Origin of the sequence: Clostridium aromativorans, from assembly GCF_020908015.1 — a bacterium.
Lineage (GTDB): Bacteria > Bacillota > Clostridia > Clostridiales > Clostridiaceae > Clostridium_B > Clostridium_B aromativorans.
In genome coordinates this window covers 57,672-115,342 of record NZ_JAJJPB010000004.1, presented here as the reverse complement: position 1 = coordinate 115,342, position 57,671 = coordinate 57,672, and the positions used below count along the sequence as shown (strand labels likewise).

The following is a 57,671-nucleotide window of genomic DNA, read 5'->3' as shown; positions in this document are numbered from 1 at the left end:
TGTAGATAAAGGTGGTATTTTATGACTTGTGTAGGAATAGATATAGGCTCTACGGCTTCAAAAGTTTGCATATTTGATAAAAAAATCCAAAAATTATTTGTACTTCCCACAGGATGGAGCAGTGTTAAAGTTGCCGGCGATATAAAACTCCGTCTGAAGAACATCGGATTTACAGAGGAAAATTGTAAAATAGTTGCTACAGGTTATGGAAGAGTATCTGTTCCATATGCCCATAAGACAATAACTGAAATTACATGTCATGGAAAGGGAGCTTTCTATCTTTTTAAAAATGACTGTACTGTGATCGACATAGGCGGGCAGGATACCAAGGTGATTACTGTGAAAGACGGTAGAGTCACCGGATTTACAATGAATGATAAATGTGCTGCTGGCACGGGAAGATTCCTGGAACTTATGGCAGGCACTCTGGGATTGGAAATAGAAGAACTATGCGAAAGGGCAAAACATGGAAATGGGATAACCATAAGTTCCATGTGCACTGTATTTGCCGAATCCGAAATAATAGGACTGATAAGCAGCGGAAGTAAAAGAGAGGACATAGCTTTTGGCATAATAGATTCTATCACAAGTAAGGTGAAATCTCTCTGCCAGAAACATGGAGAGGGGTTTAATTACTTTTTAACAGGGGGTTTGAGCAATAACGAATATATAATGGACAGTCTTTCTAAAAAACTTAAGCAGCCTGTCAAGAGCCACAAATATGGAAGATATGCAGGAGCCATTGGAGCAGCTCTTGCAGCAGGGGAACTGAAGCTTTGATTTGTGAAGTTAACTTTCTGTGTAAAAATAAGTATCAGTGAAAACTGATACTTATCAAATGATTATAATTTTAGGGAGTACTGCTATCTTTGATATTTGTCGCTGCTCGAATTTACTGAATTTTTGAAAATTAAGATGCAGAGCAGTGCTATTGTCCCATTAACTGCGATTTTACCTGCTGAACGTCACTGCTGTCAGCCATTATTGCAGGCTTATAATAGCCTTTTGATTGGGCAAGCCTATAGAGTTCATATTGAGATGTTTCGCAGTTGTTTCTAATCTGTTGAATAGTTGATCTGAGATTGGGATTAGCACATTCAGCTATTACATTGGCATAGGTTGTTAATTCACCTTTGGCCATGGAAAGTGCGTCGTTTATCATTACTTTGTCTTGCATGTTTTTTACCTCCTAATTTAGAAATGACATTAATTGTTGTTTTGTTTTTTGGGCATCTTGTGCTGATTTTTGAAAGTATGATTTCACCTGTGGATCAGTACAATTCTGCATGTATGCCTGCATTTTTTCATAAGCTGTTTCGTGAGCTCCAATGAGATGTCTCAGATTTTGAAGTTCCTGTTGATTTAACTGTGACATAGTGTATATTTCTCCTTTCATATTTTTATTTACCAATATCTATTATCTTTAATTTTAATTTAATTATGCAGAAGTATAAAAAATTAGCGGGGATAATTTTAGAAATTTTATGTACATATAGATCAGCCTCCTATAAAATCACCGCCATTTACATGTATGGTTTCACCGGTGATGTAAGAAGCTTCGGATGACGCCAGGAATACGTAGGCGGATGCCAGCTCTACCGGCTGACCTGGCCTGCCTATGGGTGTAGTAGAACCAAATTCACCAACTTTTTGTGCATTGTAGGAAGAGGGTATGAGAGGTGTCCATATAGGCCCCGGTGCTACGGCGTTGACCCTTATATTACTGCCTATAAGTGACAGCGCCAGAGAACGGGTAAAGGACACAATTGCACCTTTTGTAGAAGAATAGTCGATTAGGTCCTTACTCCCCCTGTAGGCTGTTATGGAAGCTGTATTTACTATGCAGCAGCCTGGTTTGAAATATGGCATTATTGCCTTGGTAATATAAAACATGCTGAAGATATTTGTCTTGAATGTTTTTTCCAGCTGTTCCTCTGTTATATCTTCGATGCTGTTTTGTGGAAATTGTACTGCTGCATTATTTATGAGTATATCTATTTTGCTGTAGAACTCTATGGTTTTTTCAACGGCGGTTTTACAAAAATTGTGATCTGAAACATCTCCGGGAATTAAAAGACATCTTCTTCCTGAATTTTCTATAATTTTTTTTGTATCCTCCGCATCTGAATGTTCATTATAGTACACTATTGCCAGATCCGCACCTTCTTTAGCAAAAGCTATGGAAACCGCTTTTCCTATTCCACTGTCCCCTCCTGTAATTAAAACTGTTTTATCCTTCAGTTTATCCGAACCTTTATATTCAGGGTTTTCGCTTATTGGCTTTGGATTCATCTCGGATTCCACTCCGGGCTGTTTGATTTGTTTCTGCTGTGGAATGGATTTTGTAAAATTTAAATAAAAATCATTGTTCATCTTTAAAAACTTCCTCCTAATTTAAACTTTCAATAATAGTATGTATAATTGTAAGAATAATATCCTAACCAGAATAGTGCATATAAAAATGTTTTCATCCTGTAAGGCCAATTCAAGTGAATTCAAATGTAAGTTGACAATTTATCATGACGGGTATACTCTAAAAAATGTGTTCGAATTTGTTGATTGACATTTATATTTGAAAGGAAGACGTGAATTGGGATATATTTTTATTGGCTTGACTGCGGTGATTTTCAGTACCATGGAGATTACGGGAAAACTTATAGTTGGAGTAAATCCGCTTCAGCTGAATTTTTTAAGGTTTTTAATAGGTGGTTTATTTTTAGTGCCCTTTGCTCTTAGATCCATGAAATATAAGAAGATCAAACTTAAGAAAGAGGATTTCCTCTACTTTGTGATGACAGGATTTTTATGCGTGGTAGTCAGCATGTCATTTTTCCAGCTGGCAGTTACATATACAAAAGCATCTACTGTAGCAATAATTTTTAGTACTAATCCGGTATTTACAATTATCCTTGCTTATTTTGTTTTAAAGGAAAAGATGAACAGGGGAACTGTTATATCAGTTGTGTTGAGTATAGTAGGCATGGTTTTTATATTGAATCCTTTTGGGATAAACAGTGATATGAAGGGAATATCATTTGCCTTTCTCTCTGCAGTATCTTTTTCAATATATGCTGTAATAGGAAAGCTGAGATCGGAGAGATATGGGTGCATGGTTTTAAACTGCATGACTTTTTTGACAGGAGATATAATCATGTTTTTTCTAATGCTGATATCCAAAATGCCTGTCATTATAAATTTCATAGGTACTAATGAAAATTTAAGGTTTATGGCAGACATTCCTATTTTTTATGGAATAAGTTCTGTCAATATAATTCCTGTAATGTTTCTTGGAATTGTAGTAACCGGGATGGGATATATGTTTTATTTCCTTGCAATGGACAAGACTTCAGCATCTATGGCTTCCATGGTTTTCTTTATTAAGCCGGTTTTGGCACCAATTTTTGCACTCATTGTATTGGAAGAGACAATACTTGCAAATACTACAATTGGAATATGCTTTATTTTGATTGGATCTTATTTTTCAGTCGGCTGGAGGGGTAAAAGCGTTTTGGCAAAAGATTAGGTATTGTGGTTATAAAATTAGTATTCTACAGTATATTTAAACTAAAGAGGGAAAATATAAAATAGAGTTTAAATATATAAGTAGGAGGTAAAAATTAATATGAAAAACAAATCCTTGTTTCAGCCTATTAAAATAGGAAAGGTGGAAATAAAAAATAAAATATCCATGGCTCCCATGGGAGCTTTTGGGCTTGTGGATAATGAAGGGTGTTATAACCAGAGAGCTATAGACTATTATGTGGAGAGGGCAAAAGGCGGAACGGGCCTTATTATAACAAGTATTACCAAAGTGGAAAATGAACTGGATAAGGTGGTACCTGGTATAATTCCCATTATATCAATAAATCCAGGTAGATTTTTGATGACATCTTCTGAGATGGCGGAGCGGGTTCATGCCTACGGTTCAAAGATATTTTTGCAGCTTACCATGGGTTTCGGAAGAAGCGGTGCACCAGGTACACTTTTGAGAGCACAGCCTGTATCTGCATCGGATATTCCTAATTACTGGGATCCTACTGTCACCTGCAGAGCCCTTACTACTTCGGAAGTTGAATGGATAGTGACAAAATTTGTTGAAGGTGCTGAAATTGCACGACAGGCAGGGTTTGACGGAGTTGAAATACATGCAGTGCACGAGGGGTATCTGCTGGATCAGTTTACTCTTTCAATATTTAATAGGAGAACTGACAAATACGGTGGTGATCTGAGAGGAAGGCTTCAACTTCCCGTAGAAATAGTACAGGGAATAAAGGCTGAAGTGGGGGATGATTTTCCTGTGGGTCTGAGATACAGTGTAAAGAGCTGTATAAAGGACTGGAGGCAGGGTGGACTTCCGGAGGAAGATTATATTGAAAAAGGCAGGGATCTGGAAGAAGGCATTGAGGCTGCAAAAATACTTGAGACTGCGGGATACGATGAACTTAACACTGATTTGGGTACATATGATGCCTGGTATTGGTCACATCCGCCTCTCTATCAAAAAGATGGATTATATTTGCCTTATACGAAGGAATTGAAAAAAGCTGTTAATATTCCCGTCATAGTTGCAGGCAAACTTGGGAATCCGGATCTTGCGGAGAGAGCTCTTGATGATGGTTCTGCGGATATGATCGGGCTCGGAAGACCTCTTCTCTGTGATGCATACTGGCCGAAAAAAGCTCTTGGGAATCATCCTGAAAGAATTCGTCCCTGTATCGGATGCCATACAGGATGCCTTGGAAGAGGATTTGAGGGGAAACCATTGAGCTGTACCGTAAATCCTGCGGTTGGAAGAGAGAGGTATTATGAAATAAAGCCTGCAATTAAAAGCAAGAAGATCATGGTTGTAGGAGGAGGAATTTCAGGAATGGAAGCGGCCAGAGTTGCTGTTATGAGAGGACACAATGTTACACTCTATGAAAGCACTAATGAACTTGGCGGAGAAGTTATTCCAGGATCTGTACCGGATTTTAAGCTGGATGACAGGAGGCTGCTTGACTGGTATAGAAATGAGATGAAAGAACTTAAAGTTAAAATAATATTTAACACTAAGGTAACGGAGGATATGGTGCAGAAGGAAAAGCCTGATGCTGTGATCATTGCAACGGGAGCGAAAGATATTAGACTCAAATTACCTGGCATAGAAAAAGATAAAGTTTCAACAGCAGTTGAAATTTTAAACGGCAGTAAACAGTCAGGAGAGAATGTACTCATGATAGGCGGCGGACTTGTAGGATGTGAAACTGCTCTTTACCTTGCAAAACAGGGTAAAAAGGTGACAATTGTAGAAGCCAGAGACAGTGTACTAAATGCAGGAAAGCCGATTCCACACATGAATAAAATAATGCTGATTGATCTTATGAAAAAGTATAATATAAAAATTATTACGGGAAATTCTCTGCTGGAAGTGACTGAAGACGGTGCAGTTCTTATTGACAGCAGTTTTAAGAAACAAAATGTATCTGCGGATACCGTTATAATTGCCGTTGGCTTCAGGTCTGACAGAGAACTCTACGACAAACTCAATGGTAAGATAGCGGATTTATACCTTGTGGGAGATGCCTATGAAACTGCCAATATAATGGAGGCAATCTGGAGCGGAAATGAAATAGGACTCAACTGTTAACTATTAATTGTTAATTATCCAGTCTTGCACTTATTACAAGCCTGTGTGTGGCCACCCTTATGGGAGTGCAGGTGATGAGAGTCATAGTTGCATCTTTGGTGGGATTTAGTACATTTACTTCATCAGGAAGAACGACTTTTGTATTGTATACCTTGTATTTATAGGATCCCTTCACCGTTTTCACCCTGATCTCATCACCTGTTGTAAGTTCATCCAATCTGTTGAAATATTGCCCGAAAGTATAGCTCCTGTGGCCTGCTAAGGCAAAATTTCCCTTTTCTCCGGGCATTGCAGTTCCCTTGAAATGTCCCACGGCATACCTTAATGTATTCATGTCAGTTCCCTCTCCTACTGCTACCTTCAAATCTATTTTTGGTATGATGAGAATACCAACCGTGCCGTAATTTACAGAAGAATCGGCACTGTCTTTGGAAATTTTGACCTTTCCTTTATGTTCTTTAATTTTCTGCTCGTAGTTTTTTACCATATTATTCTGTGTATATCTTGTCCAATATTTAGTTCCAAAGGCATATACAAGTATTGAAATGCCTATAAGAATGAGTATTAAGCCTATTATATTTACTTTTTTCAATGGACTTCCCTCCAAATATTAACGTAAATTCTAAATAAAATAACAATTATATTAAAAAAATAATTATATAAGCCATGTTAATTATAAATTTAATATTATCAAATTTAAGGTAATATAATTTACATTATATACTATATAGTAATATTCGACAATAAATTAGTCAATATATATTTATTATAAATAAATGATTAACGCCACTATAAAGTATATAATAAAATTATAAATAAAAAATGAAAAGATGTATTATTTGTAATAAAATGTAATCTAATAATTATAAAATTATCAAATGTTTAAAAGGGGCACTGGCATTTAATGAAAAATATATTGAGATTTATAATAATTATGGGTATGCTGTCAATCTCATTTTTTATATCATTTTCAGATGTAATCTCCATCAAAAAACCTAATCCTGCACTTGGTGGAAAAATGGATCTTTCAAAGTGGAATTTTAAAAAAAACGGTCCTGTAAATCTTGATGGACAGTGGGAGCTGTATGATCATCAATTGCTTGCTCCAGAAAATTTTACAAGAAAAAGCAGTGTAAAGCCAAGATTGACAGGATATATCAAACTTACTTCCACCAGGCAAAATGATAAAAATAATAAATTTATGGAACCCAAAGGAGTGAGAACTTACAGGTTAGTTGTGAAAGTAAAACCTTCCGATAAAGTATTTGGACTTAAACTTGAGAATGTGCGGACGAGCAATAAATTATTTGTAAATGGAATTTTAAGGGGCTTCAGTGGAAACCCTGCTGAAAAAAATAATGGATACCATGCTGGAATGATTCCTTATGATACATATTTTAATATTCAGGGAAGTAGAGCTGAAATAATTATCCAGTCTGCCAATTTTGGGTATCCTCTTAAGGGCACATTGTATAAAATATGCTTCGGACTTCAAAAAAATATCAGCTTCATGACTACTACCAATTCTTCCATTGAACTGGCGGGAACCATATTGATGTTTTTGCTTGCCGTTTATAGCTTGTATGTATATGCCGCATGGAAAAAGGACAAAAGTTTTTTATACCTTGGAATAAGCTTTCTGTCCTTTGCCGTCGACCTGCTTTTTAATGGAGAGAAACTGCTTGTACAGTTATTCCCGGTCATTCCATTTGAATTGGAATGTAAGATTAAGAAAATGGCAGTAATACTGACTATAGCATCCCTGGCCTGGATTATAAGGGAATTCAACAAAAACATATTGTCAAAAATCACTGTCAAAGCTGTCAATGTGATAAGTATAGTTTATGTACTGGTAGTTTTAACTGTCAGCTATCCTGTGTACATGTACCTGGATTTACCCAAATATATAGTTATCACGGCGTTTCTGATCATGATAATTTTAAAACTTACGGTTATGAACATAAAGGATACCTGTGGTTCCATGAATAAAAAAGAAGCCGGCCTTTTTCTGGAGGCTATAATATGTATCAGTATTTGCCTGGTGAATAATTTTTTATATGAATTGAATCTGACAAGCACCAAACTTGTGGGTTCTGCAGCACTCTGCGGATCTATGGTACTTTTATTTACTATTTTATCCAATGGGTTTTTGAATGCCTATAAAAATATGGAAAAAATGTCGGGGGAGCTCATAGGAATGGATAAGGTGAAGAATGAGTTTATTGCCAGGACTTCTTATGAACTCAAAGCTCCCCTCTATGGAATAATCAACATAACCGAGACCATAATCAAAGAGAACAGCGGTTATATGAAAGATGAAAATGTCAAAGATATAATAATACTGAAAGATATGGCTTTGAAGCTGACAAATATCGTAAATGACACACTGGACATAACTTTGCTGAAAAATGGACAGCTGAAGATAAGCATATGCACGGTGGATGTAAAAGTCTGTGCGAGTATAGTGGTGGAAAGCTACAAGTACATATTACAGAAGAAAAACATAAATATCATCAACAATATAAGGGAAGAGGTATTGGTAAAGGCAGATGAGAGCAGGATACAGCAGGTGATATTCAATCTGGTGGGCAATGCTGTAAAAAATATGGACAAAGGTACTATAAAGATAAGCTGCAGCAGAAAAGGTGACATGGTATATGTGTCGGTGGAGGATACAGGCCCAGGAATACCTGAGGACAAGCAGCATAAGGTTTTTATGCCCTATGAATCTTTGAATCCAGAGGGCATCGGGCTGGGTTTGTATATAACAAAACAGCTGGTGGAACTCATGAAGGGTGAAATATATCTGGACTGGTCGGAGAAGGGCAGGGGAAGCCGTTTTGTGTTTTCACTGCCGGTTTCAAAAGAAAAAAATGATGTCTATGAGGAGAACAGGAAGAGGAATGAAGAGTATTTCCACAGCCTGTCTTCTACAGATTATTCTGATACAGTACAGGGCAGAAAAAATGAAGGCACTATTTTGATAGTAGATGATGAAATATTCAATGTACAGACGGCCCTCAACATATTTTACAGGGAAGGATATAATATTTTAACTGCACTCTCGGGAGAAGAGGCCTTGAAAAAAGTAGAAGACAATAAAGTGGACCTGGTACTTCTTGATGTTATGATGCCGGGAATTTCCGGTATAGATGTATGCAGGAAGATCAGGGAAAAATACTCTCTTATAGAACTTCCCATACTCATATCCACCTTGAAAGACGTGAATTATGATCTGTTCCTGGGTTTTGAGGCAGGGGCCAATGATTTTATAACCAAGCCTTTTGAGGAAAGGGAAATCACTGCCAGGGTGAGGACACTGATTCAGCTGAAAAAATTCATGGAAGATGCGCTGAAAAATGAGATGGCTTTTCTTCAGGCACAGATAAAGCCGCATTTTCTGTACAATACCATAAGCACCATAATTTCCTTTTGTTATACCGATGGAGAAAAGGCAGCGCAGCTCCTCACCGATTTCAGCAGATATCTCAGATTAAATTTTGATATAGACAATAAGATGATGCTTGTACCATTAAGGCATGAGCTTGAAATGGTGGATGCCTATATTAAAATAGGGAAGGTACGTTTTGGCGACAAGGTTCACATCGAATATGACGTTGAGCATCAGATTATGGGAGAAAAAGTCCCCGTCCTCTGCATTCAGCCCTTAGTGGAAAATGCTGTAAAGCACGGCCTCCTGGGGAAAAGGGAAGGCGGAACCGTATATGTTTCTGCCAGTAAGGAAAAAAATACAATTCATATTTCAGTAAAGGACAACGGTATTGGCATGAATGATGAGAAACTTGAGGAACTTAGAAATAGTGAAGTTTACAATAATGGGGTTGGTTTTTCAAATATCAGCAGGAGAATTAGAAAACTTCAAAAGGGAGATATAGATATACACAGTATTGAGGGAAAAGGAACAATTGTTGATATGTTTATTAAAAGTTTATGAATAATTTATATGTCTTGCGGGGGGATAATTGATGAGAACTGTAATTGTAGAGGATGAAAGGCCTATACTGGAGCTGATGAAGCTGGTTATCGGCAGAAACAGGCATCTTGAAATAGTGGGGCAGTACACTGATTCCAGGGAGGCCATGGAAGGTATACCGGGACTTTTGCCGGATGTTGTTTTTGTAGATGTGGAGATGCCCTTTATGGATGGCATTGAACTTTCGAGAAAAATAAAAAATTTCAATGAAGATATCCAGATAGTTTTTGTAACCGTCTATGAAAAATATGCTCTGGATGCATTTAAGGTAGATGCGGTAAACTATATTTTAAAACCCATTACGGAAGAGGATTTAAATGCAACAGTAGACAGGCTTCTTAAAAACCGGCATGCAGCAGTGAAAAGCTCTGAAGATGACAAAAAGAACAAAATGTTTATTTTGGGATCCTTCAGGGTATACGGCAGTTCCGGAAGGGAAATCACCAGATGGTCCACTTCAAAGGTACAGGAGCTGTTTGCATATTTTGTACATAAGAAGGGAAAGTGCACAAGTAAATGGGAGCTTTGTGACATACTCTGGCCCAAATTCCATTCTAAAAAAGCTGAACACAACCTGTACAGTACCATATACAGGTTAAAAACTGTCCTCAATAAAGCAGAAATAGAAAATACAGTATACTGTGAAAATGGAAAATATGGAATGGATTTTGAAAGTTTTTACTGTGACAGCTGGGAATTCGAAAGTTTTATTGAAAATAATTCCTCGGTTGATGACAGGAATATAGGTGACTGGGAAAAAAATACGGCACTTTATAAGGGAGTGCTTTTTGGAAATGACGATTATCTATGGGATATGGAACTAAATGAAAAACTGGTGAGATACTATTCCCTAAGCACCAAAAATATAGCCAGATATTATATGAAGATGAAAATTTACAGTAAATCAGAGGAATATTTGAAAAAGGCAATTGCGGCAAATTCTTTTGACGAGGAGGCCCATGATCTCATGATGCAGATTTATTTTTATATGGGAAATAAGACAGCTCTGGTAAGACACTATAAAAAATTAAGTGATTTGTTCCAGAAGGAGCTCCACATAAAGCCTAAAGAATCAACCTTGAAGCTCTATAAAAGTCTGCTTATAAAATTGTAGGAAGTTCAAATCACAATCTGAATGAAGTTAAAGGTCAAAGCACTTTTAACTATAATTTTACACTGCAAGTAATTTATTAAAAAAGATGGCAGATCTTTTAAACCGGGAGCTCCCATCTTTTTTGTGAGTAATTTGTGAGTGATTTGTGAAGTTTATGTGACAAGAATAGAGTATTATTAAAAAGATAAAGTAAAAATGAATACTAATTAGTATCTGTTCTTACTTTATAGGGCTCTTTGAACAATAAAGCAGTAAAGTTATAAAATCATAATCCAAAAAACTTTATTTTTATTATTGTAAGGGTCTATATTTTTATTTCAGAAAGGAGGGAGAAAATGAAAAAGAAAAAATTTTCATCAATTGCAGTGGCAATATTGTTTGTGCTGCAGATATTTTCATCATTTGGCCCCATAGGAAGTGTAAAGGCAGATGAAAGCTCAAATCCGGCAGCTCCTGTAGATCTTACAGGTACATTTAAATTTATAACCGGAGTCACCCTTACAGACGAAAAGGGAAATGATATCAGTAAAGCAGAAAATGTGGACAAAAGTTCGGCAGTTAATGTAAACTATAAATTCTTAATCCCGGGAGGTACAATTGTAAATAAGGGGGATACCTACAAACTGCAGCTTCCTGAGCAGATTAAGATCTCAAGTGAACAGACAGAGGGCATTAAAGATTCTAACGGCAATACAATAGCAAGTCTGGATGTGGATACATCAGATAAGGCATTGATTACTTTCAATGGCACAGCAGCTTCTGATTCTGATGTAATTGGCAGTTTTGCCATATCCGCCGGATTCGATGAAGATAAAGTGGGAACAGAAAATCCTGCATCCATTGATTTTAAAATTGATGGACAAAGTCCTGTGACGGTGAATTTCAAGCAGGATACGTCATCAGAGGATACTAGCTCTTCCAGCACAATTGGGCAGACAGTTTCTCCAGGTGATGTTTCAGCATCTGCCGATACAACTACTGGCAGTGATATCACAGATTCATTTCATTTTATTACGGGATTCAGCGGCTTGACTGACAAGGATGGCAATAAATTGGATGATGATGTTGATGTCCCTAAAGATTCAGAAGTCCATGTTAATTATACATGGGGAATTCCTGATGATGTAACTGTTACTGCTGGTGATTATTATGATATTTCAATACCAAAACAAATTGAGATTACAAGTGCATCTTTGCCTAGTCAAATTGATTATGGTGGAAATACACTGGCTGATATCTCTATAGAAACTGGAAATGTAGTCAGATTTACATTTACAGATGCTGTAAATAGCTATAAAGGTGTTACTGGAGGACTTTCTGCAGCCTGCTATTTTAACAAGGATGAAATAGGGACAAATAACCCGGTTCCAATTGAATTTACCGTTCCTGGTGTGGGAAGTACTACTGTAAATATAGACTTTGACCAGCCATCACCAACAATTGTAAAAAGTGGGCATTATGATCCAGCAACTGATGAAATCACATGGACAATAACAGTAAACAAGGAAAATGTCAATGTGGCCAATGCTGTAGTGGAAGATACCATTAATAAAAATGAAGGACAAAAATTTGTCAGCGGCTCTATTACTATTCAAGATGGTAATAATCCATCCCAAAGTGTACCTGACGTAAATGCATATACTGATACAGACGGAGTTGAAAAGTTGACTTTTAACTTGGTCAATATAACAAAGCAGCAGATTATAACTTTCAAGACCAGTATACATGATGATCTGGCTGCCAAAGGTCAGGGTACGATACTTATAGTAATGAAGCTACTTTAAAATATGGAGAAGATATTAATAATCCTATTATTTTGCCTTCTTTACCTGCTACAGTGTCTGTACCTGTAAAACTGATAAGTAAAACTGGAACTTACGACGAAGCTAATAAGAAAATTAACTGGACAATCACTGTAAATGAAAGTGGAAGGACAATTGACAATGCAGTGGTCACTGATACTATTCCCGCCGGGCTGAAACTGGATCCCGAAACTATAAAAGTAGGAGATACCTCTGAGAGTGCTGATGCTGCTGCACCTACAACAGTTTCTTATACTTTTACGGATTATGCAACTGAAAGTACATTTAGTCATAGCCTGGGGAAAATAACGGGCCCCAGGGTTATTAAATTTTCGACTGCTGTAAATCCGGAAGTCTACAATCACAATAACGAAAAGGACAATCAATATATTAACACTGCCTATATAAACGGAAGCGGTATATTGGATGAGAGTGGTACTGGAAAAGGAACTCCTGGTACTGGTACTGTTCCTGTACCCACCAGTATCATCAGCAAAAGCGGGTCATATGATGCATCAGCGGTATTATTACCTGGACAATTACTATAAATGGTGATAAGACGACTGTTCCTGCCGGTGCAGTTGTTACGGACACTATTCCTGTAGATCAGACTTATGTATCTGGTTCTGCAAGTATAGATGATAGTTCAAATGGAGCGTTTACTACATTATCGGATAATCAGATTATTTATACCTTTACTAGCGATTTTAATAAAACTTATAATATAACCTTTAAGACGCAGGTAGTTGAAAAGGGTGATTATCAGGCAAATTCCAGTAAAAAATATACTAATGCTGCCAACATTAAAGTGCCCGGTGTAATAGACGAAAATGCCAATGGATCTGTAGATGTAAAAAGTAATGTAATTGACAAATCAGGTGCAGGATATGATTATAACTCTAAACTGATAACCTGGAAAATACTGATAAATGATAATAAGATGTCTGTAACCGGTGCTGTTGTAACTGATAATATTCCAAAGGGTTTGAAGTATGTTTCTGGTTCTGCAAAAATAATAGACGGAAATTATTCAGGAGATCTAGACAGTGCAACTCCCAGCACTTCTGCGGGGGGAAGTTTTAATGAACCGCAGCCAATTGATGATAGTTCAGCAGGAAAAATTGGGGATTCCGGAAATAATGGAACTCTCACTTATAAATTTCCCGATTCTTCCAATAGTAATACCTATACTATAATGTTTCAGACGGAGCTTGTAGATTTAAGTATTTTTACTACTCCGGGAAATCCTGAGGTAACAAATAGTGCTTATATAACTGGAGAGGGAATATATGGCACAGTAACGGATTCAGGCAGTCAAACCATTAGCAATCCGATAGTCACTAAAACTGCCGATCATCCTGATGGTAAGTCCTATATTAACTGGACATTGGACATAGCTCCCAATAATGTTGTAGATTTGTCCAATGCAATTATAAGTGATACTTTACAGGAAGGACTGTCATTAAATACGGATTCCGTAGAATTATATAATGCTACGGTAAATTCTTCTGATGGAACTCTCAGTCCAATTGGAGATAAGATAAAGCTTACCAAGGATAACGTGAAGTATGATCCTGATACCAGGTTATTTGAATTTACTTTTCCGGATGATTCGGATAATAAGCCTTTTGTACTTAAATTTGTAACCAATGTTACTGAAAATGGTACCTATGCGAATTCTGTTACATTTAAGGGAAAGACTTATAATTCCACAAATGATTCTGGATATGTAAAGTATGTCAGCGGAAGTGTCTGGGTAACTGGCACACCGGTAAGCATCAAAATTGTAAAGTCCGATAGTGATAATTCCCAGCCGTTAAGCGGGGCAGTATTCCAACTTCTGGATCAGTACGGAAACGTCAAGGCAACTTCTTCAGCTACAGTAAATGATGGTTCTGTTGTTTTTGATGGACTTTTGTATGACACAGATTATTATATTAAAGAAATAACGGCTCCTACAGGGTATAACCTCAATAGCACGGAATATAAATTCCAGCTTAATAAAAGTGATCAAAACAATTATGACTCTCAAGATGGAGTGTTTAAATTTGATGGAAGTGACAGTAGTCAGGCAACTTACAATTACAGGGACACCGTTATCAGAGGCAATATACAGTTCACCAAAACTGGAGAAGATGCAGATGAGGCGGGATTAAACGGAGCAGTATTTGGGCTGTATAAAGATTCAAGTTGCAATGATGCTGTTAAAGATTCCCAGGGCAAGAGTGTAACTGCAGCTAGCGAAGAGAATGGACGTGTTACATTTTCTAATGTTCCATATGGTACCTATTATATAAAAGAGATCGCTCCGCCAACAGGTTACAATCCTTCTGATAAGGTACTGACTGCGGCTATAGGAGATAATGACAATGGAAAGACTGTAGATGCTGTGTATAATGATGCAGATGGAAATCCTTCAAGTGTACTTTTCGACAACAAGATAAGGGGAAACATACAGTTCAAAAAGACAGATCAGAGTGGAAATCCTCTTAAAGGTGCGGTATTCACACTTTACAGAATTGGTGATGACGGTAAAACTCTTACAGCGGTGAAGGATGCTGACGGCAAGGATTTGACTGCAGCAAGCGGTGCAGATGATGCAGAGGGTGCAGCTGTTACAACTGGCAATGTGATATTTAGCAATATCGAGTATGGCAGCTATGTAATAAAGGAAACTGAAGCACCTCCAGGATATTACCTTTCATCCAAAGTGCTGGATGCAAGTATAACTGCTGACGGAAGCACTGTATATGCAAGACCTGAAGGAGATACTGGAACGGGTGTATACAGCCTTTCAGATACGAAGATTCCGGGCGGCGGCAGTGTAGGTATTCAGGGAACCATAAGTGTGAAGAAAACCGACGATGGCGGAAATGCTTTGAGCGGTGCGGTATTTACACTCTATAATGACAGCGGCAATCCGGTTCAGACTGCAACTACAGATGCCGGCGGAACTGCCCGGTTTACCAAAGTACAGCCGGGGAAATACACTGTGAAGGAAACCACAGCTCCTGCAGGATATGTGCTTTCTTCCCAGGTAATTCCTGTGGAAATAAACATGAGCAAGACCTATGACATCGGAACTGTGAAAGATACTAAAAATGCAGCCTCCATTGAAGTGAAGAAGACAGATGCCAGCGGAAATCCACTCAGCGGAGCCAAATTCACACTGTACAACAGCGGTGTGGAAACGGCCTCGGCAGTCAGCGGGCAGGACGGAATTGCAAGATTTGACAATGTGGTTTATGGAAGCTACACTATCAAAGAGACAGCGGCACCTGCCGGATATGATTTGAACGGGAAGACATTGAGTGTCAATGTGGATTCTTCGAAGACATATCAGTTTACCGTAGTGGATGAAAAGGGAACCCCGAATCCGAATAATCCGGGAGGGACCCCGAATCCGAACAATCCAGGTGGAACTCCAAACCCGAACAATCCGGGAGGGACCCCGAATCCGAACAATCCGGGAGGAACTCCTAATCCCAGCAATCCAGGCGGAACTCCGTCTGAAAATATTTCCAAGGGACTTCCTAAAACGGGGAGTATGGTAGATACTGCAGTACTGCTGGTAATTGGAATGATGGCAGTTCTTGCAGGGATCTGGATGATGATGAGAAGTAAAAGATCAGAAAAAAACATCTAGGCGAAATTAAGTGACAGGAAGATGGTGTTTCCCGGGATATTGGGAAGCACCATCTTTTATATAATACATTTTTATAAACAGGTCATGATCTGCAGATACATGCCTGAAAGGATTTATCTTAAAACATTAAAAAAGGGAGCTGGACTTTACCTAAAATACCTGGAAAAAGATAATGCCATAACTGAATATATAAAACAACTTAAAGGTTGACATTGATAGTTGAAAGTTTTCAGTGAAGAGTGAAAAATTAATGAAGATTTTTCACTCTTAATTTTTTGCTTCAAATTTTGAACTTATAAAAAAATATTTGACTAGAACAGGACAATGCAGTAAAATATATTTTGCATACGAAATATTTTTATGCGAAACATAAGAATATTCTGAAAGGAAGAGAGGACATGAGCGATGTAGAAGATGGAATAAAGCTGCTTAGAACAATAAAAAGGGTGATGAAGAATGCACACAGGATTATGGGGAGGCGGTTTAAGGAACTTAATCTAACTGGACCACAATTGTTTGTGGTGATGAATCTTATGCGTCATGGAAAAATGAAGATAAGTGATCTGGGTGAAAAGATGAGTTTGTCCAATAGCACTGTGTCGGGAATTATCGATAGACTGGAGAGACAAAATGTTGTAAAAAGAACCAGGAGCAGGGAGGACAGAAGAATAGTCTATGTGAGTGTTACTCCCGAATTTAAAAAGATCGCTGATGCAAAGCATGAGGAAGTTGATAGGATATTTCAATCCATGATAGATGTGGCTACCCCGGAGGAAATGGATATAATAAGCAGGGGGTTGTATACATTGGAAAAAGTAATGAATAGACAGAAAATGAATGGGGAGTGAAGACATAATGCTTAAATTGATGAAATACCTGAAGCCGTTTATTGTGCTTGTTATAAGTGCAGTAATTTTACTTTTCATACAGGCAATGTGTGATCTTGCCCTGCCGGACTACATGTCTAATATTGTAAATGTAGGAATACAGCAGAGCGGTATCGAAAATGCAGTGCCGAAAGCAGTGAGAGAAAGTGAAATGAACAGACTTTTAGTATTTATGAATGAAAATGATAGACAGCAGATCTTAAAAAATTATACATTTGTGAATAAATCCAGCCTCAATTACAGTGGATATCTCAAGGATTATCCAGGACTTGAAAGTGAACCCCTGTATGTTTTAAAAAATATAGATGAGCCGCAGATTGACAGGATGAATCCTGTAATGGGAAAGGCCTTCCTGGCTGTTTCCGGTGTGGAAAAAATTAAAGATAGTGCAGGAAATGGAGTTATAAATTTTAACGGGCAGAAGATACCTGCAAATACGGATCTATTTGCACTGTTTTCAAAACTCCCTGAAACGCAGCGGCTGAAAATAAGTGAAAGTATGAATAAAAAATTTACTTCAATGGGTGACAGCATGATAATACAGGCCTCATCGGCCTCAATCAGGGATGAATATGAGAAAATAGGAATGAATACTGATAAAATTCAGAGCAGATATATTGTCCATATGGGTGTAATCATGCTTCTAATTTCTCTGCTTGGTGCAGTCTGTACCATTGCGGTAGGGCTTATAGGGGCTAGAATTGCAGCGGGATTATCAAAAAATTTGCGTAGAGATCTGTTTACCAAAGTGGAGAGCTTTTCCAGTGAGGAATTCAATAGATTTTCAACAGCATCGCTTATAACAAGAACTACCAACGACATCACCCAGATACAGCTGGTTGTTTTTCTTGCAGTGAGAATGCTTATATATGCACCTGTTTTAGGTGTGGGGGGAGTTTTGAAGGTTTTAAGCAAGAGTACTTCCATGACCTGGATCATTGCCCTGGCGGTGGTGATTCTATTGGGCTTAATCGGCAGCATATTTGCAGTTGCCTTCCCAAAATTTAAAATTGTGCAGAAACTGGTAGATAAATTGAATCTCATTACCCGTGAAAATCTGTCTGGAATGATGGTGGTAAGGGCATTTAATACTCAAAAGTTTGAAGAGAAAAGATTTGATAGGGCAAATCAGGAACTGACAGATACAAACTTGTTTATAAATCGTGTCATGTCTGCCATGTTTCCAGCCATGATGCTCATAATGAATGGTGTCACAATACTCATAGTCTGGGTTGGTGCGCATCAGATTGCAAGTTCAAGTATGCAGGTGGGAGATATGATGGCATTCATGCAGTATGCCATGCAGATTATATTTGCCTTTCTCATGATGTCCTTTATGTTTATTCTTATACCAAGGGCCTCGGTATCTGCCCAGAGAGTCAATGAAGTTCTGGAAGTAAAGCCCTCCATTGTAGATCCAGAAAAGCCCCTGCACTTTCCTGATGAAGTTAAAGGTGTTATAGAATTTAAAAATGTTTCTTTCAGATATGAAGGTGCAGAAAAAGATGTATTAAAGAACATAAGCTTTAAGGCTCTTCCAGGTCAGACAACAGCCTTTATTGGTTCCACCGGTTCAGGTAAATCCACTCTTGTCAATTTGGTGCCGCGTTTTTATGATGTAACCGGGGGACAGATTTTTATCGATGGAATTGATATAAGAAAAGTTGCACAGCGTGAGCTTAGAGATCTAATTGGTTATGTACCCCAGAAAGGTGCATTGTTTAAAGGTACTATTGAATCCAATTTGAAATATGCCAGAGATAGTGCGTCGGACAGTGATATGGAAGAAGCGGCGAGAATTGCCCAGGCGAAAGAATTTATTGATGAAAAACCGGAAAGATTTGAAAGTGAAATTTCCCAGGGAGGTTCAAATGTATCGGGAGGACAGAAGCAGAGGCTGTCTATTGCCCGTGCCCTCGTGAAAAGGCCGAAGATCTATATATTCGATGATAGTTTTTCCGCACTTGATTTTAAGACCGATTCTGCTCTTAGAAAGGCTCTTAAAACCGAGACAGAGTCAAGCACCATTCTTATAGTTGCCCAGCGTATTTCCACAATCAAGAATGCGCAGCAGATAGTAGTGCTTGAAAAGGGAGAGATAGTTGGAATTGGCACCCATGGTGAATTAATGGAGGAATGTGAAACCTATAGGGAAATCGCATTATCACAGCTGTCTAAGGAGGAATTGGCATGAGTGAACACAATAACAGACGGAAACCTTCTTTAAGGAAAAATAGGGGACCGAGAGGTATGATAATTGCCGGGGAAAAAGCCCACAACTTTAAAGGTACTATGAAAAAACTCATGGGTTACCTGGGTATATATAAGATATCAATTGCTGTTGTAGTTATTTTTGCTGTTGCAAGTACTGTATTTTCCATAGTGGGACCTAAGATACTGGGAAAAGCTACCACAAAATTATTTGAAGGTGTTATGGCAAAGATATCTGGTACCGGGAATATAGATTTTGCCTATATAGGGAGAATAATTGTGCTGCTGGCAGTCTTATATACGATTGGTTCATTGTTCGCCTATGTTCAGGGTTGGATAATGTCTGGAGTGTCCATGAAGATAAGCTATAAATTCAGAAAGGATATTTCGGAGAAAATCAATCGTATGCCTTTAAAATATTTTGACAGGACGAATCATGGTGAGGTACTGTCCAGGGTTACCAATGATGTGGATACTTTAAGTCAGACTCTTAATCAGAGTTTAGGACAGATCATCACTTCTGTTACCATGGTTTTAGGAGTGCTGGTCATGATGTTCAGTATAAGCTGGCAGATGACCCTTGTGGCACTCTGTATAATTCCCGTATCTCTGGGACTCATAATGCTCATTGTTAAATATTCACAGAAGTATTTCAAACAGCAGCAGGACTACCTTGGAAATTTAAATGGACATGTGGAAGAGATGTATGGCGGTCATATTGTGATGAAGGCCTTCAATGGTGAAAAAGACAGTATTAAAAAATTTGACAGGATGAATAAAAGGCTTTTCGGATCAGCCTGGAAATCTCAGTTTTTATCTGGTATAATGATGCCCATGATGAACTTTGTAGGCAACCTGGGGTATGTTGCAATATGTATTTTGGGAGGTTGGCTGGCAGCAAAGAAGGCTATTGAAGTAGGTGATATTCAGGCATTTGTCCAGTATGTTCGATCCTTTACCCAGCCTATTTCACAGATTGCCAATATTTCAAATATACTTCAGCAGACAGCAGCATCAGCGGAGCGTATTTTTGAATTCCTGGAGGAGGAAGAGGAAACTCCTGAAACTTCTGATGCAGTTAAACCTGAAAATATACGGGGTCATGTAGAATTTAAGAATGTTCATTTTGGATATGATCCGGATAAAATTGTTATAAATAATTTTTCAGCTTCTGTTAAGCCCGGTCAGAGAATTGCAGTCGTAGGCCCTACGGGAGCTGGTAAAACTACAATCATTAAACTTCTCATGCGCTTCTACGATATAAATGCCGGACAGATTCTTGTGGACGGCCATGATATAAGGACTTTTACGAGAAAGGATCTCAGATCCATATTTGGCATGGTGCTTCAGGATGCATGGCTTTACAATGGCAGTATAATGGAGAACATTCGTTACGGACGTATTGGTGCAACTGATGAAGAAGTTGTTTCAGCAGCAAAGGCGGCCCATGTGGACAGCTTTGTTCACACTCTGCCAGATGGATACAATATGATACTGAATGAAGAAACTTCAAATGTATCCCAGGGACAGAAACAGCTGCTCACCATTGCAAGGGCAATACTTGCAAATCCCAGGATACTTATTTTGGATGAGGCTACGAGCTCTGTGGATACCCGTACGGAATTGCAGATTCAAAAGGCCATGGATAATCTCATGAAAGGCCGTACAAGTTTTATAATTGCCCACCGCCTTTCTACAATACGTGATGCCGACCTGATACTTGTCATGGATCACGGTGATATTGTTGAGCAGGGAAAGCATGTTGAACTTCTTAAAAAGAACGGAGTGTATGCAGATCTCTACAACAGTCAGTTTGAAACTGCGTAAATTAATAAGGTCGAGAAAAGTTTCAGTAGACTTTCTTGGCCTTATTAATTTTAACTTTATGCAGTTTTTTGAATTTACTGTATAATGTGTACTTATCTATATACTAAAGTATTTTAATTATTTTAACAAAAATTTTGACAAAAATACTACTTAGTAATAAAATATGCCTATATATATTTGTAAATTTTCATATATGACGGACATATTTCAAATACTGCATATCCGCCATACTCAAACAATTATGAATAAATGTATTTTTAATATTCATGATGAATTTGGCAGCAAATATATAAAAAAAGATTGGGAGGCTATTTTATATGAGCACTGAAGAAATTGAAAAGTTAAAGCAGCTGGTATGTAAAACTATCGATGCCAATTCCGGAAAGATAATAGACTTTTCAAAATCTGTGGAGAAAGAACCAGAGCTGGGATTTAAAGAAGAAAAGACATCTAAAAAGGTAAGGGATATTTTTGACAGCATAGGCCTGAAGCATAGAGATGGACTGGCTATTACTGGAGTAAAGGCAAAATTGAAGGATGGGCATGATGGTATAAATGTAGCTGTTCTCGGAGAGTTGGATGCAGTCATATGCAGGGGAAATAAAAATACAGATCCTGAAACAGGGGCGGCTCATACCTGCGGACATCATCTGCAGTTGGGAGCTTTGATTGGCTCGGCTATAGGTTTGAAGTTATCTGGAATTGCAGATAAATTAAATGGGAATGTGACTTTTATGGCAGTGCCATCGGAAGAATGTATTGAATTTGCCTACAGACAAAAGCTAATACAGCAGGGAAAAATTCATTTTTTAGGTGGAAAACAGGAACTCATATATCAAGGTGAATTTGACGATGTAGATATAGCCATGATGATGCATTCCATGAAAAATTGTCCAAATCCTACTGTACTTTTGGGAAAATCTAGTAATGGATTTTTAGCCAAAACCATACAGTATATAGGAAAGGCAGCCCATGCAGCTGAGGCACCAGAACAGGGGATAAATGCATTAAATGCTGCAATGATTGGGCTTATGGGCGTAAATGCCCTTAGAGAAACTTTTAAAGACGAAGATTATATAAGATTTCATCCTATTATTACAAAAGGTGGAGATGTAGTAAACAGTGTTCCCGATGATGTCAGAATTGAAAGTTATGTTCGTGCAAGGACTATAGATGCCATGGTGAAGACAAATGAAAAAGTTGACAGGGCACTTAAAGCCGGGGGAGATGCAGTGGGTGCAAAAACTGTTATCAGGACCATACCGGGATATTTGCCTCTTGAATGTTCACAGGAATTAAATGATATGTACAGGCGAAATTGCAGTGAACTTTTACCTGAAAGCGGTGTGCTGGAAGGAGGACATTTTTTTGCTTCTACAGACATGGGTGACGTATCTCAATTGATTCCAAGTATACACCCTTATATAGGTGGAGTCAGCGGCAGCCTCCATGAAAAAGATTTTAATGTGGAAGATTATTATGCGGCCTGTGTACTTCCTGCAAAGTTATTTGCAATGCTCATAGTAGATCTGCTGGCCGGCAGTGCAGAAAAAGGTAAAGACGTAATCAAGAATTTTAAACCTCAATTGTCCAAGGAAGAATATTTAAAAATTTTAAATGGATTCAATAAAGTAATAGGAGGGGAAAAATGTTAAAAAAGTACGTCAAAATTTTTGTATTGGCTTTTATATTGGTTGTAATAGCCGAGCTCATAGGAGAGAAGAAAATTAAGTTTGGACCTGGATATCTGGTATTTTTGCCCATGCTCTTTGCCCTGATCATGGGGCTTATTATAAGTCTTCCCAAATTGAAGATTATTTCTGATAAAGAAATGAGTTTGTCAAATGAGATTATGGGAATTGCTGTAATACTGTTCGTAGCTAAAATAGGTGCTACAATGGGACCTTCTATTGTTGCACTCGTAGAATCAGGCTGGGCACTTTGTTTTCAGGAGCTCGGTCATTTCTTTGGTACCGTTGTTTTGGGCCTTCCAATTGCTGTTTTGCTGGGACTTGGACGTGAAGCCGTAGGAGCTACTTTTTCGATTGATCGTGAGCCCAACATTGCTATAATTTCAGAAAGATATGGCATGGATTCTCCCGAAGGCCGTGGAGTTATGGGAATATATATCTGTGGAACATTGTTTGGTGCAGCTTATATAGGGCTTCTTGCAGGTTATATGGGATCTCTTAAGATATTCAATCCCCTGGCTCTTGCCATGGGTTCAGGCGTGGGATCCGGAAGTATGATGGCAGCAGCTTCGGGCGCTATTGCAGCTGTGTTTCCATCAGAAGCCAAGGAAATAGCCAGCTTTTCAGCAGCTTCCAATTTACTTACTACTATAATAGGAATATATTTTACCTTATTTATCTCTCTACCGGTTGCAAATAAGTTCTATGATTGGCTGCAGCCTAGAATTGGAAGAAATAGAAAAAAGAGTGGGGGAAGATTAAAATGAAAAAATTTATTCAGGAAGCCGTTATTTTATTGGGAGTTGGAATAATTGCGCTTATTGGAAATAGTATAAATGATAAAGTGCCTTTAGGAGTTGGATTTATTGGAATGCTCATATTGATTTGCATTACTCTGGCTGGAATTATCATAAAAAAAATTATTCCAATTAATCTGCCTATGGTATTTTGGGTATCTATAGTAGCTGTTTTGGTGACATGCCCCCTCAATCCCTATGGTGCCTATCTGGATAAGCAATATCTTGACAAAGTAAATATGCTGGCCCTTACAACACCGGTTTTGGCTTTTGCAGGTCTATCTCTTGGAAAAGATTTAAAACTTTTCAAAGAACTGAGCTGGAAAATAGTAATTGTAGCCCTTACTGTTTACACCGGAACTTTTGTATTTGCAACCTTAATTGCACAATTTGTTTTAAAAATTACCGGTAAAATATAGAATGGGGACTGACCCCCTTACATTTTTTGTAAGGGGGTCAGTCCCCATCTTGAAAATATGTGCTTCACGTGATATTATAAGCAGAGAAGGTAAATGTAATTTAGCACCAGATGTAAATGATTATCAGAAGGGGGAAGGCGTAGATGGCAAACAATAGTTTTAGTATACTTGAAATGCTTAAAATAGCTGTATTGATGGAAGAAGAAGGCTATAAATTTTATACTAACGGTATTAACCACACCACTGGCAAAACTCAAAAATTTTTGAAAGTTGCTGCAGGCCAGGAGTTTGTTCACAAGGAAAAATTTCAAAAACTTTATGATAAAATTTCTCAGAATAAAGAAATTGAATCCGAATATCTTCTGGACAGTGAAGTGTCTGGATATCTTAAGGGACTTATTGAAGACAGGGTTTTTGATAAAAGCGAGCAGCCTGAGGATGCATTTAAGGATTTGAAAACTGCTATACAGCATGCAGTTAAAACGGAGGAACTTACGGTTCAGGTATATTCCCATATGTATGAGGGAATTTCTAAAAAAGATGCAAAAGATATACTGTCCGTTATATTAGAGGAAGAAAAAGGACATGTGGCATATTTTTCAAAATTACTTAAGGATATAGTAGATTGATAAGTTTATATCATAAAATTGAAAATATGAAGAATTTGATGCGTTGAAGAGAATATTATGACTCTCTATGTAACGCATCTTATTTTTCGATTTTTTTTAAGACAAATTGGAAACGATTGTATCCCTGCTTGTGCCTAAAAGTATATATAATAATATATAGCTGAAAAAAATAATAAATTAATAAAATTTTAATATTGCTATTGATAAATTGATTAAAACTTAGTATTATATAAATAAGTTTTTTTTAAAACCCCGGGGAGTAAGGTTTTTTATATTTATAACATTAGATCTTAAAATTGAGGAGGTATTTTTTTATGAATAGTATAAACGGAGCAGATACTGTGTTTGTAATAATATGCGCAGCATTAGTAATGATAATGACTCCGGGATTAGCTCTATTTTACGGAGGAATGGTAAGAGGGAAAAATACTCTAGATAGTACTCTCCATAGCTATTCGGCATTGGCGGTAATATCTATTCAATGGATACTCATAGGGTATACACTGTGCTTTGGGACAGATATAGGTGGATTGATAGGGGGCTTTAATTTTGCAGGATTGAAGGGAGTCGGTTTTGCACCAAATGCAGATTATGCAGGTACGATCCCACAACAGGTTTTTATGCTGTTTCAGCTTATGTTTGCCATAATAACTCCTGCACTTATATCCGGTTCTATTGCAGAAAGAATGAAATTTACACACTGGATAGTATTTTTAATATGTTGGACAACGTTGGTTTATGATCCAATTGCTCACTGGGTGTGGGGTGCAGGAGGATGGCTGAAAAATCTTGGAGCACTGGATTTTGCAGGTGGTAATGTAGTTCACATAAGTTCAGGTGTGTCCGGACTTATTGCAGCATTGATGCTTGGAAAAAGGAGAAATGTGGGAAAACCTAGCAATCTTCCAATAACCTGTTTGGGAGCTGCCATTCTCTGGTTTGGATGGTATGGGTTCAATGCAGGAAGTGCACTTGCTATAAATGATGTGGCGGTGAATGCTTTTATCACTACCAATACTTCTGCAGCAGCTTCGGCCATAAGCTGGAGTATTTGTGAATTTGCCTATAGAAAGAAGATAACTTCTCTCGGAGTTGCCAGTGGAATAGTTGCAGGTCTTGTAGCTATAACTCCAGGTGCTGGTTTTGTCAGCCCTTTAGCTTCATTGATCATTGGGCTGGTAGGAGGAGCTGTATGTTATTCATGTATTACTTTCGTTAAAGCTAAATTGGGATATGATGATGCACTTGATGCTTTTGGCTGTCACGGTGTAGGTGGAATATGGGGAGGAATTGCCACTGGAATATTTGCCTGGAAAGCAATCAATTCAGCTGGTGCAAGTGGATTGATTCATGGTAATCCAAAATTGCTGGGAATTCAGATAATAGCTGTTTTGTCCAGTGTGGTGTACTCTGCGGTTGTCACGTTTATTATAATAAAGGTAATTAATGCCGTGAGCAGCATAAGAGCAGGTGAAAAAGAAGAACAGGTAGGTTTGGATGTCACGGAACATGGTGAAGAGGCTTATGGCGGAATTCAGATGTAGAAAATATTATGAATATAGTTGATAGGCCTTGGCAGAATGATGTAAAATTTATATATGGGTGTAAATTATGTTTAATAAGGAGGTAAAATAATGGCTGATAAACTTACTAAAGTGGATATCATTACATCTAAGGGCAAGTTTGAAGAACTGAAAAAAGCTCTGGGAGACATTGGAATTTCGGGAATGACAGTTACCAACGTGTTAGGATGCGGAATGCAAAAGGGACATAAGGAATATTATAGGGGCCTTACCATGGACATAAATTTAGTACCGAAAGTAAAGATTGAGATAGTGGTCTGTGAAGTGCCTGTGGATCTGGTAGTGGAAACTGCTAAAAAAGTGCTTCATACAGGAGAAATGGGCGATGGAAAAATATTTGTCTACAATGTGGAAAATGTTATACGTATAAGTACGGGAGACGAGGGAAGAGTAGCTCTGCAGTACAGTGATAAAGATAAATAAAGTGGAAGAGCTGAGGGTTGTTTCAATAAAATTTTGAAACAATCCTTTATTTTTTACCCTGGATTTTGACAGAGTACTGTATTGAAATAAATGCTGCTTTTGATACAATAGATATAATACCATTACTTGGTATATAAATAGGGAGGGATAAGGATGAGTGAACTGTTGTTTCAAAAAGACAGCTATTTGAAGGAATTTAAATGCAGCATTTCTGAAGTAAATAAAACCGAAAATGCAGTTGTACTTGATAGAACCGCATTTTACCCTGCTGGCGGGGGTCAGCCCTATGATACGGGGATTTTAGAAGGAGGGTCAAATGTATACACTGTTGAAAGAACTAAAAAGATAGGGGATTCTGTATACCACTATATAAATGGGAGACTTCCAGAACCCGGTCAAACTTGTATGGGGAAGATAGACTGGGACCGCCGGTATAAACTTATGAGGACACATACTGCCATGCACATTTTATGTGCTGTTGCGTGGAGGGATTATAAAGCTAAAGTGACCGGCGGAGATATGGACTGCCTAAGTGCGAGGATGGATTTTGAATTCGAAAATTTTAACAGAGAATTAGTGGATGAAATTGAAAAGAAAGCTAATGAAGAAATAAAATGTAGGAGAGATATCAGGGTTAATTTTCTTGAAAGAGAAGAAGCTCTCAAGATTCCAGATTTAATAAAAACAAAAGAAGATCTTCTTCCGAGAGGTATTGATAAAATAAGGACTGTTGAAATTGAAGGATTGGATCTTCAGGCGGATGGGGGCACCCATGTAAAAAATACTGCAGAGGTCGGCAGTATAAAAGTAGTTAGGTTTAAAAGTAAGGGGAGAATAAATAAGAGAATATATGTGGAGATAGAGGATTAAGATATAATAGAAGGGGGTTATAGATTATGAAAATAGATAAGTGTATCAAGGAAGTTGAAAGGGACAGCAGAGTTGTTTCCAGGGCCTGTAGAATTCCATACTTTCCGTTAGTTGTAGAAAGCATAGAAGGATCCACTGTAAAGGACATAGATGGGAATGAATATATAGATCTGCTGTGCAGTGCCGGTTCAATAAATGTAGGGGGAGCCAATGAAAATGTCAAAAAATCCATAATTGAACAGGTGAATAAATATGTCCACTATACTCCTGCATATCTTTACAACAAACCTATGATTGATTTGGCAGAAAAACTTGTAAAAATTACGCCCGGGGAATTTCCCAAAAGGGTTGCCTTTGGGCTTTCGGGTTCAGATGCCAATGACGGAGCTATTAAATTTGCCAGGGCTTATACTGGAAGAAGCTCCATAATCACTTTTATTGGAGCCTATCACGGTGTTACTTATGGATCCATGTCCATGTCTGCAATTACCACAAAGATGAGAAGAAAACTCGGACCTTTTTTACCTGGGGTTTACAGCTTCCCCTATCCTAACTGTTATAGATGTAATTACGACAAAAAAGAAAACTGCTGTAATTTGGAGTGCCTCCACCAGATTCAAATTGCCTTTGACAGCTATTTGCCTTCTGATGAAGTGGCGGCAGCGGTAATTGAGCCCATTCAGGGAGATGCTGGAATTATAGTTCCTCCCGGAAGATATATGAAAAAGCTCTATGAACTGTGCGCTCAAAATGGAATTTTGTTTATAAGTGAAGAGGTCCAGCAGGGTTTCGGCCGTACCGGTAAGTGGTTTGGCATTGAAAATTTTGACATAATCCCGGATGCAGTTATTCTTGGAAAATCCATAGGCGGAGGACTGCCCTTAAGTGCGATTGTAGGAAGGGAAGAGATAATGCAGAGCCTTGATCCTCCTGCCCATACATTTACAACAGCTGCCAATCCTGTATGCTGTTCCTCTGCTGTAAGTGCTATAGATGTAATTTCCCAAGATGGATTTTTAGAACATGTTAATGAAATAGGAAATTTTGCAAGAAATTATTTGAATAATTTGAAAGATGAATGTCCTATTATAGGAGATGTGAGAGGGATTGGATTATCCATAGGGGTGGAACTGGTCAAGGATAAAATGAGCAAGGAGAAAAATACGGAAGCCACCTTGAAGATATGTTACAGGTGTTATGAAAAGGGAGTTATCCTCATATCTCTAAATGGAAATGTACTTAGAATTCAACCGCCTCTGATTATTACGAAGGATGAAATGTTTAAAGCCCTGGAAATTATAAAATCCTCCATTGAAGATTATCTGCAGGGAAATATACCAGATGAAGTACTGAATACCATAAAGGGATGGTAATAAAAAATGTCTCTGGAATTCAGTTCCGGTTTTTGTGGTGAATCTCTGTAATAAAAGTACTTGAAAGTAAAAAGCCCGCTTATCACAGGGATTTTTTGATTTTCAAGTACTCTGCTTTATTTTTCGTAGAAAATAAGTGCTGGTTTTCTTCTGGGAGGTTTCTGATTTTTTTGCTTCTCATCGGGATAGCCGGCTATCATGGTGCTTACCAGTTTGTAGGAATCGGGTACATTGTGTTTTGATTTGAATTCAGGAGTACTGCATATACATTCTGCAAATCCAATCCAGCAGGTTCCCAGACCGAATTCTTTGGCAGAGAGCATGATATTGCCTGCTGCCAGGGAGCAGTCATAAGTACACCAGTGTGAAGATGTGTCACCGTAAATTACTATTACACAGGGAGCACCGTAAAAAACGCTGAAGTTTTCATCTTTAAGCCAGTTTTCATATTGTTTGAAATAAGGATAATCTGCTATGTTCTCCACCAGATATTTCTTGATTTCATCCGATAGGGATTTTATTTCCCCTTTGTCTGTTATGACTACAAATCCCCAGGGCTGGCCGTAGGAACCGGTAGCAGCTTTTGTCCCGAGCGTGATTAATTCATGAATTGTATTTGAATCCACCTCCTGATCCTTAAAGGATCTTGTACTTCTTCTTGTATTTATTCTTTCAATGATATTCATAATAGGACTCCTCTCCATGGTATAAAACAGTTTCTTCTTATATTGAATGATACTTAAATATGAAACCATTGTCAACTATTTAAACACCTTAGGGTTTTGGCTGCTCCCCATTTATTATAGATTGATAGCATTATATATGATAAAATACATATTGTGAGTGAAAAAGTTAAAGCTTCAGTTTCTGCAAGTTTGTATATTTGAAATGTATTATATACGTTAAAGAAAGGGAGAAGATGAATTGAGATATAAATATGTACTTTTTGATTTAGATGGAACTCTGACGGACTCCAAAGAGGGGATAACAAAGTCGGTACAATATGCCCTGGGAAAATATAATATTGCTGTAGAGAATTTGGATTTACTTGAAGTCTTCATAGGCCCGCCGCTTAAGGATTCATTTATGCAGTATTACAATTTTAGTGAAGAACAGGCGCTTCATGCAATTGGATATTACAGGGAATATTTTGAGACAAAGGGAATATTTCAAAATAAAGTGTATGAAAACATTGAAGGCCTTTTGAAAAAGCTGAAGAAGTTGAAATTGAATTTGATAGTAGCTACTTCAAAACCCACGGAATTTGCCAAAAGGATATTGAAGCATTTTAATTTATATTCATATTTTGACACTGTTGTCGGCAGCAATTTAGATGGGACAAGATGTAAAAAAGGGGAAGTGATCGGGTATATCATAGATAAGTATAATATAGGCGATAACCGGCAGGTAGTTATGGTGGGTGACAGGAGGCATGATGTCATAGGGGCATTGGAAAATGGCATAGATTGTATAGGAGTTGCTTATGGATATGGTTCTGTTGAAGAACTTAGAAATGCAAAGGCAGCTTATATTGTTCATGATGTGAATGAACTATTTCAAAGAATTATTTCCGTGTAGGAAATAGTTCTATTTTATTTAGATCTGCAGTGCCTGGATGGTACCGAAAAAACTTGAAAAATATTACCATATTTAAAGGCTTAAAATAGCTAATTTATATATTAGATTGAGGTTTGCCGGGAAATGTTGGCGATACCTCTATAAGCACCGTAGATATTGGCACTTGTTACTAAATCACCTGTATTAAGTGCAGGTACTACAGGAATTGAATATGTCTTATTAATATTCAGTGATTCGTCAGTCGAATTAATATATTCATCTGAAACATAATATTTATCAATGGTACCATTACTTCTTGTTATAACTAATTCTATCATTACTACGAATATGGAATGCCGTTCAGTTGCTCCGGTTGCTGTGACTTCGGTTAGGCTGGGATTTGAAGGAACTGGAGAAGTAACAGGGTTATGGCTATTAACTATTTGTACTGATAGATGGAAATCATGATTGCAATGCGGTTTGTCATTTTGTGTGGTATCGTTATGTTTATAAGTGATAGTTATAAAAGGAACTATCTGTTGTTTTGTTGATAATGCCGAGCCAAAACTTGCTACAGAGTTGTTCCATATACTGGAAACCATTATACCCTTGTTTGATGAAGCGTTTTTAATCCATGGAGAAACTATATGAGTTATATCTATAGTAACTGCTGATTTGGATGTCATTGGATAAAACTTAATTCCGTTAAATTTATCTGCTGATGGAATTCTAGAATAAGTAGTGTATAAGCTAAAATGGTCATATATTGGATATATTATAAATTCAATACTTTTATCGTTATGAAAACTATCACATTTAAATAATGTTAATTCAGCTTTGGTTGCTATAATATTATTTGGTAATGAAGAGATATTGAAATAAAGTAAACCATGATACTCAAAATTGCCATCACATCCTACAATTATCCTGTAGTCTTGAATATTTCCATTTGGAATTTTATCAGTTAATGTGAGGCTTTTACTTGCTGGAATCATAAATGTATCCAAGGATATTACCTCCAATCTAAAATGAATATGATAGATGACCAATAACATTTTCATGCCTTGGCCATCTATATTATTATATTATGACTGAACTATTTCAGCTTTTAATGACCCATAACTTGTTAACGTTACAGTTTCGCCTGTTTCTAATTTTGGAACAATTGCAAGGTTAAGAGTGTCATTGACATCTAATGGAGTTGTACCTGCTGAATTGTCATAAACAGTAGCAATAGAGAAGTACTCATGACTTGAGTCAGTCCTAAGAACATCTAATTGAATTGCTTCAACGAAACTAGTTCCTGCGGGTACAGTCCCTGTTACTGTAACTAATTGCCCAGAAGCAGTCTGTGGTGTATCAAAATCTACTGGCAATGCAGCCATATATTATTCACTTCCTTCGTTTTCATTTATTATAGATATAAACTTTTGTCTAATAAATATAGTATTTAGAATTTATGAAATTGTTACTGGGTAAATTTAAATGCAAATATCACAGTCCTATTGACAGAGAGAAAATTCAAAATTATAATAAAAATAGATTAACTAGTTAATAAAAATTTGATTGTTAAACATTTGGTAATTGAAGATCTTTTATTCTAATTTAACTGCCTGAACGTAAAAAGCTCATAGGAGGCGATCTAATGAAAAACGTGTATGCAGTTAAAGGTAATATTATTTTCACCAAAGCCTTTGGTAAATTTGAAGTGCTTGAAAATGGATATATTGTTGTCGAGGGTAAACTTGTTAAAGGTGTTTGTGGACATCTTCCTGAAGAATTCAGCGGAGTGAGGATTGTGGATTATGGGGACTCACTTATAATTCCGGGATTTGTTGATCTCCATCTACATGCATCCCAGTATGGCAATCTGGGACTTGGAATTGACAAGGAGTTGATGCCGTGGCTTGAAACCTATACGTTCCCTGAAGAAGCAAGGTATTCTGATATAGAATATGCGAAAAAAGTGTACTCAGCTTTGATAAGGGAATTATGGAGGTATGGCACTACTAGATGCTGTATCTTTGCAACTATGCATAAGGATTCCACTAAACTCCTTATGGATTTGCTCGCACAATCTGGATTGTCGGCTTACGTGGGAAAGGTGAATATGGATAGAAACTCTCCCGAATATCTGGTGGAAGACACGAAAAATTCAATAGAGGATACAGAAGAAATATTAAAAGAGTATTTAAGCAAATATGAACTTGTAAAACCCATTATTACTCCGAGATTTGTTCCAAGCTGCAGTCCTAAATTGTTAAAGAGTCTGGGGAATTTGGCCAGGGAGTACAGGGTACCGGTGCAGTCTCATCTGTCTGAAAATTGTGATGAAATCAATTTTGTAAGAAAACTGCATCCCGATCATGATAACTATGCAAGCGTATATGAAAGTGCTGGACTTTTTGGAGAGATGCCTACTGTCATGGCCCACTGCATTCTGGTAGATGAAGATGAAATTGAACTGATGAGGAAAAATAACGTATTTGTAGCTCACTGCCCGCTGTCAAACTGCAATTTGTCAAGCGGTATTGCACCCATTAGAAGGCTTGTTTCCAGAGGCATTCCTGTAGGGCTTGGGAGTGACATATCCGCTGGAAATAGTCTTTCCATGATGAATGTAATCGTAAACAGCGGCCAGGTGTCCAACCTGAAATGGCTTCAAAGCAGCAGAGTAGATAAACCTCTTACTACGGCGGAATTGTTCTACATGGCCACTAAGGGAGGGGGAAAATTTTTTGGAAGGGTAGGAAGCTTTGAAAGGGGATATGAATTTGATGCCCTTGTCATTGATGACAGCAATCTATCTATATTCAGATCTTTGTCTTTAGAGGAAAGATTGCAGAAGTTTATCTATACAGGGGATGACAGAAATATAAAAGTGAGATATGTAAGCGGAAGGGAGGTAAAGGAACCAATACTCTATTAATTATAATTTTATTAGGGGGAATTTTATATGGAAACCAAGGTTGAAAAACAATCTTTTCTGGAGTCGTTTTTTAAACTGAAAGAAAACAATACAAATGCTAAGACGGAAATCATTGCGGGAATTACCACCTTTATTACAATGGCCTATATTATATTTGTAAACCCAAGTGTGCTGAGGGTGGCAGGCATGAATTCAGCTGGTGTGGTGGGTGATGCAGCTTCAAAATTTGCTGTAGGCAGTGATCCTATTGTGTCTGCTGTATTTGTGGCAACTTGTCTGGCTGCTGCTATTGGAACTTTTATAATGGGATTCTATGCCAATCTGCCTTTCGCGCAGGCTCCGGGAATGGGGCTCAACGCATTCTTTACTTACACTGTATGTCTTACACTTGGATTTACCTGGCGTCAGGCATTGGCTGCAGTACTTACTTCAGGTATCTTGTTTATAATTATTACTGTTACTTCCATACGAGAAAAGATTGTAGATGCCATACCGGAGAATTTGAAATATGCCATGTCAGCAGGTGTGGGACTCTTTATTGCACTTATCGGACTGAAGAGCGGGGGAATAATAGTTTCAAATAAATCGACCCTCGTTGGTTTTGGAAATTTTGCAGATCCAGGTACTCTCCTTACTATAATAGGGGTTCTGGTAATTGGAGTACTCATGGCTAGAAATGTGAAAGGATCTATTTTACTTGGTATTGTTATAACCACTATTCTGGGTATACCCTTTAAGATCACTTCACTTGCAAATCTGCATGTATTCAGTGCTCCTCCTTCACTGGCCCCTACTTTTGCCTCATTTGACTTTGCAGGCCTTCTGACAAAAGGTGGAACTACTGTAGCCAGTGCAATACTCAGCTTTGTAATGGTTGTAATAACCATCTGCCTTGTGGATCTCTTTGATACCATAGGTACCCTTGTTGGAACTGCTACAAAAGCTGGAATGATAGATGAAAATGGAAAAGTGATCAGGATGAAAAAAGCCCTTATATGTGACGCTGTAGCTACAACTGCAGGTTCATTTCTAGGGACGAGTACTGTGGGAACTTATGTAGAATCCACTGCAGGTGTCACAGAAGGTGGAAGAACTGGACTCACGGCTGTAACAGTAGGTATATTGTTTATACTTTCGCTGTTTTTTTCAGGCCTCGTAGGTGTAGTTCCTGCACAGGCTACGGCACCGGCACTTATTATAGTGGGAGCTCTGATGATGGGTGTAATCAAAAATATAGATTTCAATGATTTTACAGAGGCACTTCCGTGTTTCTTTGCCATTTCACTTATGGCTTTCAGTTATAGTATAGCCAATGGAATTGCAGTTGCCATGATCGTTTATCCTGTGGTAAAAATAGCTACTGGCAGGTATAAGGAGCTTAATCCCATAGTGTATATACTTGGAATATTGTTTGTACTGAGATTTATAATGCTGCCTTTTGAATGATGGCGTGTACGGCAGTTTAGGGGGAATAAGACATAACTTTCCCCGGAAATTATTTTTATTTCTTGGAAAGAAGGAGTCTTGATGGGTAGTATTATAATAATTGTGGTTTCATTTTTAATAGCTTTTATAATTACTACCATTGTTGGAATATCCGGTATTGGCGGCATTTTGCTGTTTGGTGTACTGGATTCGATATTTGTTTTACTTGGAATTTATTTTATGAAAAAAAATAATTCAAACAATGATGGCAGTGAGCATGTTACAGTGAATTCTGAACGTTATATGGAAGACAATGAGATAAAAGATTATTTTAAAAATATTTTATATAATTCTGTAAAACTGAATAATACCTTGCAGAACATCAAGGCATCTGCTGAAGAATGTGGAAAAGCAGCGGAACAGGTTGCTCAAAATACCCAGAGTATTGTTGACCAAAATGGCTCTCAGATGGATGTGGCTGATGAGACAACTGATAAATTCAAGAAAATTGGAGAGATGGTTATAAGCTCATCCTCATTTGTAAAAAAGACAAATGAAACAGTACAGCACTCCAGGGAAATTTCCAAAGAGGTTGGTGAGTCCGTAAAAGATGTGGTCAATACTATGGACAAGATAAAAAGTACTTCTTATGATACCCGGGGCAAAATGAAAATGTTAGATGATAGATCCAAAAAAATAGGAGATATTGTAGTCTTTATCACAAATATAGCTAAACAGACAAATCTGCTTGCATTGAATGCTACTATTGAAGCGGCCCGGGCAGGTGAACACGGGAAGGGGTTTGCAGTAGTGGCAGATGAAGTTCGTAAATTGGCGGAGCAGTCAAATGATGCAGCTTCTCAAATAAACGGCATCATTGGAGAGATCAAAAAAGACATAAAATCTTCCTCAGGTTCTGTTTTTCAGGTTACGAATTATGTTGCAGAAGGTGCCGATGTCATAGGTAATATGAAAAAATCATTAGATGAAATGTTCCAGGCTTTTGAGATAAATGCAGAAAATATACAGCATATTCAAAGTATAATTCAACAGATAGATAAAAACTGTGAGGCGGTGCTTTCTATTACGGAGAGAAATCAGGAGATGGTACATAAAACTGCCTCTGACACAGAGCAAATTTCTGCGGCTTCACAGGAGCAAAACGCCTCTATAGAAGAAATAAACAGCAGTATTCAGGTAATAACCCAACTTTCGGAAAAGACCAAACAGTATGTTGCTTCTGCAGTAATGGATAAACTTATGTATAAAAAGACACTTCAGCTAAAAGAAAAATATAATGAGCTGAATGAGAAAAATGTTGATACCATGGACAAACTGGCAGGGGAGCTTGGAGTGGATGAGATCGATGTATGCAGCAGTGACGGAGTGATATGTTTTTCCAATATAGAAAGTGCGCTGGATCTTAATTTATATGAATTGATACTTGAGAATAAAAAACAGGATATCAGAAAATATTTATTTGAGGATAAAAATAAATATTATGTTACTCCCCTGGAAATGAGTGCCCAGACTAAAAAGTTATTTAAATTTATGATTGTTCCGGATTATGAGAGGAGGCTCCTCTATCAGGTAGCACTGTCCTATGATTCCCTGTTCAAGTTACTGGATTGATTTTTTTGATTTAGCCCGAGAATCATTTCACGATCAATAGCCATTATTGACACAGAATGTGTGGAAAATTATAATGAAAATAGATTAACTGGTTAGTAAAAATCGTGAAAAGAGGTAATAGGGATGCTGAATATTCTCATAAAAAATGGACTTGTTGTAGATGGAACGGGCAATGATGCCTATAATGCGGATATAGGAATTTTAGATGACAAAATAGTGGAAATATCAGAAAATATACATGATTCTGCAGATAAAATTATCGATGCCTCTGGACTCATAGTGGCTCCGGGCTTTATTGATGTCCACAGTCACAATGATCTGGTGACTTTTATGAGTGAGAAAATTCGAGGCTTGAAACTGATGCAGGGAGTTACCACGGAACTTGTAGGACAGTGCGGTCTGGGAGTTGTACCCTGTGTACACGGGAAAGACCGTGGGTGGAAAAGTTATATCAAGGGAGTGGTGGGAGATCCCGATTTGAAATGGAGCTTTCATGATGTCGATGAATATATGGATAAGATTTCTTCCAGGGGCTTGAAAAACAACTATGGTATGCTTATTTCACAGGGTGCCGTAAGAGTAAATACCGTCGGATTCAGCAGTAAAATACCTGATACCGGTGAACTTCAGCAGATGTGTGATATAGTAGAGGATGCTATGAAGAAAGGTGCCTTTGGAATGTCTCTTGGACTGCAGTATGTGCCTGGTATTTTCAGCCGCGAAGATGAGTTGATTGCCCTGTGCAGGGTTGTAGAAAAGTATGATGGAATTGTCATGGTTCATGTCAGAAACCACGATAATACCATGAAGAATGCTTTGAGGGAAATTATAGACATAGCATTGAGATCAGGGGTAAGGCTTCAGGTTTCTCATATGAGATCTTATGCATCCAAAGAGCTTGGATGCAGTGCAGGGTCGCTCATTGAAATTGTAGAAAAAGCAGTTAAAGCAGGAGTAAATATTACTTTTGACGAACATCTTTACCTTTCGGGGAGCACCTTGATGACCCAGCTTCTGCCGCCCTGGATTACGGAAAAGGGAAAAGACAGGCTCATTGACATGTTAAAGGATGAGAAATGTCTGGATAGAGTAAAAAGTGAAATTGAGGATACTTCCGTCAGCTATGCAGGCTGGGATAATTACAGCGCAGTAGCAGGCTGGGATGGAATACTCATTACCTCGGTGAAAAAACCTGGGAACCTGAAATATATAGGAAAAACTGTAGGGGAAATTTCCAGAGATTTAAATGTTCATCCGGTGGACTTTATAGCAGAGCTTATTATTGAAGAAAATGCAGGAGTTGGGATAGTGACTTTAAATATATTTTCAGAAGAGGATACCCTTGAACTTATAAAACATCCTCTTCAGATGGTGGGATCCGACAGCATACCTGCAGGAGTGCCCCATCCCCGTCTATATGGGAATTATCCCCTCTTCATAGGCAAATTTATAAGGGATAAGAAGGTCCTGAGTCTTGAGCAGGGGATATATAAATGTACCCTTTTTCCGGCAGTGACCCTGGGATTGAAGGACAGGGGGAAGCTTGCCGAGGGGAAAACAGCTGATATAACTGTGTTTGATTTTGATGAAATTGAGGGATATGAGGATTATAACAATTCCAGGAAAGAGCCTGCGGGCATAAAATATGTTGTACTGAATGGCAAAGTTGCTGTAGAAAATGGAAACTTATGCAAAAGGGATTATGGTCGGGTTATCAGACATTGTAAATGTTTTATTTAAATATTGACAAAGTAAAGATGATATTATAATATTAGATTAACTAGTTAATTTATTAAAATAATTCTTAACTGAAACCTGTAAAGGCTGAGGTTGGAAAATATAATAGATGGATGGGGGAGATTTAATATGGCTTTAAATGTAAATAGTGAAAAAATATTAAAGCTGGCAGAAAAATATAAACCTGAAATATCCAGGTTCTTGAGGGACATGGCTGCAATTCCAAGTGAGAGCTGTGGAGAGAAAAAGGTGATACTCAGAATAAAAGAGGAAATGGAAAAAGTAGGATTTGACAAGGTGGAAATAGATCCTATGGGAAATGTCCTTGGATATATAGGACATGGGAAACACATTATTGCTATGGATGCCCATATAGATACGGTTGGAATAGGGGACAGAAATCTTTGGGACTACGATCCCTATGAGGGATATGAAGACGACAAGATCATAGTTGGAAGAGGTGTGTCTGACCAGGAAGGTGGAATGGCCTCCATGGTTTATGCAGGGAAAATAATTAAAGAACTGGGACTGGAAGATGACTATACCCTTATAGTAACAGGTACTGTTCAGGAGGAAGATTGTGATGGGCTTTGCTGGCAGTATATAATCAATGAGGACAAGGTAAAACCTGAATTTGTCGTACTTACAGAACCTTCTTCAACTAATATATACAGGGGTCACAGGGGAAGAATGGAGATAAAAGTTACTACCCACGGTGTAAGCTGTCATGGTTCCGCACCGGAAAGAGGAGACAATGCAATATTCAAAATGGCTCCTATATTGAATGAATTGAAGGATTTAAATGAAAGGCTTATAGATGATCCATTCCTTGGAAAGGGAACTTTGACTGTATCTGAAATCTTCTTCTCCTCACCTTCAAGATGTGCTGTGGCAGATGGATGTACAATTTCCATAGATAGAAGGCTTACCAACGGTGAAACCTGGAAATATGCAATTGAACAAATCAAGGAGCTGCCCTCTGTTAAAGCTGCAAAAGCTGATGTAGAAATGTACACTTACGAAAGACCTTCCTATACGGGGCTTAAATACCCAACTGAATGTTTCTTCCCGACCTGGGTGCTGCCGGAAGATCACAAGGTATGTCAGAATGCGGTGAACTGCTACAGGGATTTATTTAAAAGCGAACCAAAAGTAGACAAGTGGACGTTTTCTACAAATGGAGTTTCAATAATGGGAAGGTATAATATACCGTGTATTGGATTTGGACCTGGTCACGAAGATCAAGCCCATGCACCAAATGAAAAGACATGGAAGGATGAACTGGTAAAATGTGCTGCCATGTATGCACTTATCCCGGTAACTTATGTGAATAAATTTGCTGATAAATAGAATTATAACTTGTAGGACACATATTAATTTAAATATAAAATTTGTGGAGGAATATGTATAATGGGATTTTGTAAATTGGTTATAGCATTAGGGGGAAATGCACTTCAGGAAGCCGGGGCTCCTGCCACAGCTGAGGCACAACTGGAAGTGGTAAAAAAAACTTGTGAATATATTGCAGATATAAGCTGCAAGGGATATGAAATTGCAATAGTCCATGGGAATGGTCCCCAGGTTGGAAGAATTCTCATGGCTTCCAAAGCTGCGGAAAATATCACACCGCCTATGCCCTTTGATGTATGTGGCTCCATGAGTCAGGGTTATATAGGATATCATATACAGCAGTCCCTGAGAAGGGCACTTGATAAGAGAAACAAGAAAGTACCTGTAGTGACTCTTATAACTCAGGCAGTAGTTGATAAGGATGATCCTGCCTTTAAAAATCCCACTAAGCCTATAGGAGCCTTTTATACCAAAGAGGAAGCTGACAAGCTTAAGACTGAAAAGGGATATGTGATGAAAGACGACTCTGGAAGAGGATGGAGAAGGGTCGTAGCTTCACCGGTTCCGAAGAGGATAGTAGAACTTCCTGCCGTCAAGGTGCTGTGGGATTCAACCATATGTGTGGCGGCTGGCGGGGGCGGTATTCCTGTAGTTGAACAAGAGGATGGCTCTTTAAAGGGTGTGGCAGCTGTTATAGATAAGGATCTGGCAGCTGAAAGATTAGCAGAAGATATGAATGCTGACATACTCATGATATTGACAGAGGTTGAAAAGGCAGCAATTAATTTTAATAAACCCAATCAGGTTGATCTGGGTCATATTACAGTGGCAGAGGCTGAAAAATATATGGGAGAAGGTCATTTTGCAGCAGGATCCATGTTGCCTAAAATAGAGGCTGCTGTTATGTTTGCAAAAGCCAATCCCTCTCATAAGGCGATAATCACTTCACTGTACAAGGCAGTAGATGCCCTGGAAGATAAAACAGGTACCATCATCACTTTAAATAAATAATGCCTATGCAGTCCATAATTATTCAATGGTGTTTTCATGAGACAAAGAAGATCCTTTGTCTCATGAAATTTTTTAGCCTTTATAATATTCTCTGGGAGAGAGGCCGAATACTTTTTTAAATGCCCTTAGAAAATTTGAGTAATCATTGAAGCCCGATTCCAGGCAGGCGTCTGTTATACTCATGCCTTTTTTTATCAACAGGTTGGACATAATAAGTCTTTTCTGAAGTATATAATTGTGTATTGTATACCCTGTCTGTTCCTTAAATTTGTGCATTAGATAATATTTGCTCATGTAGAATCTAGAGGAAATATAATCTATGGACAGATTCCCATTTAAGTTTTTATTTATATAATTTAAGATATTGCCTATATTTTCGTCATATTTTATATCGGGTAATTCCATTGGTTTTTTTTGACCTAAGAACAATCTGTTTACGTATACCATGAACTGTATGAAAAAGCATTCTACAAGCAATTTATAGCCAAATTCTCTGTGTTTTAAAGATGATTCCATGTTAAAAAGCAATTTTTTTATGTTACCGAGGTGTGCATTTTCTAGCCTGAGCAGGTTGAAACGCTGCTTCGATGCCATTTCAAAACAACTTGACAGATTGCATTTGTCATTGTGTCTTGCCAGAAAATTCGGGTTGATCCAGAAAATTATCCTCTCGTAAATTTTATTTGGATCTATTACGGCCTTGTGTATGTCGTTGCTGTTTATAAGAAGTATATCCCAGGGTTTTAATTTGTAGGAATTGCCCTCAATTAAATAGGTGGTATCACCGGACAGAAAGATCACTATCTTGCTGAATTCATGATAATGAAATTCAAAATCAATGGATTCTCTATTCTTTAGATGAAATATTTCAAAATCATTGTTGAGATAACCTTTTTTTATTTTTAGAATTTTATTTTCACACATTTACTCTTTCCCCTCAGTTACTATAATTATAGGTTAAAGCATTTTTTGCAATGTTTCAAGCATTTTTAGCACTAAAAACCGCAAAAAATTAGGATATAATAAAATATAGGTGAATTTTGTTTTCACGATATAAACGAAATTGTGGAGGTATTAGTTGATGAAGTCGTTTTTGAAAAATTACAAATTTTCTGCTCTATTGCTTGGTTCAATAATTTTAGGTGCAGTGGTAGGCATTTTGGCTGGACCTAAAGCTGTGGTATTAAAACCTTTTGGGGACTTATTTTTAAATCTGATGTTCATGATAATAATACCGCTGGTGTTTTTCAGCGTTACTTCTGCCATAGCCAATATGAAGGGAATGAAAAGACTTGGGAAGATCATGGCCAGTACGTTTTTTATTTTCCTTTGTACAGCTCTTATAGCTTCCGTAATAGGGTTCATAGGCGCACTTATTGTAAATCCAGCTAAAGGTATAGATTATAATACTTTGAAGAAGATCGTATCTACTGGCGGAGATGCAGCACAGCAGGTTAAGCAGGGAGGGATATTGGAACAGCTTGTGAATACTGTTACTGTCTCGGATTTTGCTTCATTGCTTTCCAAGAGCAATATGCTCCAGCTCATTGTATTTTCAGTACTTTTTGGAATTTCCACGGCTTTATTGGGGGAAAAGGCGGAACCTGTAACAAAGTTTTTGACGGCAGCTTCAGAAGTCACTATGAAAATGGTAAAAATAGTGATGTATTATGCTCCCATAGGTCTTGGATGTTATTTTGCTGCAGTAATAGGCTCTCTTGGCTCTCAAATACTTCAAGGCTATCTGCGGGTTTTCATCCTCTATGTGGTTCTGGCCGTAGTCTATTATTTTGGATTCTTTACCATATATGCTTTTATGTCCGGTGGAAAAAAGGCAATCAATATATTCTGGAAAAACGTGATAACACCTACTATAACTGCTCTGGCTACCTGCTCCAGTGCGGCAACTATTCCGGTTAATTTGGAATTCACAAAAAAAATGGGGGTACCTGATGATGTAGCGGAAACTGTAATTCCAATGGGCGCCAATATACACAAAGATGGATCTGCCATTGGAGGTGTCATGAAGATAACCTTTTTGTTCGCACTTTTTGGAAAAAGCATGACCAGTCCTTCAGCTGTATTGTCCATAATTTTTGTGGCATTTCTGGTAGGAGCTGTAATGGCGGCTATTCCAAGCGGCGGTATGATTGGTGAAATGCTCATTTTAAGTGTATATAGCTTTCCTCCAGAATTGCTTCCCATAATTGCAGTTATAAGTGTTATAATAGATGCACCGGCTACTGTATTGAATTCTGCGGGGAATACAGTATCAAGTATGATGATATCCAGGCTCGTAGAGGGAAAAAAGTGGCTTTGATTCAATGCACATTGTGCACTGTAATTGTAAATTGTGAATTGTAAATTGTGAATTGTGAATTGTAAATTGTAAATTGTAAATTGTGAATTGTCTAAGGGGGTGATACTAATATGGGTTATAAGGTTTTGCTGACTGAAAATATAGGCAGTGAAGGCAAAGAATATCTTAAAAAGTGCGGCTATGATATAAAGATAGCTTCTAGTGTAAGAGAGGATGTGCTTGCAAGGGAGGTCAGGGACTGTGATGCAGTGCTGGTCCGCATGGCTTCTATTACAGAAAATATCATAAATTCTGCACCTAAATTGAAGGTCATATCAAAATTTGGAGTTGGTGTGGACAATATAGATATTGAAGCTGCAGCTAAAAGGGGGATACAGATCACCAACTCCCCTGAGTCAAATAGAAATTCAGTGGCGGAGTATACTCTTGGGCTTATTCTGGCACTGGCTAAAAAGTTTTTTGTATATGACAGGGAATTGAGAGATGGAAATTTTGGTATAAGAAAGACTCTCGGCTGGGATCTTGAAGGAAAAGTTCTTGGAATCATAGGTATAGGCAGTATAGGGAAACTTGTCGCTTCCAAGGCATCTAAAGGATTTGGGATGAATGTCATAGGCTTTAGACGGCACATTGATTCTGTGAAGATGGAAGATGTTGAACTTACGGATAATTTGGATTATGTTCTTAAAAATTCTGATTTTGTAAGCTTGAATGTACCTTTGAGTGATTCTACCAGAAATATTATAGGAGAGAGGGAATTCTCACTTATGAAGCCGGGAGCTTTTCTCATAAATACAGCCAGGGGTGAAGTGGTTGATGAAGGTGCCCTGATGGATGCTCTGGTGAATAAAAAAATTGCAGGAGCTGCTGTTGATGTGTTTACCGGGGAAATTCCATCACAGGATAACCTGCTTTTTAAACTTGACAATGTTATTGTGACTCCACATACTGCAGCTCATACTGAAGAAGCTGTGAAGAGAATGTCCCTTCATTCTGCCCTTGGCATACATCAGGTTTTGAGTGGTAAAAAACCATCCTGGCCTGTAAAGTAGCCTATTAACATTAATTGTGAACTGTACATTGTAAATTGTGAACTGTACATTGTAAATTGTAAACTGTGTATTGTCTAAAAGGAGGAGAACCTTGAATCTATATATATCGGATCTAGATGGAACACTGCTGACTTCAGAGCAGGTTATAAGTAAAAGCTCAGCTGCAATTATAAATGATCTTATAGCGTCAGGGATGAAATTTACCGTTGCTACAGCCAGATCCTATGAGGCTTCAAAAAATATATTGAAACCCTTGAATTTGAATTTGCCTGTGATTTTGAACAATGGAGTATTTATATATGATCCTGTTTCAGGTAGAAATATTGTGGGGAATTATCTGGATAAAACCTCTGTGAAATTTATTTTGGAATACTATGAATCTAAGGGCATACACCCTTTTATATCAGCAGTGGATTTAGAGGGAAGTAAAAAATTATTTTACAGGGGAATATTTAACAGCGGCCAGAAAATATATGTGGATTCCAGAAGGGCACAGAAAGATAAAAGACTTACCCTGGTGGATGGGCCTTTATCTCTTGTGAATTACAGGGTGATAAATATTTTTGCCATAGAAAAAAAGGGATGTCTTGACAATACCTATGAATTGTTTAAAAATAACCTGGATGTAAGCTGTCACTATACTGAAGAGATATATTCCAGAGGTTTTTTCTGGCTGGAGGCTACGAATCCACAGGGCAATAAAAGATGGGCAGCTGAATTTTTAAAGAAATATCTGGAAATGGATAAAATGATTTGTTTTGGGGACAATTTAAATGATGAACCTCTTTTTAGAATTGCAGATGAAAAGTATGCGGTAAAAAATGCATATGAGAAGTTGAAAAATCTAGCCACAGGTATTATAGATTCAAATAATGATGACGGTGTGGCTAAATTTCTTCAAAAACGCGGCTTTTTACTGAAAAAGTGATAGATTGCGATTGGCACAATCTATCACTTTTAAGCTTACATTTTGGATCACTTTACATTGGTGTAGGAAATTTTTTTATCCTCTTCACAGCAGACCTTTGTTTTATTTTCATATATGACAGTATTTAATTCTACAGGATGTTTCCAAAGATCATAGATGTGTTTCAAAGTTGCCTCCATGTAAGTTGAATTTAATTCTCTTCCTTCATAAATATGCTTTAATACAAGAGCACCGTCTTTTTTTGATATATCATCTACCACAATGCTGGGAATCATGTTGACACCGCAGTTGCTGCACAGGGTGCTTCTGATCTGAGTCCAACCGCTTTCATCAGAAATTTCCTTTACAACATAGTCGTCACCTTTCTTTATATATTCAAATAAATTCATCTCACTGCATAATTCCTCCGTTAAATATCTCCTGATAAAGGATTCATCTCGTTCAAGAGCTCTTACTTCAAATATTTTATCCTTTCCGTACCTTTTTTCCAGATCCTCAAACATCTTGAAACCAAGGTAATATGGGTTTATTGTTCCCATAAGGGGCGAAATCACGTCATTGTGTCTTTTAATGAATTCAAGATGAAGGGAAGGCGGAAGTTTAAGATAATTTAAAATTTTATAGTGCCAGTAACTTGCCCACCCCTCGTTCATGATTTTCGTTTCAATCTGTGGTATGAAATAGGCAGTCTCTCTTCTAACTATATTTAGAATATTTTTTTGCCATTCTTCCAGCTTGCCCTTCTCTATGATAAAAGCTATGAGATCCTCTTTGGATTCTTCATCTGATTTTCCCATGCCGATGGTTCTGTTTATCTGGAATCTTATGGAATGAGCTGCATTTAAAACTTTTTCCACTTCTTCATACCCTATACTTGGATCATTTACATACTCCCTTATTATATCTGCATTGTTTTTAAAAAATTCAATAGTGTAAGATGCCCTGGTTCCTTCTTTAAACAATCTGTTATTCTTAAAAAAATCATTGTGCCCGTATACGTGGGCCATGGTCAGAATCTGCAGCAGCAGGGTATTGTCCTTCATCAAGTAGGCGAGGCAGGGATCTGAATTTATCACCATTTCATAGGGAAGACCCGAGATGTTGTACTTGTAAAGTGAATCCGCCTTGTCATAGGATTTTCCAAAACTCCAGTGAGGATATCGGGAAGGCATACCTGAATATGCCTCATACCCTATCATATCCTTGTAATCCACAATTTCAAATTCCTGGGGATAAAAATCAAGCCCTAGCTTTTTGGCAGCATTTTCTATAATATCGCACCAATTTTTTAAATCCATATTTGTATATTCCAGGGAAATCACCTTCTTTCCAGATCTTTTTGTAGAATTTCTTTTAGGGATTTCCATAAATCCTGTTTTTTGTTGATGGTGACAACAGTAAAATTACTGTTGTTGATTCCATTTTTAAAAATTTCTTTTATATTGCCGCCGTAAGAACTGGGCATGATTTCAGCATAGCTGAAAAGATTACATATTTTACACAGCTCCTCACCGCATTTTAATGCTCTCGCATTGTCTTCACTCCAATTGTCACCGTCACTTACATAGAATGTATAGACATTCCAGTAGGCAGGATTGTAGTTTTCCTCGATTGTCTCCAGGGCTTTCTGCAGTCCGCTCGATATATAAGTCCCTCCAGATTCCACCTTGTGGAAAAATTCACTTTCCGTAACTACTTTAGCTGTAGTGGAATGAGCAATGAACTTTACTTCCACGTTGTTGTATTTCATCTTTATGAACTGATATAAAATGAAGAAAAAAGATCTTGCCAGAAATTTTCTCGTACTGTCCATGGAACCCGAGGTATCCATCACACAGATGACGGCGGCGTTTAATTCGCGTTTTGGTTTTTCCTTCACCCTGAAATATCTTAGATCGTCCTGTCTGAAGTGAAATTTTGACTTCCTCTCTTTATATTCCTGTATTTTGGTATCCGGAAGTTGTTCCTCCGCTTCTTTGAGGTCCCTTTTTATATTCTGCTGTCTTTTAAGCTTTTCGATGACGGTTCTTTTCTTAGCAAGCCTTGGATTTATACCATTTTTCTGGTAGCCAGTCTTTTTAAGCGAATGTTTTGACAGCAGATCCGAGTATTTTTTCTTGTCCATTAAAGGAAGCTCCAGATCTTCCAGAAGATAATTTATGAGATCCTCTATGGTTATTTCTGTCTCGTAGATATCTTCCCCTTCTTCATTTCCGGCTCCTGTGTTTCCGGCACCGGAGCCTTTTTTACCGGAAGCTTTTCCAACTTTGTCTCCTCTTTTCTGGGAGCCGTTGCCGCTTCCAACACCCTGCTGGCTGTTGTCTCCATATATAAATTGGTATTCTTTAATGCCCTTTATGGGGATTTTCACTTTTTTGTTTCCGCTCTGACCTATAATACTTTCTTCCGATATTATATCCGCCAGGTTGTCTTTAATTGATTTCTCTACAAGCTGTCTGTGACGTCTTCTATCTTCTAAGGATCTATCATGATGTCCGCCGGTATCGAATTCTCTGAAAATAGCCATAATATCAATCCTTCCACAAATTGTTTGCGGCATATTTCAAAATTACGTCGCAGCAGTGATCGCAGTATCCGTTTGCTTTCATTTCCTCCACCATTGAGTTGTATTTTTCATCCTGATCCTTGTCCCTTACTTTGGATTTGGTTATAATTCTTGACAGTTCTTTTACAGATACAGTGAGCTTTTTCTCAATAGCTTCTTTAAGGGGCTCATAGGAGGTGTAGTCGATTTTGCCGCCGTTTCTTATAACGTAGAACATATATGAGGTAACATCTGTTCTAAACCCCTTTGCAGAACTTTCAGGAATGCCTATGTGTTCCTCTATGGATCTCATAAACACCTCGTCTGGTTCAAGCTCTTCACCTGTAGAGCGATCCTTGATTTTGTTCCTGTTTACATAGGCTTCAGCATGATCCAGGTAATTGTCGAAAAGACTTTCTGCCTGTTCCTTGAAGCTGTGTATAAATGCCTTGGTCACTTCCTTTTCAAGTATCTTGTTGTATTCTTTTCTGATAGAATCCTTTAAAAATGTCAAATATCTTTTTTTATCGTCCTCGGCTATATCCAGCTCCTTTACCGATTTTATCAGGCTCTCCATTACGCTCAGCGGGTTTATGCAGTTGTATTCGGAATTGGAAAGTGCATCATCCAGAGCCTTGATGATAAATCTTGTGGAAATTCCAGTCATGCCCTCTCTCATGCCTGCTTCTTCCTTTAATTCCGCAAAGTCGATTTTTTTAGTGCTTCCCTTTTCAACTATATCCTCCCCATTGTAGATCTTTAATTTTGTCACAGGATCCACCTTGTTGGAAGGAGAAAGCCTTGAGAGAATTGCGAACATAGCTGCAGTTTCAATAGTATGGGGAGCTATATGGGCGTTGAACTGGCTCTTGCCGAGTATTTTCTTATATATCTTGACTTCTTCATTTAATTCCATACAATAGGGTACTTCAATTTTTACTATTCTATCGAGTATTGCTTCGTTGGTATGGTCGGACTTAAACTTGTTCCACTCCGATTCATTTGAATGAGCTAGAATAATTCCATCGAAATAAATCATTGATCCTTTTCCCGGAGATGGAACAGATTTTTCCTGAGTGGCCGTAATAATTGTGTGGAGGTATTCCACATCATTTTTAAAAACTTCTATAAATTCTACAAGCCCCCTGTTTCCCACATTAAATGCACCGTTTAATGAAAATATTCTTGGATCATCTTCAGGGTACATATCCATCTTTGATATATCGATAGAACCCGTGAGGACTGACGTATCCTGGTTATTTGGATCAACTGGAGGTACTACTCCAATGCCCTTTCTCGACCGAATGGAAAAATCACTGGTTACCACGGGAAATCTCTCATATTCTCCCTTGTATTCGTGTTTTAGCCTGTATTTGCATACGGGGCACAGGTCCCCCTCAATTTCCACACCCAGCATTTTTTCAAAATCAGGTTTTAGATGGTTTGGTATCAGGTGAAGCGGTTCCTCCCTCATAGGGCAGCCCTTTAGAGAATAAATAGGTTCTGAAGTTTCCAGTGCCTTTTTAATTGATTCCACCAGAGAGGATTTGCCTGCTCCCACGGGACCTACCAGATAAAGCACCTGTCTTGATTCTTCACCTTTCATTGCTGCAGAGTGGAAGTAATTTACAAGTTTCATTATTACCTTGTCAATTCCAAAAAAATCATCTTTGAAAAAATTGTATTTTCTGATTGGTTCATTGCCATATAGTTTTTTGATTCTTGGATTTTTCTCAGGTTTCAATACCTCATAGCCTTTGCTTATTATTATGTCGTACATTCTCCTGTGTGCCAATTTTACTATATGGGGGTTGTCTTTTACGATTTGCAGATATTCGAGAAAAGTACCTTCAAACTCATGCTTTTGTCGAACTTCTCTATCTCTTTCAATTATTTCCTTAAAATTCATAGTTATCTCTCCTTTAACTTATATTTAAATACTTACGCAGGATGAATTATTATTATGTATAATAGTTGAAAATGCTGCGACTTAGAGGGATAAATTAATATGTACTAAATTTTAAGTAATACTCAGAAAAATATATCCGAAATTTTAAGAAGATATTTTGAAGAGCAGTTGAGGTTTCAGCATTAGTAGAGGGTATCAGTATATGATAAGACTGTTTTGATTTTGGTTATTGAAATTTATTATATTGTCTTAATTCAATTTTGTCAATACACAGTATATTGTGAATTCAGGTTAAAGATGTAAAATATGGTTTGAAAACTCGGCTGTCAAAATATGGGCCAGGTTTCCAAACTATAATGTTGCTGCCTTTATGAGATCTTATGATAAAGTGTTTTCAAATGTTCAAAAATTTTAATGTTTTTTATCCCCGACTAAAAATCTACAGCAATTATCTCCTTTGGTTTTGCACAGGGGTCTTTCAAAGCCTATTCCGAATTTATCGTACATTATACTGTCTATTTCACAATACAGTGCTCCTATGTCTTCTGCGCCCAGCTGATGCCACATGTCATACATGGGGCAGTAGGTTATATCACAGGGATTGTCAGGATCACTTTCCCAGGAAATAGAAGGCATATCCTTTACCCTGGCATAAGTTTCCGGACTTATTTCAAGACCCTTTTCATGGACTTCTTCCAGCATGCTCTCTATTCTTGCTTCACCAAATTTTCTTATGGCGGATCTGACAGCTTCTTTTCCCTTCTCCTCGCCTAATCTGTCTATCATTTCCTTAGCCATGAAATAATGGAGCTCAGCCATAAGTTTTGCCATTCTACCAACTGGTTCATCAGTACTTTTTATTTTACCCATGTTTTTACCTTCCTCTCTCCAGTTATATTGATAAAGTAAAATTTATCCGAATCTAAATCCGAGAACCGCTTTATTCAGATTTCTTAGCTACCTTTTCCATACTGGTTTTGCCGATTTCTACAGCATTGATCACAGTTCCCCTGAAACCTCCCTGTTCTAAAGTTCTGACACCTGCTATAGTGGATCCGCCCGGAGAACAGACTCTGTCTTTCAGTGCACCAGGATGTTCGTGGGTTTCAAGGACCATTTTAGCTGCTCCTAAAGCTGTTTGTGCCGCAAGTGTCTGGGCTATATCTCTTGGAAGTCCCAGCTCAACTCCTCCGTCGGCCATGGCTTCAATCAGCATGTAAATATATGCAGGGCCGCACCCGCTTATAGCCATTACGGAATCTATTAGATTTTCCTGTACCAGGAAAGTTATACCCAGTTCCTTAAAAATTTTAATTACCAGTTCGGTATGCCTTTGTTCAGCATTTTTCCCCGGTGCAATTCCTGCTGCTCCGGCATTGACTAACATTGGAGTATTTGGTATTATCCTAACCAGGGGAACCTCAGTTAGATATTTTTCAATAACGGAGGTATTCATACCTCCCACAATTGATATAACCAATTGTTTTTCTCCATTCCACCTGGATTTTTGAATATATCCTAAAACTTCTTTTAGTACCTGGGGTTTTATACTCAATATTACAATGTCACAATTGTCAACCAGGTAATCATAACCGGTACTTTTGTCACTGCTGGAATTGGTTACGCCAAAATTTTCTTTGAGATATTCCAGTCTGCTGTCCAAAATGTCCATAGCATAGATATCCTCAGGAGAAAAAAGTTTGGATTTAAGCAGTCCTCTAATTATGGCTTCTCCCATCTGTCCAGCTCCGATAAAACCGATTTTTTTATTCAATGTTCCCATATCTGTCCTCCTAAAATTTTATTATTTAATATTAATATTTGCACCTTAAATTTGATAATCTTCAGATAAAACAAAAACTCAAGGAAATCTTGAGCTAATCAAACAAAATATCCTCATCTTTCAGTTCTATACTGCAGGATTTAGCACCAATGTATTATTCACAAATACTGGTTGCCGGGCTTCAAAGGGCCAGTCCCTCCACCTCTCTTGATAAAGCAAGTATTTAATTGTAGTTATATTGTTTTAAATTATACCGGCAAATAAATTTTTTGTCAACTTTCCAAAGTTGTATGCAAAATACATTTTTTGATACTTGACATAAGCTGATATTTTAATTAAAATTAATTAAAATAGAATTTTAAGTAAAAAATGCACTTTAAATTGGTCCTGTGAGGCCAGAAAGGAATGTATTATTTTGGATAGCTTTTTTTATGTGTTTAAAAAAGTGAACATTTTTAGAAATTCTGGCAATAGAAAAATTATTTTATAGATAATTTTTTCATTGCCTTTTTATTTTTTAAAGTTGGTTGAGTGTATTTTTGCTTGTAAAAATACAGGAGGTAATTTATGAAAGCAAAACTTATACTGGAAAATGGAAGTGTCTTTCAGGGTGAAGCCTTTGGATATCTCAAGGACAGCATAGGCGAGGTGGTATTTAATACTGGAATGACAGGATATGGAGAGATATTGACGGATCCTTCTTATTATGGACAGATAGTGACGATGACCTACCCTCTTATAGGAAATTATGGAGTTGATTTGAGTGATCTGGAATCAACTTCGCCAAAAGTAAAGGGACTTATTGTAAGGGAGATATGTCATTACTCCAGTAATTTTAAATCGGAAATGGAACTTGACGACTATCTTAAGATAAATAAAGTGACAGGTCTTTCAGGAATTGACACCAGGGCACTTACAAAATCACTTAGAACAAAGGGCACTATGAAGGGAATCATAACCGTGGAGAACCTGGATTTTTCCACTGTAAAAAGTACGATTGAATCCTTTTCCAATAAAAATGCGGTATCTCAAGTGACTGCAGAAAATGAATACACGGTGGGAAATGGTGCAAAGAATATAGCGGTTTTGGATTTTGGCATCAAAAAGAGCATGATAAAGGCATTTTTGGATCGGAAGTGTACTGTTACGGTATTTCCGGCAGCTGCCAGGGCGGAAGATGTTCTTGAAATTGATCCGGATTTGATATTTCTATCGAATGGACCTGGAGATCCTGCAGATTTGAATTTTGAAATAGAGAATATAAAAAAGCTCATAGGTAAGAAGCCAATTGTAGGCATATGCCTTGGGCATCAGCTTTTGGCACTGGCTCTTGGAGGAACTACGGCAAAACTTAAATTCGGCCACAGGGGGTGCAATCACCCTGTAAAAGATCTTACAGAGGGCAGAGTCAGAATAACCTCCCAGAACCATGGATATTATGTAAATAAACTGCCTGAGAACATGGAGGTAACCCATATAAGTTTAAATGACGGAACTATAGAGGGAATGAGACATAAGTCACTGCCGATATTTTCAATACAGTTCCATCCAGAAGCATGTCCCGGGCCGGAAGACAACAGCTGTATATTTGATGAGTTTATGAAATATGCACTTTAATCAATTGGCAGTTAGAAGTGAAAGATGAATAGTTGATGAAGATTTTCGCCGCCGGCCGAAAATCCATCAATAATTGTGAACTGTGCATTGTGAATTGTAGAAAGGAGCGGCATTATGCCTTTAAATAAAGATATTAAAAAAGTACTTGTAATAGGATCCGGTCCCATAATCATAGGGCAGGCGGCTGAATTTGACTATTCAGGAACCCAGGCCTGCGAATCCCTGAGAGAAGAGGGGGTTGAGGTGATACTTGTAAACAGCAATCCTGCCACTATAATGACTGATCGGGAAGTGGCGGACAAGGTTTATATAGAACCTCTCACGGTGGAATTTGTGGAAAAAATCATGGACAGAGAAAGACCTGACAGCCTTTTGGCCAGTATGGGAGGCCAGACAGCTCTGAACCTTGCATTGAAATTGCATGAGAGTGGAATACTTGAAAAATACAGTGTAAATATAATAGGGACTTCCATAGAATCCATAAAAAAAGGTGAGGACAGGGAATTATTTAAAGAGACAATGAACAGGATAGGTCAGCCTGTAGTTGAAAGTGAGATCATAAGGGATGTGAAAAGTGGAAAAGAATTTGCAGCTAAAATAGGATATCCCGTAATAGTCAGACCTGCCTATACCCTTGGCGGAACCGGCGGCGGAATAGCTTATACCGAAGAGGAACTTGAAACCGTACTCGAGTCGGGACTTGAGCTCAGTTCCATAGGTCAGGTACTCCTGGAGAAGAGCATAAAGGGATGGAAGGAAATAGAATATGAAGTAATGAGGGACAGTGCCGGCAATTGTATAACTGTGTGCAATATGGAAAACGTGGACCCTGTTGGAATTCACACAGGAGACAGCATAGTTGTAGCTCCGAGCCAGACGTTATCGGACAAGGAATACCAGATGCTGAGAACTGCCTCCATTGACATAATAAATGAAGTCAAGATAGAGGGCGGCTGTAATGTGCAGCTGGCCTTGAATCCGGACTCTCTCCAGTATGCAGTTATAGAAATAAACCCAAGGGTAAGTCGTTCCTCGGCTCTTGCCTCCAAAGCAACAGGTTATCCAATTGCAAAGGTGGCGGCTAAGATAGCTCTTGGCTACAACTTGGATGAGATAGAAAATGCTGTTACTAAAAAGACCTATGCCTGCTTTGAGCCTTCCCTGGACTATGTGGTGATAAAAATCCCCAAATGGCCCTTTGACAAATTTGAGAATGCTAAGAGAGAGCTCGGTACAAAAATGATGGCTACAGGCGAGGTAATGGCCATAGGAAGCAATTTTGAGGCTGCTTTTTTAAAGGGAATAAGATCCCTTGAAATTGGTGCTTATTCACTGGATTATAAAAAGTTTAGGGGTTTCACCATAGAGGAACTTAAAGATAGAATAAAGCGTCCTGATGATGAGAGAATATTTGCACTGGCGGAGCTCCTGAGGAGAAAATACAAAATAGAAAAACTGTCGGAGATCACCGGTATGGATAAATTTTTCATATACAAATTCAAATGGATAATAGATGAAGAGGAAAAATTAAAATCCAGCAGTATAGGTGAGCTGAACAAAGACTGGCTTAAAATGCTTAAAAGAAAGGGGTTTTCAGATAAGGGAATAGCAGACATGATGGGGATTTCTCCCGATGAAATATACAGGCTTAGGAGGATATGGAATATAACACCTTCCTATAAGATGGTGGATACTTGTGCAGGGGAGTTTGAAGCTCTTTCACCCTATTATTATTCCACTTACGAGGAATATGACGAGGTTCAGGTTTCATCCAATAAGAAAGTTGTGGTAATAGGTTCAGGACCTATAAGAATAGGTCAGGGCATAGAATTTGATTATGCCTCCGTGCACTGTATAAAGACACTCAAGAAACTTCACATAGAGACTATAATAATAAACAACAACCCTGAAACTGTAAGCACTGATTTTGACATTTCAGATAAACTTTATTTCGAACCTATAACCGAAGAGGATGTATTGAATATACTGGACAAAGAGAAACCCTACGGAGTGATACTTCAATTTGGCGGGGAAACTGCCATAAAACTGGCGGAATTTTTAAAGGAAAAGGAAATAGTTACTTTGGGCACGACTGCTGATCAGATAGACACGGCGGAAGACAGGGAGAAATTTGATGCACTTCTTCAAAAATTAAATATTAAAAGGCCCCGTGGAAAAGGTGTATGGTCTGTTGAAGAGGGAATTGAGGAGGCGAAGAGAGTTGAATTTCCTGTTCTGGTAAGACCTTCTTATGTACTTGGAGGACAGGGAATGGAGATAACTTATGATGAAAGCGAACTTGAGTTTTACCTTTCCATGGCTTTTAGAAAGGACAGGAAGAATCCCATATTGATAGACAAATATCTCATGGGCAGGGAGATAGAAGTAGATGCCATATGTGACGGCAGCGAGGTACTCCTGCCGGGAATCATGGAGCACCTGGAAAGAGCCGGAGTTCACTCTGGAGACAGCATAACCATGTATCCGAGCCAGAATATAAGTGATGAAATGAAGAAAAAGATACTGGACTGTACTGTGAAGCTGGCACTTGGCATAGGCATAAGGGGCATGATAAATATACAGTTTATAGAATACGATGGTGAGCTCTATGTGATAGAAGTAAATCCGAGGGCTTCAAGAACAGTTCCATATATAAGCAAGGTCAGCGGGATTCCCATAGTTGATATTGCCACCAGGGTGATGCTTGGTGAAAAGCTTCGGGATATGGAATATGGAGTGGGGATTTCAAAAGAGCCGCCTATAGTAGCTGTGAAAGTTCCTGTATTTTCCACACAGAAACTCCCCAATGTAGAAGTTTCCCTGGGACCTGAGATGAGATCCACCGGTGAGGTACTTGGAATTTCCAGCACTTTGTCTGGAGCGCTTTATAAGGGATTTGTAGCTGCAGGGATGTTTGCGTCCATGAAAAAAGGCGTCATACTTGCCACTATAGGTGATCACGATAAGAATGAATTTCTGCCTATAGCAGGGGAAATTGATAAAATGGGCATAAAATTCATGGCTACCAAAAACACGGCAAGATTGTTGAGAGATAATGGCATTGAAGTGGAAGAAGTCAGGAAGATGAAAGAAGAACATCCAAATATAATAGACGTCATAAAAAATGAACAGGTTGATATGGTAATAAATACGCCCACTAAGGGAAATGATTCCACAAGAGACGGATTTCATATAAGAAGGGCAGCAGTGGAAAGAAATATAGAGGTTATAACATCTATTGACACATTTAGAATTTTGGTTCAGATAAAAGGGGAAAAAGTGAATGAAAATGAACTCAAGGTATTTTGTAATTGCGGTATCAATTGAATTTTAAAATAAGTAGGAGGAGTCATATTATGAAGTCGGTAGAATTAAATAGGATAGAGAATATAAAAGAACTGGCAAAACAGAATTATCACGGTGTAGTGGAGTTGAGAAGGTATTTTCACATTCATCCTGAACTGAGCAAAAAAGAATTTAATACCCAGAAAAAAATCATTCAGATACTGGAAAATCTGGAGGAGCTTGAAATCAGAAAAGCAGGGGGAACCGGTGTTATTGCAGATTTAAAGGGCAAAAATCCTGGCAGAACTATAGCAATTCGTGCAGACATGGATGCACTGGCTATAAATGATGAATGCGGCAGGCCATATCAATCTCAAAATAAAGGTGCATGTCATGCCTGCGGTCACGATGGTCACATAGCCATGCTGCTGGGAGTGATAAAAATTTTATATGATACCCGTGACAGTATCAGTGGAAATATAAGATTCATATTTCAGCCCAGTGAGGAAGAAGTTGCGGATGGTTCAGGGGCGGCAGCCATTATAAAAGATGGTGGTCTGGAAGGCGTAGATGCCATTATAGGAGCCCACCTGTGGCAGCCTGTCAGAAGTGGAATTGTGGGAATTTCTGCCGGACCTATGATGGCAGCCAGTGATGAATTTGAAATAACAATCGAGGGAAAAGCAGGCCATGCTTCCATGCCCCAGCAGACAGTGGATTCCATATTGACTGCATCTGAAGTGGTAGTCGCCCTGAACACGATTGTGGGAAGAGATGTGGATCCAATGAAGCAGGCGGTTGTATCTGTAGGTGTCTTCAATTCAGGAAGTGTATACAATGCCATAGCAGGAAAGGCTATATTGAAGGGAACTATCAGGACTCTGGATGAAGAGGTGCGCAGACAGGTATTTATTCACATTAAAAAAATTGTGGAGCATATAAGTGAAATGACAGGAGCTCACTGCAATATCAAAAAGAATACCTGTACTTATGTAGTGGACAATGATCCCGAAGTTACAGCCATTGTTTTGAAAGCGGGAAAAGAAATGATAGATGGCAAAGCTCATCCCATAAATCCCTTTATGAGCAGTGAAGATTTTTCATATTATCTGCAGAAAATACCCGGCTGTTTCATCTTTGTGGGTGTGGGCAACCGTGAAAAGGGAATCATCTATCCACAGCATCATCCCAAGTATGATATAGATGAAAATGCCATGCTCTATGGTATGGAAGTTATAAGTAATGCAGTTTTGAAATTGCTGGAATAGGGTCTGACCCCCTGACATTTTTTGTCAGGGGGTCTGACCCCTTAAAATCACCTTGAATGTGGATCCCTCACCAAGGGTACTTGATACACTTATATCACCCTTGTGTTCTTCAACTATGGATTTGGCGATTGAAAGCCCCAGACCGAAATTTCCGTTATTTCCTGATCTGACTTTATCCACTTTATAGAATCTGTCAAATATTTTATCTATGTGTTCAGGGGCTATGCCTTCCCCTCTGTCCTGAACTGTTATCTGAATTCGGCCTTTAACTCTGCCCAGACTTATTTCAATGGATTTTCCAGCAGGTGTATGTTTTATGGCGTTGTGGATCAAAATCGCCATGAGCTGTTTTATGCGTCCCTCATTTCCTAAGAAATTTATCCCAGGTTCTATGTTGGACGTCATGAGTATTTCGTGTTTTATCGCAGAAG

Annotated in this window: 46 protein-coding genes and 1 riboswitch (1 of these 47 only partly in view); of the genes, 32 read left to right on the top strand and 14 right to left on the bottom strand. The window is 38.1% G+C overall.

Annotation, left to right across the window (positions count from 1 at the left end; all coding sequences use genetic code 11):
• Window positions 1–21: 21 nt before the first annotated feature.
• Window positions 22–780 (top strand): acyl-CoA dehydratase activase, encoded by a 759-nt coding sequence (locus LN736_RS05585; RefSeq protein ID WP_179978459.1) that lies wholly within the window; start codon window positions 22–24, stop codon window positions 778–780.
• A 148-nt stretch (window positions 781–928) separates the two neighbouring features.
• Here LN736_RS05585 and LN736_RS05580 read toward each other — a convergent pair whose 3' ends face one another.
• The 3 genes from LN736_RS05580 to LN736_RS05570 form a co-directional block, all read right to left on the bottom strand.
• Window positions 929–1,177, bottom strand: a complete 249-nt coding sequence (locus LN736_RS05580; RefSeq protein ID WP_229981162.1) for a spore coat protein — start codon at window positions 1,175–1,177, stop codon at window positions 929–931.
• Window positions 1,178–1,189: 12 nt separating this feature from the next.
• Window positions 1,190–1,375 (bottom strand): hypothetical protein, encoded by a 186-nt coding sequence (locus tag LN736_RS05575; RefSeq protein ID WP_150357431.1) that lies wholly within the window; start codon window positions 1,373–1,375, stop codon window positions 1,190–1,192.
• 122 nt (window positions 1,376–1,497) lie between these two features.
• Window positions 1,498–2,373: an SDR family oxidoreductase gene (locus tag LN736_RS05570; RefSeq protein WP_229981161.1), complete on the bottom strand. Its 876-nt coding sequence runs from the start codon at window positions 2,371–2,373 to the stop codon at window positions 1,498–1,500.
• Window positions 2,374–2,590: 217 nt separating this feature from the next.
• Here LN736_RS05570 and LN736_RS05565 point away from each other — a divergent pair, with 217 nt between their 5' ends.
• Window positions 2,591–3,523, top strand: a complete 933-nt coding sequence (locus LN736_RS05565) for a DMT family transporter (protein WP_150357435.1) — start codon at window positions 2,591–2,593, stop codon at window positions 3,521–3,523.
• Between the two features lie 99 nt (window positions 3,524–3,622).
• A complete protein-coding gene (locus tag LN736_RS05560) occupies window positions 3,623–5,626 on the top strand; it encodes an oxidoreductase (RefSeq protein ID WP_179978461.1) in 2,004 nt (667 codons plus the stop codon).
• 10 nt (window positions 5,627–5,636) lie between these two features.
• Here the strand turns inward: LN736_RS05560 and LN736_RS05555 are convergent, their stop codons facing one another.
• On the bottom strand, window positions 5,637–6,218 hold the full coding sequence (locus LN736_RS05555; RefSeq protein ID WP_150357439.1) for a class D sortase: 582 nt from the start codon (window positions 6,216–6,218) through the stop codon (window positions 5,637–5,639).
• A 312-nt stretch (window positions 6,219–6,530) separates the two neighbouring features.
• Here LN736_RS05555 and LN736_RS05550 point away from each other — a divergent pair, with 312 nt between their 5' ends.
• From LN736_RS05550 to LN736_RS05475, 16 genes are all read left to right on the top strand, one after another.
• A complete protein-coding gene (locus tag LN736_RS05550) occupies window positions 6,531–9,581 on the top strand; it encodes an ATP-binding protein (RefSeq protein WP_229981160.1) in 3,051 nt (1,016 codons plus the stop codon).
• Window positions 9,582–9,612: 31 nt separating this feature from the next.
• Window positions 9,613–10,734 carry a response regulator gene (locus LN736_RS05545; protein WP_150355588.1) on the top strand — a complete coding sequence of 374 codons (1,122 nt, stop codon included), beginning with the start codon at window positions 9,613–9,615 and terminating at the stop codon, window positions 10,732–10,734.
• Window positions 10,735–11,069: 335 nt separating this feature from the next.
• The gene (locus tag LN736_RS05540; RefSeq protein WP_150355587.1) at window positions 11,070–12,518 is read left to right on the top strand and encodes an Ig-like domain-containing protein; all 1,449 of its coding nucleotides are present in this window, start codon (window positions 11,070–11,072) and stop codon (window positions 12,516–12,518) included.
• Window positions 12,519–12,550: 32 nt separating this feature from the next.
• Window positions 12,551–13,084, top strand: a complete 534-nt coding sequence (locus tag LN736_RS05535; protein ID WP_190972144.1) for a collagen binding domain-containing protein — start codon at window positions 12,551–12,553, stop codon at window positions 13,082–13,084.
• A gap of 260 nt (window positions 13,085–13,344) precedes the next feature.
• A complete protein-coding gene (locus LN736_RS05530) occupies window positions 13,345–16,182 on the top strand; it encodes a SpaA isopeptide-forming pilin-related protein (protein ID WP_229981159.1) in 2,838 nt (945 codons plus the stop codon).
• A 398-nt stretch (window positions 16,183–16,580) separates the two neighbouring features.
• Window positions 16,581–17,030 carry a MarR family winged helix-turn-helix transcriptional regulator gene (locus tag LN736_RS05525; protein ID WP_150355584.1) on the top strand — a complete coding sequence of 150 codons (450 nt, stop codon included), beginning with the start codon at window positions 16,581–16,583 and terminating at the stop codon, window positions 17,028–17,030.
• Window positions 17,031–17,037: 7 nt separating this feature from the next.
• Window positions 17,038–19,263: an ABC transporter ATP-binding protein gene (locus LN736_RS05520; protein ID WP_229981158.1), complete on the top strand. Its 2,226-nt coding sequence runs from the start codon at window positions 17,038–17,040 to the stop codon at window positions 19,261–19,263.
• Complete coding sequence (locus LN736_RS05515; protein ID WP_150355582.1) at window positions 19,260–21,107, top strand: ABC transporter ATP-binding protein; 1,848 nt, start codon at window positions 19,260–19,262, stop codon at window positions 21,105–21,107. The genes LN736_RS05520 and LN736_RS05515 overlap by 4 nt, the downstream gene beginning before the upstream one ends.
• Before the next feature lie 317 nt (window positions 21,108–21,424).
• The gene (locus LN736_RS05510) at window positions 21,425–22,762 is read left to right on the top strand and encodes an amidohydrolase (RefSeq protein ID WP_150355581.1); all 1,338 of its coding nucleotides are present in this window, start codon (window positions 21,425–21,427) and stop codon (window positions 22,760–22,762) included.
• Window positions 22,756–23,565 carry a DUF3100 domain-containing protein gene (locus tag LN736_RS05505; protein ID WP_150355580.1) on the top strand — a complete coding sequence of 270 codons (810 nt, stop codon included), beginning with the start codon at window positions 22,756–22,758 and terminating at the stop codon, window positions 23,563–23,565. The genes LN736_RS05510 and LN736_RS05505 overlap by 7 nt, the downstream gene beginning before the upstream one ends.
• A complete protein-coding gene (locus tag LN736_RS05500) occupies window positions 23,562–24,014 on the top strand; it encodes a hypothetical protein (protein WP_150355579.1) in 453 nt (150 codons plus the stop codon). The genes LN736_RS05505 and LN736_RS05500 overlap by 4 nt, the downstream gene beginning before the upstream one ends.
• A 143-nt stretch (window positions 24,015–24,157) precedes the next feature.
• Window positions 24,158–24,643: a ferritin family protein gene (locus LN736_RS05495; RefSeq protein WP_150355578.1), complete on the top strand. Its 486-nt coding sequence runs from the start codon at window positions 24,158–24,160 to the stop codon at window positions 24,641–24,643.
• Between the two features lie 314 nt (window positions 24,644–24,957).
• Window positions 24,958–26,187 carry an ammonium transporter gene (locus LN736_RS05490; protein WP_150355577.1) on the top strand — a complete coding sequence of 410 codons (1,230 nt, stop codon included), beginning with the start codon at window positions 24,958–24,960 and terminating at the stop codon, window positions 26,185–26,187.
• 90 nt (window positions 26,188–26,277) lie between these two features.
• Complete coding sequence (locus LN736_RS05485; protein ID WP_150355576.1) at window positions 26,278–26,649, top strand: P-II family nitrogen regulator; 372 nt, start codon at window positions 26,278–26,280, stop codon at window positions 26,647–26,649.
• Window positions 26,650–26,802: 153 nt separating this feature from the next.
• The gene (locus LN736_RS05480) at window positions 26,803–27,519 is read left to right on the top strand and encodes an alanyl-tRNA editing protein (RefSeq protein ID WP_229981157.1); all 717 of its coding nucleotides are present in this window, start codon (window positions 26,803–26,805) and stop codon (window positions 27,517–27,519) included.
• 26 nt (window positions 27,520–27,545) lie between these two features.
• Window positions 27,546–28,892 (top strand): aspartate aminotransferase family protein, encoded by a 1,347-nt coding sequence (locus tag LN736_RS05475; RefSeq protein ID WP_150355574.1) that lies wholly within the window; start codon window positions 27,546–27,548, stop codon window positions 28,890–28,892.
• 116 nt (window positions 28,893–29,008) lie between these two features.
• Here LN736_RS05475 and LN736_RS05470 read toward each other — a convergent pair whose 3' ends face one another.
• Window positions 29,009–29,578, bottom strand: coding sequence for a nitroreductase (locus tag LN736_RS05470; RefSeq protein ID WP_150355573.1), 570 nt, complete (start codon window positions 29,576–29,578; stop codon window positions 29,009–29,011).
• Between the two features lie 238 nt (window positions 29,579–29,816).
• Between LN736_RS05470 and LN736_RS05465 the strand changes: the two genes are divergently transcribed.
• Window positions 29,817–30,470 (top strand): HAD hydrolase-like protein, encoded by a 654-nt coding sequence (locus LN736_RS05465; protein ID WP_150355572.1) that lies wholly within the window; start codon window positions 29,817–29,819, stop codon window positions 30,468–30,470.
• Between the two features lie 101 nt (window positions 30,471–30,571).
• Here the strand turns inward: LN736_RS05465 and LN736_RS05460 are convergent, their stop codons facing one another.
• Window positions 30,572–31,456 carry a DNRLRE domain-containing protein gene (locus LN736_RS05460; protein ID WP_150355571.1) on the bottom strand — a complete coding sequence of 295 codons (885 nt, stop codon included), beginning with the start codon at window positions 31,454–31,456 and terminating at the stop codon, window positions 30,572–30,574.
• Window positions 31,457–31,534: 78 nt separating this feature from the next.
• Window positions 31,535–31,834 carry a hypothetical protein gene (locus LN736_RS05455; RefSeq protein WP_150355570.1) on the bottom strand — a complete coding sequence of 100 codons (300 nt, stop codon included), beginning with the start codon at window positions 31,832–31,834 and terminating at the stop codon, window positions 31,535–31,537.
• A 260-nt stretch (window positions 31,835–32,094) separates the two neighbouring features.
• On the opposite strand from LN736_RS05455, the gene guaD reads away from it, so the two are divergent.
• The 6 genes from guaD (at window position 32,095) to arcC (ending at window position 40,533) form a co-directional block, all read left to right on the top strand.
• Entirely contained in the window at window positions 32,095–33,378 is a 1,284-nt protein-coding gene (guaD, locus tag LN736_RS05450; protein ID WP_229981156.1) for a guanine deaminase, read from the top strand.
• 27 nt (window positions 33,379–33,405) lie between these two features.
• Window positions 33,406–34,824 carry an NCS2 family permease gene (locus LN736_RS05445; protein ID WP_179978477.1) on the top strand — a complete coding sequence of 473 codons (1,419 nt, stop codon included), beginning with the start codon at window positions 33,406–33,408 and terminating at the stop codon, window positions 34,822–34,824.
• Between the two features lie 81 nt (window positions 34,825–34,905).
• On the top strand, window positions 34,906–36,435 hold the full coding sequence (locus LN736_RS05440; RefSeq protein WP_229981155.1) for a methyl-accepting chemotaxis protein: 1,530 nt from the start codon (window positions 34,906–34,908) through the stop codon (window positions 36,433–36,435).
• A 123-nt stretch (window positions 36,436–36,558) separates the two neighbouring features.
• On the top strand, window positions 36,559–38,175 hold the full coding sequence (locus LN736_RS05435; RefSeq protein WP_179978479.1) for an N-acyl-D-amino-acid deacylase family protein: 1,617 nt from the start codon (window positions 36,559–36,561) through the stop codon (window positions 38,173–38,175).
• 126 nt (window positions 38,176–38,301) lie between these two features.
• Entirely contained in the window at window positions 38,302–39,522 is a 1,221-nt protein-coding gene (locus LN736_RS05430) for a YgeY family selenium metabolism-linked hydrolase (protein WP_179978480.1), read from the top strand.
• A 60-nt stretch (window positions 39,523–39,582) separates the two neighbouring features.
• Window positions 39,583–40,533 (top strand): carbamate kinase, encoded by a 951-nt coding sequence (gene arcC, locus LN736_RS05425; protein WP_150355564.1) that lies wholly within the window; start codon window positions 39,583–39,585, stop codon window positions 40,531–40,533.
• Window positions 40,534–40,605: 72 nt separating this feature from the next.
• Here the strand turns inward: arcC and LN736_RS05420 are convergent, their stop codons facing one another.
• A complete protein-coding gene (locus LN736_RS05420; protein ID WP_150355563.1) occupies window positions 40,606–41,457 on the bottom strand; it encodes an AraC family transcriptional regulator in 852 nt (283 codons plus the stop codon).
• Window positions 41,458–41,614: 157 nt separating this feature from the next.
• Between LN736_RS05420 and LN736_RS05415 the strand changes: the two genes are divergently transcribed.
• The 3 genes from LN736_RS05415 to LN736_RS05405 all read left to right on the top strand — a co-directional run bounded on the left by LN736_RS05415 (window position 41,615) and on the right by LN736_RS05405 (window position 44,833).
• Window positions 41,615–42,853, top strand: a complete 1,239-nt coding sequence (locus LN736_RS05415; protein WP_229981154.1) for a dicarboxylate/amino acid:cation symporter — start codon at window positions 41,615–41,617, stop codon at window positions 42,851–42,853.
• 110 nt (window positions 42,854–42,963) lie between these two features.
• Complete coding sequence (locus LN736_RS05410; protein ID WP_229981153.1) at window positions 42,964–43,905, top strand: hydroxyacid dehydrogenase; 942 nt, start codon at window positions 42,964–42,966, stop codon at window positions 43,903–43,905.
• 91 nt (window positions 43,906–43,996) lie between these two features.
• Complete coding sequence (locus LN736_RS05405; RefSeq protein ID WP_229981152.1) at window positions 43,997–44,833, top strand: HAD family hydrolase; 837 nt, start codon at window positions 43,997–43,999, stop codon at window positions 44,831–44,833.
• A 47-nt stretch (window positions 44,834–44,880) separates the two neighbouring features.
• Here LN736_RS05405 and LN736_RS05400 read toward each other — a convergent pair whose 3' ends face one another.
• From LN736_RS05400 to proC, 5 genes are all read right to left on the bottom strand, one after another.
• Complete coding sequence (locus LN736_RS05400; RefSeq protein WP_229981151.1) at window positions 44,881–46,131, bottom strand: SpoVR family protein; 1,251 nt, start codon at window positions 46,129–46,131, stop codon at window positions 44,881–44,883.
• Window positions 46,132–46,151: 20 nt separating this feature from the next.
• Complete coding sequence (gene yhbH / locus LN736_RS05395) at window positions 46,152–47,360, bottom strand: sporulation protein YhbH (protein ID WP_150355558.1); 1,209 nt, start codon at window positions 47,358–47,360, stop codon at window positions 46,152–46,154.
• A 4-nt stretch (window positions 47,361–47,364) separates the two neighbouring features.
• Entirely contained in the window at window positions 47,365–49,287 is a 1,923-nt protein-coding gene (locus tag LN736_RS05390) for a PrkA family serine protein kinase (RefSeq protein ID WP_150355557.1), read from the bottom strand.
• Window positions 49,288–49,698: 411 nt separating this feature from the next.
• Window positions 49,699–50,157 carry an L-2-amino-thiazoline-4-carboxylic acid hydrolase gene (locus LN736_RS05385; RefSeq protein WP_229981150.1) on the bottom strand — a complete coding sequence of 153 codons (459 nt, stop codon included), beginning with the start codon at window positions 50,155–50,157 and terminating at the stop codon, window positions 49,699–49,701.
• 70 nt (window positions 50,158–50,227) lie between these two features.
• Window positions 50,228–51,070 carry a pyrroline-5-carboxylate reductase gene (gene proC, locus LN736_RS05380; RefSeq protein WP_150355555.1) on the bottom strand — a complete coding sequence of 281 codons (843 nt, stop codon included), beginning with the start codon at window positions 51,068–51,070 and terminating at the stop codon, window positions 50,228–50,230.
• Window positions 51,071–51,180: 110 nt separating this feature from the next.
• A riboswitch (SAM riboswitch) is annotated at window positions 51,181–51,287 on the bottom strand.
• Between the two features lie 350 nt (window positions 51,288–51,637).
• Between proC and LN736_RS05375 the strand changes: the two genes are divergently transcribed.
• The 3 genes from LN736_RS05375 (at window position 51,638) to LN736_RS05365 (ending at window position 57,240) form a co-directional block, all read left to right on the top strand.
• On the top strand, window positions 51,638–52,687 hold the full coding sequence (locus tag LN736_RS05375) for a carbamoyl phosphate synthase small subunit (protein WP_229981149.1): 1,050 nt from the start codon (window positions 51,638–51,640) through the stop codon (window positions 52,685–52,687).
• A 114-nt stretch (window positions 52,688–52,801) separates the two neighbouring features.
• Complete coding sequence (gene carB / locus LN736_RS05370; protein WP_229981148.1) at window positions 52,802–56,014, top strand: carbamoyl-phosphate synthase large subunit; 3,213 nt, start codon at window positions 52,802–52,804, stop codon at window positions 56,012–56,014.
• Window positions 56,015–56,043: 29 nt separating this feature from the next.
• The gene (locus LN736_RS05365; protein WP_229981147.1) at window positions 56,044–57,240 is read left to right on the top strand and encodes a M20 metallopeptidase family protein; all 1,197 of its coding nucleotides are present in this window, start codon (window positions 56,044–56,046) and stop codon (window positions 57,238–57,240) included.
• A gap of 24 nt (window positions 57,241–57,264) precedes the next feature.
• On the opposite strand, the gene LN736_RS05360 is transcribed toward LN736_RS05365, so the two are convergent.
• Window positions 57,265–57,671 carry the end of a sensor histidine kinase gene (locus tag LN736_RS05360; protein ID WP_229981146.1) on the bottom strand. 814 nt of this gene lie beyond the right edge of the window, so 407 of the gene's 1,221 nt are visible here — the last part of the coding sequence; its start codon lies beyond the right edge, outside the window; its stop codon occupies window positions 57,265–57,267.

Bases quoted from the DNA above. Each gene is read 5' to 3' on its own strand.
- LN736_RS05455 (WP_150355570.1), bottom strand. From the start codon at position 31,834: ATGGCTGCATTGCCAGTAGATTTTGATACACCACAGACTGCTTCTGGG.
- LN736_RS05490 (WP_150355577.1), top strand. From the start codon at position 24,958: ATGAATAGTATAAACGGAGCAGATACTGTGTTTGTAATAATATGCGCA.
- guaD (WP_229981156.1), top strand. From the start codon at position 32,095: ATGAAAAACGTGTATGCAGTTAAAGGTAATATTATTTTCACCAAAGCC.
- LN736_RS05575 (WP_150357431.1), bottom strand. From the start codon at position 1,375: ATGTCACAGTTAAATCAACAGGAACTTCAAAATCTGAGACATCTCATT.
- LN736_RS05410 (WP_229981153.1), top strand. From the start codon at position 42,964: ATGGGTTATAAGGTTTTGCTGACTGAAAATATAGGCAGTGAAGGCAAA.
- LN736_RS05495 (WP_150355578.1), top strand. From the start codon at position 24,158: ATGGCAAACAATAGTTTTAGTATACTTGAAATGCTTAAAATAGCTGTA.
- LN736_RS05505 (WP_150355580.1), top strand. From the start codon at position 22,756: ATGTTAAAAAAGTACGTCAAAATTTTTGTATTGGCTTTTATATTGGTT.
- LN736_RS05510 (WP_150355581.1), top strand. From the start codon at position 21,425: ATGAGCACTGAAGAAATTGAAAAGTTAAAGCAGCTGGTATGTAAAACT.
- LN736_RS05375 (WP_229981149.1), top strand. From the start codon at position 51,638: ATGAAAGCAAAACTTATACTGGAAAATGGAAGTGTCTTTCAGGGTGAA.
- LN736_RS05520 (WP_229981158.1), top strand. From the start codon at position 17,038: ATGCTTAAATTGATGAAATACCTGAAGCCGTTTATTGTGCTTGTTATA.
- LN736_RS05415 (WP_229981154.1), top strand. From the start codon at position 41,615: ATGAAGTCGTTTTTGAAAAATTACAAATTTTCTGCTCTATTGCTTGGT.
- LN736_RS05390 (WP_150355557.1), bottom strand. From the start codon at position 49,287: ATGAATTTTAAGGAAATAATTGAAAGAGATAGAGAAGTTCGACAAAAG.
- LN736_RS05585 (WP_179978459.1), top strand. From the start codon at position 22: ATGACTTGTGTAGGAATAGATATAGGCTCTACGGCTTCAAAAGTTTGC.
- LN736_RS05550 (WP_229981160.1), top strand. From the start codon at position 6,531: ATGAAAAATATATTGAGATTTATAATAATTATGGGTATGCTGTCAATC.
- LN736_RS05385 (WP_229981150.1), bottom strand. From the start codon at position 50,157: ATGGGTAAAATAAAAAGTACTGATGAACCAGTTGGTAGAATGGCAAAA.
- proC (WP_150355555.1), bottom strand. From the start codon at position 51,070: ATGGGAACATTGAATAAAAAAATCGGTTTTATCGGAGCTGGACAGATG.
- LN736_RS05440 (WP_229981155.1), top strand. From the start codon at position 34,906: ATGGGTAGTATTATAATAATTGTGGTTTCATTTTTAATAGCTTTTATA.
- LN736_RS05365 (WP_229981147.1), top strand. From the start codon at position 56,044: ATGAAGTCGGTAGAATTAAATAGGATAGAGAATATAAAAGAACTGGCA.
- LN736_RS05545 (WP_150355588.1), top strand. From the start codon at position 9,613: ATGAGAACTGTAATTGTAGAGGATGAAAGGCCTATACTGGAGCTGATG.
- arcC (WP_150355564.1), top strand. From the start codon at position 39,583: ATGGGATTTTGTAAATTGGTTATAGCATTAGGGGGAAATGCACTTCAG.
- LN736_RS05515 (WP_150355582.1), top strand. From the start codon at position 19,260: ATGAGTGAACACAATAACAGACGGAAACCTTCTTTAAGGAAAAATAGG.
- carB (WP_229981148.1), top strand. From the start codon at position 52,802: ATGCCTTTAAATAAAGATATTAAAAAAGTACTTGTAATAGGATCCGGT.
- LN736_RS05525 (WP_150355584.1), top strand. From the start codon at position 16,581: ATGAGCGATGTAGAAGATGGAATAAAGCTGCTTAGAACAATAAAAAGG.
- LN736_RS05500 (WP_150355579.1), top strand. From the start codon at position 23,562: ATGAAAAAATTTATTCAGGAAGCCGTTATTTTATTGGGAGTTGGAATA.
- LN736_RS05470 (WP_150355573.1), bottom strand. From the start codon at position 29,578: ATGAATATCATTGAAAGAATAAATACAAGAAGAAGTACAAGATCCTTT.
- yhbH (WP_150355558.1), bottom strand. From the start codon at position 47,360: ATGGCTATTTTCAGAGAATTCGATACCGGCGGACATCATGATAGATCC.
- LN736_RS05570 (WP_229981161.1), bottom strand. From the start codon at position 2,373: ATGAACAATGATTTTTATTTAAATTTTACAAAATCCATTCCACAGCAG.
- LN736_RS05480 (WP_229981157.1), top strand. From the start codon at position 26,803: ATGAGTGAACTGTTGTTTCAAAAAGACAGCTATTTGAAGGAATTTAAA.
- LN736_RS05580 (WP_229981162.1), bottom strand. From the start codon at position 1,177: ATGCAAGACAAAGTAATGATAAACGACGCACTTTCCATGGCCAAAGGT.
- LN736_RS05485 (WP_150355576.1), top strand. From the start codon at position 26,278: ATGGCTGATAAACTTACTAAAGTGGATATCATTACATCTAAGGGCAAG.
- LN736_RS05445 (WP_179978477.1), top strand. From the start codon at position 33,406: ATGGAAACCAAGGTTGAAAAACAATCTTTTCTGGAGTCGTTTTTTAAA.
- LN736_RS05560 (WP_179978461.1), top strand. From the start codon at position 3,623: ATGAAAAACAAATCCTTGTTTCAGCCTATTAAAATAGGAAAGGTGGAA.
- LN736_RS05540 (WP_150355587.1), top strand. From the start codon at position 11,070: ATGAAAAAGAAAAAATTTTCATCAATTGCAGTGGCAATATTGTTTGTG.
- LN736_RS05400 (WP_229981151.1), bottom strand. From the start codon at position 46,131: ATGGATTTAAAAAATTGGTGCGATATTATAGAAAATGCTGCCAAAAAG.
- LN736_RS05430 (WP_179978480.1), top strand. From the start codon at position 38,302: ATGGCTTTAAATGTAAATAGTGAAAAAATATTAAAGCTGGCAGAAAAA.
- LN736_RS05435 (WP_179978479.1), top strand. From the start codon at position 36,559: ATGCTGAATATTCTCATAAAAAATGGACTTGTTGTAGATGGAACGGGC.
- LN736_RS05420 (WP_150355563.1), bottom strand. From the start codon at position 41,457: ATGTGTGAAAATAAAATTCTAAAAATAAAAAAAGGTTATCTCAACAAT.
- LN736_RS05475 (WP_150355574.1), top strand. From the start codon at position 27,546: ATGAAAATAGATAAGTGTATCAAGGAAGTTGAAAGGGACAGCAGAGTT.